At 70.8% G+C, this 56,351-nt stretch carries 51 protein-coding genes, 1 tRNA gene and 2 pseudogenes (1 of these 54 only partly in view); 20 read left to right on the top strand and 34 right to left on the bottom strand.

The features are described 5' to 3' along the window. Positions 1-77: 77 nt before the first annotated feature. The 4 genes from acs (at position 78) to O5O46_RS11255 (ending at position 5,107) form a co-directional block, all read left to right on the top strand. A complete protein-coding gene (gene acs / locus O5O46_RS11240) occupies positions 78-2,048 on the top strand; it encodes an acetate--CoA ligase (protein ID WP_269855208.1) in 1,971 nt (656 codons plus the stop codon). Positions 2,049-2,265: 217 nt separating this feature from the next. Next, positions 2,266-3,660, top strand: a complete 1,395-nt coding sequence (nhaA, locus tag O5O46_RS11245) for a Na+/H+ antiporter NhaA (protein ID WP_269855209.1) — start codon at positions 2,266-2,268, stop codon at positions 3,658-3,660. Positions 3,661-3,732: 72 nt separating this feature from the next. Further along, positions 3,733-4,173: a phage holin family protein gene (locus O5O46_RS11250; protein WP_269855210.1), complete on the top strand. Its 441-nt coding sequence runs from the start codon at positions 3,733-3,735 to the stop codon at positions 4,171-4,173. A 13-nt stretch (positions 4,174-4,186) separates the two neighbouring features. Further along, positions 4,187-5,107, top strand: a complete 921-nt coding sequence (locus O5O46_RS11255) for an alpha/beta fold hydrolase (RefSeq protein ID WP_269855211.1) — start codon at positions 4,187-4,189, stop codon at positions 5,105-5,107. A gap of 405 nt (positions 5,108-5,512) precedes the next feature. Here O5O46_RS11255 and O5O46_RS11265 read toward each other — a convergent pair whose 3' ends face one another. Genes O5O46_RS11265 through nth form a run of 3 tightly spaced genes read right to left on the bottom strand, consistent with a single transcriptional unit; the run spans position 5,513 to position 8,409 of the window. After that, the gene (locus O5O46_RS11265) at positions 5,513-6,712 is read right to left on the bottom strand and encodes a MarP family serine protease (RefSeq protein WP_269855213.1); all 1,200 of its coding nucleotides are present in this window, start codon (positions 6,710-6,712) and stop codon (positions 5,513-5,515) included. 12 nt (positions 6,713-6,724) lie between these two features. Beyond that, the gene (locus O5O46_RS11270; RefSeq protein ID WP_269855214.1) at positions 6,725-7,396 is read right to left on the bottom strand and encodes an NUDIX hydrolase; all 672 of its coding nucleotides are present in this window, start codon (positions 7,394-7,396) and stop codon (positions 6,725-6,727) included. Next, positions 7,393-8,409, bottom strand: coding sequence for an endonuclease III (gene nth, locus O5O46_RS11275; RefSeq protein WP_269855560.1), 1,017 nt, complete (start codon positions 8,407-8,409; stop codon positions 7,393-7,395). Before nth ends, O5O46_RS11270 begins: the two co-directional genes overlap by 4 nt. 393 nt (positions 8,410-8,802) lie before the next feature. Between nth and O5O46_RS11280 the strand changes: the two genes are divergently transcribed. Continuing rightward, positions 8,803-9,477 (top strand): Crp/Fnr family transcriptional regulator, encoded by a 675-nt coding sequence (locus O5O46_RS11280; protein WP_255931744.1) that lies wholly within the window; start codon positions 8,803-8,805, stop codon positions 9,475-9,477. A 100-nt stretch (positions 9,478-9,577) separates the two neighbouring features. Here O5O46_RS11280 and O5O46_RS11285 read toward each other — a convergent pair whose 3' ends face one another. The 4 genes from O5O46_RS11285 to O5O46_RS11300 form a co-directional block, all read right to left on the bottom strand. Beyond that, the gene (locus O5O46_RS11285; protein WP_269855215.1) at positions 9,578-10,402 is read right to left on the bottom strand and encodes an MBL fold metallo-hydrolase; all 825 of its coding nucleotides are present in this window, start codon (positions 10,400-10,402) and stop codon (positions 9,578-9,580) included. Beyond that, positions 10,402-11,319 carry an NUDIX hydrolase gene (locus tag O5O46_RS11290; RefSeq protein ID WP_269855216.1) on the bottom strand — a complete coding sequence of 306 codons (918 nt, stop codon included), beginning with the start codon at positions 11,317-11,319 and terminating at the stop codon, positions 10,402-10,404. The genes O5O46_RS11285 and O5O46_RS11290 overlap by 1 nt, the downstream gene beginning before the upstream one ends. Positions 11,320-11,391: 72 nt before the next feature. Next, a complete protein-coding gene (locus O5O46_RS11295; RefSeq protein WP_269855561.1) occupies positions 11,392-11,853 on the bottom strand; it encodes a RidA family protein in 462 nt (153 codons plus the stop codon). A gap of 41 nt (positions 11,854-11,894) precedes the next feature. Next, positions 11,895-12,053, bottom strand: a complete 159-nt coding sequence (locus O5O46_RS11300) for a DUF4177 domain-containing protein (protein WP_017947820.1) — start codon at positions 12,051-12,053, stop codon at positions 11,895-11,897. 124 nt (positions 12,054-12,177) lie between these two features. On the opposite strand from O5O46_RS11300, the gene O5O46_RS11305 reads away from it, so the two are divergent. Together O5O46_RS11305 and O5O46_RS11310 are read left to right on the top strand one after the other, a co-directional pair. Then, positions 12,178-13,239: an ArsA-related P-loop ATPase gene (locus O5O46_RS11305; RefSeq protein ID WP_269855217.1), complete on the top strand. Its 1,062-nt coding sequence runs from the start codon at positions 12,178-12,180 to the stop codon at positions 13,237-13,239. After that, on the top strand, positions 13,236-14,570 hold the full coding sequence (locus O5O46_RS11310; protein ID WP_269855218.1) for an ArsA family ATPase: 1,335 nt from the start codon (positions 13,236-13,238) through the stop codon (positions 14,568-14,570). Before O5O46_RS11305 ends, O5O46_RS11310 begins: the two co-directional genes overlap by 4 nt. Here the strand turns inward: O5O46_RS11310 and O5O46_RS11315 are convergent. After that, positions 14,552-14,881 carry a WhiB family transcriptional regulator gene (locus O5O46_RS11315; RefSeq protein WP_269855219.1) on the bottom strand — a complete coding sequence of 110 codons (330 nt, stop codon included), beginning with the start codon at positions 14,879-14,881 and terminating at the stop codon, positions 14,552-14,554. The genes O5O46_RS11310 and O5O46_RS11315 overlap by 19 nt on opposite strands. Before the next feature lie 395 nt (positions 14,882-15,276). Between O5O46_RS11315 and O5O46_RS11320 the strand changes: the two genes are divergently transcribed. After that, a complete protein-coding gene (locus O5O46_RS11320; protein ID WP_269855220.1) occupies positions 15,277-17,487 on the top strand; it encodes a transglycosylase domain-containing protein in 2,211 nt (736 codons plus the stop codon). 108 nt (positions 17,488-17,595) lie between these two features. Here the strand turns inward: O5O46_RS11320 and O5O46_RS11325 are convergent, their stop codons facing one another. Then, on the bottom strand, positions 17,596-18,060 hold the full coding sequence (locus O5O46_RS11325) for a GatB/YqeY domain-containing protein (protein WP_269855221.1): 465 nt from the start codon (positions 18,058-18,060) through the stop codon (positions 17,596-17,598). Positions 18,061-18,137: 77 nt separating this feature from the next. Between O5O46_RS11325 and O5O46_RS11330 the strand changes: the two genes are divergently transcribed. The 4 genes from O5O46_RS11330 to O5O46_RS11345 all read left to right on the top strand — a co-directional run bounded on the left by O5O46_RS11330 (position 18,138) and on the right by O5O46_RS11345 (position 22,486). Continuing rightward, entirely contained in the window at positions 18,138-19,067 is a 930-nt protein-coding gene (locus O5O46_RS11330) for a metallophosphoesterase (protein ID WP_269855222.1), read from the top strand. A 73-nt stretch (positions 19,068-19,140) separates the two neighbouring features. Next, positions 19,141-19,214, top strand: a tRNA-Pro gene (locus O5O46_RS11335). A 263-nt stretch (positions 19,215-19,477) separates the two neighbouring features. Continuing rightward, entirely contained in the window at positions 19,478-20,584 is a 1,107-nt protein-coding gene (locus O5O46_RS11340; protein WP_269855223.1) for a PP2C family protein-serine/threonine phosphatase, read from the top strand. A 102-nt stretch (positions 20,585-20,686) separates the two neighbouring features. Next, complete coding sequence (locus O5O46_RS11345; protein WP_269855224.1) at positions 20,687-22,486, top strand: S9 family peptidase; 1,800 nt, start codon at positions 20,687-20,689, stop codon at positions 22,484-22,486. A gap of 12 nt (positions 22,487-22,498) precedes the next feature. Here O5O46_RS11345 and O5O46_RS11350 read toward each other — a convergent pair whose 3' ends face one another. The 10 genes from O5O46_RS11350 to O5O46_RS11395 form a co-directional block, all read right to left on the bottom strand. Continuing rightward, positions 22,499-23,290, bottom strand: coding sequence for an SURF1 family protein (locus O5O46_RS11350; RefSeq protein ID WP_269855225.1), 792 nt, complete (start codon positions 23,288-23,290; stop codon positions 22,499-22,501). 66 nt (positions 23,291-23,356) lie between these two features. Further along, positions 23,357-24,499, bottom strand: a complete 1,143-nt coding sequence (locus tag O5O46_RS11355; RefSeq protein ID WP_269855226.1) for a hypothetical protein — start codon at positions 24,497-24,499, stop codon at positions 23,357-23,359. Continuing rightward, positions 24,496-25,131 (bottom strand): SigE family RNA polymerase sigma factor, encoded by a 636-nt coding sequence (locus O5O46_RS11360; RefSeq protein ID WP_269855562.1) that lies wholly within the window; start codon positions 25,129-25,131, stop codon positions 24,496-24,498. The genes O5O46_RS11355 and O5O46_RS11360 overlap by 4 nt, the downstream gene beginning before the upstream one ends. Before the next feature lie 312 nt (positions 25,132-25,443). After that, positions 25,444-26,517 carry an aspartate-semialdehyde dehydrogenase gene (locus tag O5O46_RS11365; RefSeq protein ID WP_269855227.1) on the bottom strand — a complete coding sequence of 358 codons (1,074 nt, stop codon included), beginning with the start codon at positions 26,515-26,517 and terminating at the stop codon, positions 25,444-25,446. Continuing rightward, the gene (locus O5O46_RS11370; RefSeq protein ID WP_269855228.1) at positions 26,514-27,785 is read right to left on the bottom strand and encodes an aspartate kinase; all 1,272 of its coding nucleotides are present in this window, start codon (positions 27,783-27,785) and stop codon (positions 26,514-26,516) included. Before O5O46_RS11370 ends, O5O46_RS11365 begins: the two co-directional genes overlap by 4 nt. Before the next feature lie 218 nt (positions 27,786-28,003). Beyond that, positions 28,004-28,696: a DUF5063 domain-containing protein gene (locus O5O46_RS11375; protein ID WP_269855229.1), complete on the bottom strand. Its 693-nt coding sequence runs from the start codon at positions 28,694-28,696 to the stop codon at positions 28,004-28,006. 125 nt (positions 28,697-28,821) lie between these two features. Beyond that, positions 28,822-29,421 (bottom strand): recombination mediator RecR, encoded by a 600-nt coding sequence (gene recR / locus O5O46_RS11380; protein WP_269855230.1) that lies wholly within the window; start codon positions 29,419-29,421, stop codon positions 28,822-28,824. A 43-nt stretch (positions 29,422-29,464) separates the two neighbouring features. Next, positions 29,465-29,800 (bottom strand): YbaB/EbfC family nucleoid-associated protein, encoded by a 336-nt coding sequence (locus O5O46_RS11385; protein ID WP_269855231.1) that lies wholly within the window; start codon positions 29,798-29,800, stop codon positions 29,465-29,467. Between the two features lie 172 nt (positions 29,801-29,972). Beyond that, positions 29,973-32,246, bottom strand: coding sequence for a DNA polymerase III subunit gamma and tau (locus tag O5O46_RS11390; protein ID WP_269855232.1), 2,274 nt, complete (start codon positions 32,244-32,246; stop codon positions 29,973-29,975). 70 nt (positions 32,247-32,316) lie between these two features. Beyond that, a complete protein-coding gene (locus O5O46_RS11395) occupies positions 32,317-32,895 on the bottom strand; it encodes an HhH-GPD-type base excision DNA repair protein (protein WP_269855233.1) in 579 nt (192 codons plus the stop codon). An 88-nt stretch (positions 32,896-32,983) separates the two neighbouring features. Here O5O46_RS11395 and O5O46_RS11400 point away from each other — a divergent pair, with 88 nt between their 5' ends. Next, the gene (locus tag O5O46_RS11400; RefSeq protein ID WP_269855234.1) at positions 32,984-34,132 is read left to right on the top strand and encodes a PP2C family protein-serine/threonine phosphatase; all 1,149 of its coding nucleotides are present in this window, start codon (positions 32,984-32,986) and stop codon (positions 34,130-34,132) included. A 29-nt stretch (positions 34,133-34,161) separates the two neighbouring features. Here O5O46_RS11400 and O5O46_RS11405 read toward each other — a convergent pair whose 3' ends face one another. The 3 genes from O5O46_RS11405 to O5O46_RS11415 all read right to left on the bottom strand — a co-directional run bounded on the left by O5O46_RS11405 (position 34,162) and on the right by O5O46_RS11415 (position 37,822). After that, positions 34,162-35,022: a geranyl diphosphate 2-C-methyltransferase gene (locus tag O5O46_RS11405; RefSeq protein WP_269855235.1), complete on the bottom strand. Its 861-nt coding sequence runs from the start codon at positions 35,020-35,022 to the stop codon at positions 34,162-34,164. 52 nt (positions 35,023-35,074) lie between these two features. Continuing rightward, positions 35,075-36,346, bottom strand: a complete 1,272-nt coding sequence (locus O5O46_RS11410) for a family 2 encapsulin nanocompartment cargo protein terpene cyclase (RefSeq protein WP_269855236.1) — start codon at positions 36,344-36,346, stop codon at positions 35,075-35,077. A gap of 66 nt (positions 36,347-36,412) precedes the next feature. Further along, positions 36,413-37,822 carry a family 2B encapsulin nanocompartment shell protein gene (locus tag O5O46_RS11415; protein ID WP_269855237.1) on the bottom strand — a complete coding sequence of 470 codons (1,410 nt, stop codon included), beginning with the start codon at positions 37,820-37,822 and terminating at the stop codon, positions 36,413-36,415. A 385-nt stretch (positions 37,823-38,207) separates the two neighbouring features. Between O5O46_RS11415 and O5O46_RS11420 the strand changes: the two genes are divergently transcribed. After that, positions 38,208-39,524, top strand: coding sequence for a glycoside hydrolase family 3 N-terminal domain-containing protein (locus tag O5O46_RS11420; protein WP_269855238.1), 1,317 nt, complete (start codon positions 38,208-38,210; stop codon positions 39,522-39,524). A 111-nt stretch (positions 39,525-39,635) separates the two neighbouring features. On the opposite strand, the gene O5O46_RS11425 is transcribed toward O5O46_RS11420, so the two are convergent. The 6 genes from O5O46_RS11425 to O5O46_RS11450 all read right to left on the bottom strand — a co-directional run bounded on the left by O5O46_RS11425 (position 39,636) and on the right by O5O46_RS11450 (position 46,068). After that, positions 39,636-41,159 (bottom strand): sensor histidine kinase, encoded by a 1,524-nt coding sequence (locus tag O5O46_RS11425; protein ID WP_269855239.1) that lies wholly within the window; start codon positions 41,157-41,159, stop codon positions 39,636-39,638. A 3-nt stretch (positions 41,160-41,162) separates the two neighbouring features. Next, entirely contained in the window at positions 41,163-41,882 is a 720-nt protein-coding gene (locus O5O46_RS11430) for a response regulator transcription factor (RefSeq protein ID WP_269855240.1), read from the bottom strand. 69 nt (positions 41,883-41,951) lie between these two features. Further along, positions 41,952-42,614 (bottom strand): DUF5666 domain-containing protein, encoded by a 663-nt coding sequence (locus tag O5O46_RS11435; protein WP_269855241.1) that lies wholly within the window; start codon positions 42,612-42,614, stop codon positions 41,952-41,954. Positions 42,615-42,665: 51 nt separating this feature from the next. Then, positions 42,666-43,877 carry an ABC transporter permease gene (locus O5O46_RS11440; RefSeq protein WP_269855242.1) on the bottom strand — a complete coding sequence of 404 codons (1,212 nt, stop codon included), beginning with the start codon at positions 43,875-43,877 and terminating at the stop codon, positions 42,666-42,668. Continuing rightward, on the bottom strand, positions 43,874-44,743 hold the full coding sequence (locus tag O5O46_RS11445) for an ABC transporter ATP-binding protein (protein ID WP_269855243.1): 870 nt from the start codon (positions 44,741-44,743) through the stop codon (positions 43,874-43,876). The genes O5O46_RS11440 and O5O46_RS11445 overlap by 4 nt, the downstream gene beginning before the upstream one ends. Next, positions 44,740-46,068: an efflux RND transporter periplasmic adaptor subunit gene (locus O5O46_RS11450; protein WP_269855244.1), complete on the bottom strand. Its 1,329-nt coding sequence runs from the start codon at positions 46,066-46,068 to the stop codon at positions 44,740-44,742. Before O5O46_RS11450 ends, O5O46_RS11445 begins: the two co-directional genes overlap by 4 nt. Before the next feature lie 247 nt (positions 46,069-46,315). Here O5O46_RS11450 and O5O46_RS11455 point away from each other — a divergent pair, with 247 nt between their 5' ends. Continuing rightward, positions 46,316-46,831: a hypothetical protein gene (locus O5O46_RS11455; protein ID WP_269855245.1), complete on the top strand. Its 516-nt coding sequence runs from the start codon at positions 46,316-46,318 to the stop codon at positions 46,829-46,831. A 47-nt stretch (positions 46,832-46,878) separates the two neighbouring features. On the opposite strand, the gene O5O46_RS11460 is transcribed toward O5O46_RS11455, so the two are convergent. The 3 genes and pseudogenes from O5O46_RS11460 to O5O46_RS11470 form a co-directional block, all read right to left on the bottom strand. Then, on the bottom strand, positions 46,879-47,652 hold the full coding sequence (locus O5O46_RS11460; RefSeq protein WP_269855246.1) for a trypsin-like serine peptidase: 774 nt from the start codon (positions 47,650-47,652) through the stop codon (positions 46,879-46,881). 305 nt (positions 47,653-47,957) lie between these two features. Further along, a complete protein-coding gene (locus O5O46_RS11465) occupies positions 47,958-48,752 on the bottom strand; it encodes a putative protein N(5)-glutamine methyltransferase (protein ID WP_269855247.1) in 795 nt (264 codons plus the stop codon). A 211-nt stretch (positions 48,753-48,963) separates the two neighbouring features. Next, positions 48,964-49,353, bottom strand: a pseudogene (locus O5O46_RS11470) (UTRA domain-containing protein); the annotation flags it as partial. Between the two features lie 39 nt (positions 49,354-49,392). On the opposite strand from O5O46_RS11470, the gene O5O46_RS11475 reads away from it, so the two are divergent. Then, on the top strand, positions 49,393-49,806 hold the full coding sequence (locus O5O46_RS11475; protein WP_269855248.1) for a hypothetical protein: 414 nt from the start codon (positions 49,393-49,395) through the stop codon (positions 49,804-49,806). Between the two features lie 137 nt (positions 49,807-49,943). Here the strand turns inward: O5O46_RS11475 and O5O46_RS11480 are convergent, their stop codons facing one another. Next, entirely contained in the window at positions 49,944-50,525 is a 582-nt protein-coding gene (locus tag O5O46_RS11480) for a TetR/AcrR family transcriptional regulator (protein WP_269855249.1), read from the bottom strand. An 84-nt stretch (positions 50,526-50,609) separates the two neighbouring features. On the opposite strand from O5O46_RS11480, the gene O5O46_RS11485 reads away from it, so the two are divergent. Next, entirely contained in the window at positions 50,610-51,491 is an 882-nt protein-coding gene (locus O5O46_RS11485) for an SDR family oxidoreductase (protein ID WP_269855250.1), read from the top strand. A gap of 365 nt (positions 51,492-51,856) precedes the next feature. On the opposite strand, the pseudogene O5O46_RS11490 reads toward O5O46_RS11485, so the two are convergent. Both O5O46_RS11490 and O5O46_RS11495 read right to left on the bottom strand, forming a co-directional pair. Beyond that, a pseudogene (locus tag O5O46_RS11490) lies at positions 51,857-52,069 on the bottom strand (PIN domain nuclease); the annotation flags it as partial. A gap of 368 nt (positions 52,070-52,437) precedes the next feature. Then, complete coding sequence (locus tag O5O46_RS11495; RefSeq protein ID WP_269855251.1) at positions 52,438-53,427, bottom strand: hypothetical protein; 990 nt, start codon at positions 53,425-53,427, stop codon at positions 52,438-52,440. Between the two features lie 702 nt (positions 53,428-54,129). Here O5O46_RS11495 and O5O46_RS11500 point away from each other — a divergent pair. The 3 genes from O5O46_RS11500 to O5O46_RS11510 form a co-directional block, all read left to right on the top strand. After that, a complete protein-coding gene (locus O5O46_RS11500) occupies positions 54,130-54,717 on the top strand; it encodes a hypothetical protein (RefSeq protein ID WP_269855252.1) in 588 nt (195 codons plus the stop codon). A gap of 184 nt (positions 54,718-54,901) precedes the next feature. Then, complete coding sequence (locus O5O46_RS11505; protein ID WP_269855253.1) at positions 54,902-56,014, top strand: sensor histidine kinase; 1,113 nt, start codon at positions 54,902-54,904, stop codon at positions 56,012-56,014. Beyond that, positions 56,011-56,351, top strand: partial view of a response regulator gene (locus O5O46_RS11510; RefSeq protein ID WP_269855254.1) — the start only. Its footprint extends 346 nt past the window's final position; 341 of the gene's 687 nt are visible here — the first part of the coding sequence; it begins with the start codon at positions 56,011-56,013; its stop codon lies off the right edge, out of view. Before O5O46_RS11505 ends, O5O46_RS11510 begins: the two co-directional genes overlap by 4 nt.

Below are 56,351 nucleotides of genomic sequence, written 5' to 3' on the forward strand. Positions count from 1 at the left end.
TCCGGGCTGATGAGCTATGCCAAGGGACACATTGGGACATCCCTAGGGACATCCTGCGGCCAAGCGGATAAAGGGAGATGGGCGTGAGCAGCAACGAGAGCCTGGCCAACCTGTTGAAGGAGGAGCGGCGTTTCGCACCTCCGGCGGAGTTGGCGGCGGCCGCGAATGTCACCGCTGAGGACTACAAGAAGGCGGCGGCGGACCGGCTGGAGTTCTGGGCCGCCAAGGCCCGTCGGCTGACCTGGGACATCGCGCCCACCGAGACGCTGGACTGGTCGAATCCGCCGTTCGCCAAGTGGTTCGCGGACGGCAAGCTGAACGTGGCCTACAACTGCGTCGACCGGCATGTCGAGGCCGGTCACGGCGACCGGGTCGCCCTGCACTTCGAAGGCGAGCCCGGCGACAGCCGTACCGTGACCTACGCCGAGCTCAGGGACGAGGTGTCCCGGGCGGCCAACGCCCTGACCGAACTCGGTGTCAAGGCGGGCGACCGGGTCGCCATCTATCTGCCGATGATCCCCGAGGCGGTCATCGCGATGCTGGCCTGCGCCCGCATCGGCGCCCCCCACTCGGTGGTCTTCGGCGGCTTCTCGGCGGACGCGCTGGCCACCCGCATCGCGGACGCCGACGCGCGCGTCGTCATCACCGCCGACGGCGGCTACCGGCGCGGCAAGCCCTCGGCGCTCAAGCCCGCCGTGGACGAGGCGCTGACCCGGCCCGGCACCGAGGAGGTGCGCAGCGTCCTGGTCGTCCGCCGCACCGGCCAGGAGACCGCGTGGACCGAGGGCCGCGACGTGTGGTGGCACGACGTCGTCCCCCGCCAGTCGGAGCAGCACACCCCGCAGGCGTTCGACGCCGAGCACCCGCTGTTCATCCTGTACACCTCCGGCACCACAGGAAAGCCGAAGGGCATCCTGCACACCACGGGCGGCTACCTCACCCAGGCGTCCTACACCCACCACGCCGTCTTCGACCTCAAGCCGGAGACCGACGTCTACTGGTGCACCGCGGACATCGGCTGGGTCACCGGCCACTCGTACATCGTGTACGGACCGCTGTCCAACGGCGCCACCCAGGTCCTCTACGAGGGCACCCCGGACACCCCGCACCAGGGTCGTTGGTGGGAGATCATCCAGAAGTACCGCGTCTCCATCCTCTACACCGCCCCCACCGCGATCCGCACCTGCATGAAGTGGGGCGAGGACGTCCCGGCCAAGTTCGACCTGTCCAGCCTGCGGCTGCTGGGTTCGGTGGGCGAGCCGATCAACCCCGAGGCGTGGATCTGGTACCGCAAGCACATCGGCGCCGACCGCACCCCGATCGTGGACACCTGGTGGCAGACCGAGACGGGCGCCATCATGATCAGCCCGCTGCCCGGCGTCACCACCACCAAGCCCGGCTCCGCACAGAACCCCCTGCCGGGCATCTCCGCCACCGTGATCGACGACGAGGGCAACGAGGTGCCCAACGGCTCCGGCGGCTACCTGGTGCTCACCGAGCCATGGCCGTCGATGCTGCGCACCATCTGGGGCGACGACCAGCGCTATCTCGACACGTACTGGTCGCGCTTCGAGAACCGGTACTTCGCGGGCGACGGCGCCAAGAAGGACGATGACGGCGACATCTGGCTGCTGGGCCGGGTCGACGACGTCATGCTGGTCTCCGGGCACAACATCTCGACCACCGAGGTCGAGTCCGCCCTGGTCTCCCACCCCAAGGTGGCCGAGGCCGCGGTGGTCGGCGCCTCCGACCCCACGACCGGTCAGGCCATCGCCGCGTTCGTCATCCTGCGCGGTTCCGCCACCGAGGAGGAGGGCCTGGCCGAGGAGCTGCGGGCGCATGTCGCCAAGGAGCTGGGCCCGATCGCCAAGCCCAAGCGGATCCTGCCGGTGGCCGAGCTGCCCAAGACCCGCTCCGGCAAGATCATGCGCCGACTGCTGCGCGATGTCGCGGAGAACCGGCAGCTCGGTGATGTCACCACGCTGACCGACAGCACCGTGATGGAGCTGATCCAGTCCAAGCTCCCGGCCGCGCCCAGCGAGGACTGAGACCGCCGAAGGACCACGTACGCCATGAGGGGCGCCCGGCAACATGCCGGGCGCCCCTCATGCACTTAATGTGACGATCAGCGGCTAACCCGTTCGAGTTCACCCGGTAAAGTGGCTGGAGCGTCAAGAACACGCAAAGATTTCGGGGTGTGCCGGGAAGTCTGGTCGGCGGGTGCGACAGCCGTATCCAGCCACCGAGCCAGCCGGAGGTCATCTCGTGACACAGCCCCGCCGCCGTTCCGTCTTCCTCGGACGCCTGTCCCTGCCCGAGCGGAACTTCGTGGCGGACGCGCTGCGCACCGAGACGGTCGGCGGCGTCCTGCTGCTGATGGCCGCCGTGGTGGCCCTGATCCTGGCGAACACCCCGCTGAGCAGCGGTTACGTCGCGCTCCGGGACTTCCATCTGGGGCCCGCGGCGCTCCATCTCAATCTGTCGGTGGCCGACTGGGCCAAGGACGGCCTGCTCACGGTCTTCTTCTTCGTGGCGGGCATCGAGCTGAAACGCGAACTGGTCGCGGGCGAGCTGCGCTCCCCGTCGGCCGCCGCGCTGCCGGTGATCGCCGCCGTCTGCGGAATGGCGCTGCCCGCGCTGGTGTACACCACGGTGAGCCTGAGCGGCGGCGGCGACATACGCGGCTGGGCGGTGCCCACGGCCACCGACATCGCGTTCGCGCTCGCCGTGCTGGCGGTGATCGGCACCGCACTGCCGGCGGCGCTGAGAGCGTTCCTGCTCACCCTCGCGGTGGTGGACGACCTCTTCGCCATCCTGATCATCGCGGTCTTCTACAGCGCCAGGATCGACTTCCCGGCCCTCGGTCTCGCCGTGCTCGGACTGCTCGTCTTCTGGCTGCTGCTGCGCAAGCGGGTCCGCGGCTGGTACGTGTATGTGCCACTGGCCCTGGTCATCTGGGCGCTGATGCACGCCAGCGGAGTGCACGCCACCATCGCGGGCGTTGCCATGGGCCTGATGATGCGCTGCACGAAGGACCCCGGAGAAAACGTTTCTCCGGCTGAGCACATCGAGCATGTGGTGCGCCCGTTGTCCGCCGGAATCGCGGTCCCGCTGTTCGCCCTGTTCGCCGCCGGGGTCTCGCTCTCCGGCGGCGCGATCCGGGGCGTCTTCACCGACCCGGAGACGCTCGGCGTGGTCCTCGGCCTGTTCCTGGGCAAGGCTGCCGGAGTCTTCGGCGGCACCTGGTTCGCCGCCCGGTTCACCAAGGCGGAGCTCAACCCCGAACTGGCCTGGGCGGACGTGGCCGCCGTCGCATGCCTGGGCGGCATAGGCTTCACCGTCTCGCTGCTGATCGGCGAGCTGGCCTTCGCCTCCAATCCGGCACTCGCCGACGAGGTCAAGGCGGCGGTACTGATCGGCTCGCTGATATCCGCGGTGGTCGCCGCGACGCTGCTCAAGGTACGCAACACCAAGTACCGGGCGCTGTGCGACGAGGAGGACCGCGACGACGACCAGGACGGCATCCCCGACGTCTACGAAGCGGACAAGCCGGAGTACCACCTGCGGATGGCCGCCATCTTCGAGGCGAAGGCCGCGGAGCACCGCAGACTCGCAGAACTGGCCCGGAGCGGAACTAACGGGGACCATGGTTCAACATGATTCCGGCATGATCGAACGCGACAACGCACCCGATCCACTACGGGGCACGAACCGAATACGACGGAGGACGCGATGAGCGCAGTCGAACGGACCGATGAGCGGAGCCTCGGCCAACTGGTCGCCACGGCCACGGCCGAGCTGTCCGCACTCGTCCACGACGAGATCGCGCTCGCCAAGGCCGAGCTGCGGCAGGACGCCAAGCGCGCCGGAATCGGCGGTGGCGCGATCGCCGGTGCCGGGGTCTTCGCCCTCTTCGCCCTGCCGGTACTGAGCTTCGCGGCGGCGTACGGCATCCACAACCTCGGCCTCGGGCTCGCCTGGTCGTTCCTGATCGTGGGCGCCGCGTACCTGGTCATCGCGGCGGTGTTGGGCGTCTTCGCGCGGGCGAAGTTCAAGAAGGTCAAGCCGCCGGAGCGGTCAATCGCCTCGGCCAAGGAGACCGCCGCCGTGCTCCAGGGCGTCAAGCCGCACCCCCGCTCCCCCGCCGACCACACGCCGACGGGCCAAATGTGACACGCTCTCGGACATGACGGTCGCTGACTCAACAGGTGTACGCCTCGACGGCCCCTGGACCCACCGGGACGTCGCCGCGAACGGCGCCCGGTTCCACATCGCCGAGGTCGGCGACGGCCCTCTGGTCCTGCTGCTGCACGGCTTCCCGCAGTTCTGGTGGACCTGGCGGCACCAGCTCACGGCGCTGGCCGACGCGGGGTTCCGCGCGGTGGCGATGGACCTGCGCGGCGTCGGCGGCAGCGACCGCACCCCGCGCGGCTACGACCCGGGCAACCTCGCCCTGGACGTCACCGGTGTGATCCGCTCGCTCGGCGAGCCGGACGCCGCGCTCGTCGGCCATGACCTGGGCGGCTATCTGGCGTGGACGGCCGCCGTCATGCGGCCCAAGCTGGTGCGCAGGCTGGCGGTCTGCTCGATGCCGCACCCACGGCGCTGGCGCTCCGCGATGCTCGCGGACTTCCGGCAGACCGCCGACAGCTCCTACATCTGGGGCTTCCAACGACCCTGGCTGCCCGAGCGCCAGCTGGTCGCGGACGACGCGGCGCTGGTCGGCCGGCTGATCCGGGAGTGGTCCGGGCCGCGGCTACCGGAAGACGAGGCCGTGGAAACGTATCAACGGGCGATGCGGATCCCGTCCACCGCGCACTGCTCGATCGAGCCGTACCGCTGGCTGGTCCGGTCGATGGCGCGACCGGACGGGGTGCAGTTCTACCGGCGGATGAAGCGGCCGGTGCGGGTGCCCACGCTGCATCTGCACGGTTCGCTGGACCCTGTGCTGCGTACCCGCAGCGCGGCCGGATCCGGGGAGTACGTGGAGGCGCCGTACCGCTGGCGGCTGTTCGACGGGCTCGGACACTTCCCGCACGAGGAGGATCCGGTGGCCTTCTCCACCGAGTTGATCAACTGGCTGAAGGACCCGGAACCGGACAGGTGACACACCGGACGGGTGACACATCAGCCCCTGTCCGGATCCTACTTTCTGACGATCGGCCAAATGCCGGGCGCATAGGCCAATTCGGCGACCGCGAAGTGGTTACCGACCTTGTGGCGCGGGCACGTAGCTCGGTATGGGCTGGACGCACGACTACCGTGACGTATCACGCGACCACCGCGACACCACCGCTACGGGCCGATCGGCGCCCACGGCGGAGCTGCACCACCGGGGCCAGTTGCTGCCCCTCCCACGCATCCTGGGCCGACGCGCCCGGTGGGTGGGCGCCCGGCTGCGCCATTCCGCGCGCAGTTGACGGCGGCACACCCCGAAACACCCACAACGCGCCAGATATCGGACCATTGCCAGGCCCGAGGCCGACCCGTGCCCGCGGCCGAAAACGGACGGCTACAGGGCGCACTCCTGGGTGTCCGCCGCCCGTACCGCGCTGCGGCCCGCGGTGATGTCCTGGGCCACCTCGTGTGCGGTCAGGGCGTACCCGGTGGAGTCGTCGTCAAGTGACTTGGCGAAGACCACCCCGTACACCTTGCCGTCCGGAGTGAGCAGCGGGCCACCGGAGTTGCCCTGCCGCACCTCGGTGTAGAGCGAGTACACATCGCGGCTGACGTTGCCGCGCCGGTAGATGTCGGGCCCGTGCGCCTGGATGCGGGCCCGCACCCGGGCGGCGCGCACGTCGTAGGCGCCGTTCTCCGGGAAGCCGGCGACGATGGCTCCGTCGCCGCTGTGCGCCGGGTGGTTGACGAAGTCCAGCGCGGGCGCGTCGAGTGACGGCACGTCGAGTACGGCGATGTCGCGCTGCCAGTCGTAGAGCACGACCTTGGCGTCGTACTGCCTGCCCTGGCCGCCGACCTGCACCGTCGGGTCCTTCACCCCGCCCACCACATGCGCGTTGGTCATCACCCGGTGCGGGGCGAAGACGAACCCGGACCCTTCCAGTACCTTGCCGCAACTCGGCGCGGTCCCAACGACCTTGACGATGCTGCGCTCGGAGTTGGTCGCCGTGGCACTGGTGGCGAGCTTCGGGTCGGGCGGTCGGACGGAGGTGATCGGCTCGCTGGAGAAGGGGGTGAAGACCTGCGGGAAGCCGTTCTGGGCGAGCGCCGAGGAGAAGTCGGCGAACCACATGTCCGCGCGCTGCGGAATCAGCCGTGAGACGCCGGTGAGTACCTTGGAGGCCCGTACCTCACGGCCGATGGTGGGCAGCGCGGTGCCCGCCAGCGCCGAGCCGATCAGCCAGGCGACCAGCAGCATCGCCAGCACGTTCACCAGCGCGCCGCCGGTGGCGTCAACGGCCCGCGCGGGCGACCAGGTGATGTGTGTGCGCAGCCGGTTTCCCAGATGGGTGGTGAACGCCTGTCCCACGGAGGCGGCGACGATCACCACGACGACCGCGGCGATCGCGCCGTACGTGCCCGGTGGTGCGCTGCCCGTCGCCTGGTCCCAGACCAGTGGAAGGACGTAGACGGCGATCAACCCGCCACCGAGGAAGCCGAGCACGGACAGAATGCCGACCACGAATCCCTGCCGGTAGCCGACAACGGCGAACCACACGGCGGCCAGCAGCAGCAGGATATCCAGCGCGTTCACCGGGATACCGTCTCACGCGCGGGCGCTGAGCGGGACTTCCCTGGCACGGTCCCACGGCCGTTCCCACCCGGAGAAGTGCAGGATCCGGTCGATCAATCCGGCCGTGAACCCCCAGACCAGGACATCTGACACCAGGAACGCGGGACCGCGGAAGCCGCTCGGATGCGTGACGATCCGCCGGTTCTCCGGATCCACCAGATCGGCGACCGGAACGCTGAACACCCGTGCGGTCTCCGCCGGATCGACCGGCCGCACCGGACTCGGCTCGCGCCACCAGCCCAGCACCGGCGTCACCACGAAGCCGCTCACCGGGATGTACAGCCGCGGCAGGACGCCGAAGACCTGCACGCCGAGCGGATCGAGCCCGGTCTCCTCCTGCGCCTCGCGCAGCGCGGCCCGCAGCGGACCCTCCCCTTCCGGGTCACCGTCCACCGGGTCGACCGCACCGCCGGGGAACGACGGCTGCCCGGCGTGCGAGCGCAACTGCCGGGCGCGCTCCATCAACAGCAGCTCAGGGCCGTGCTCCCCCTGCCCGAACAGGATCAGCACCGCGGAGGGACGGCCGCCCGAGTCAGGCGGCAGAAAGCGGCTCAACTGCTCCGGCCGTACGCTCGGCGCCATCTTCGCCACCGGAGCCAGCCAGTCCGGCAGCTCGCTCAGCGACACCTCCGGAGCATCCGTCATTCCGCCCCCAACGCGGGTGCGGGCTTGCCGGGGAAGCCGGGCGGCGGCTTGAGGCGCTGGCCGGCGCCTCCGCTCAACTCGTACTTGAGCAGCTTGGCCGCCTTGGCCGGGTCCGTCTCTCCCTCACCGTACGAGGGACACAGCGGCGCGATCGGGCAGGCGCCGCAGGCGGGCTTGCGCGAGTGGCAGACGCGACGGCCGTGGAAGATCAACCGGTGCGAGAGCATCGTCCACTCGCTCTCGGGGAACAGCGAGCCGACTTCCTGCTCGATCTTCACCGCGTCCTCCGAGGTGGTCCAGCCGAAGCGGCGGGCCAGCCGGCCGAAGTGCGTGTCGACTGTTATGCCTGGGACGCCGAAGGCGTTGCCCAACACGACGTTCGCCGTCTTGCGCCCCACCCCGGGGAGGGTGACCAGGTCCTCCAGCCGGTTGGGCACCTCGCCGCCGAAGCGGTCGCGGATGGCCGCCGAAAGGCCCAGGCAGGACTTGGCCTTCGCCCGGAAGAACCCGGTCGGCCGCAGCAACTGCTCCAGCTCCTCCGGGTCGGCCGCCGCCATCGCCTCCGGGGTCGGGTACTTGGCGAACAGCGCGGGAGTCGTCTGGTTGACCCGCAGATCGGTGGTCTGGGCGGACAGCACGGTGGCGATCAGCAGCTGGAAGGGGTTCTCGAAGTCCAGCTCGGGGTGGGCGTACGGGTAGGCCTCGGCGAGTTCGCGGTTGATCCGCCGCGCCCGGCGCACCAGCGCGGTGCGGGACTCGGGCTTGGCGGCGGCAGCGCCGGCCTTGGCGGGCGCGCTCTTGGCGGCGGTCTTCGCCGCGGCCTTGGCGGCGGGCTTCGTCGCGGCGGTCTTGGCGGTGCGCTTGGCGGCGGTCTTGGCCGTGCGCTTGGCGGCGGCCTTCGCCGTCTTGGCGGGTGCCTTGGCGGCGCTTTCGGCGGTGGCCTTGGACGCGGTCCTGGCCGCCGTCCTGGTGGCGGCCTTCGCCGCGCTCCTGGCGGTCGCCTTGGCGACCATCTTCGCGGCGGCGTCCTCGGCCGCCTTGGAGGTGACCTTGCCGGACCTCCTGGGCGCCCTGTCGGGCGCGTCGGCACCGGGGTCCGCCTTCGCCCCGACTCCGGGCGCGGCCGTACGGGGAGCTTGTTCGCTCACAGCGGAATCAGGGTCGCGGGTCACCCGTACGGACCCTCCACCCTGCTGCTTCTTGCGCGCACTTGGCGTATCAGGCACCCGGCCAGCCTAAGCCTCGGCACCGACATCCGCCCTTGACCATCACGATTCGCGGCACAATCCGACCCCGAAGGACACGGGCGCGGCACTATAGGTCACACTTGTGATCGATAGCACTGTTTTACCGTCCGGCATTATGGGGACTGGACACGGTCGGTGAAATCAACAAGGAGAGACCTCGTGGACGACGTTCTGCGGCGCGCTCCGCTGTTCGCGGCGCTAGACGATGAGCAGGCCGCTGAGCTGCGCGCCTCCATGACGGAGGTCACCCTCGCGCGGGGTGACTCCCTCTTCCACGAAGGCGACCCGGGCGACCGGCTCTACGTGGTCACCGAGGGCAAGGTGAAGCTGCACCGCACCTCACCGGACGGCCGGGAGAACATGCTCGCGGTACTGGGCCCCGCCGAGATGATCGGCGAGCTGTCCCTCTTCGACCCGGGCCCGCGCACCGCCACCGCGACCGCGCTGACCGAGGTCAAGCTGCTGGGGCTGGGCCACGGTGACCTCCAGGTGTGGATCAACGCCCGGCCCGAGGTCTCGGTCGCGCTGCTGCGCGCCGTCGCCCGGCGCCTGCGCCGCACCAACGACAACATGTCGGACCTGGTCTTCTCCGACGTGCCCGGCCGCGTGGCCAAGGCGCTGCTCGACCTGTCGCGCCGGTTCGGCGTGCAGTCCGACGAGGGCATCCACGTCGTGCACGACCTGACGCAGGAGGAGCTGGCCCAACTGGTCGGCGCCTCGCGCGAGACGGTCAACAAGGCGCTCGCCGACTTCGCGGGCCGCGGCTGGCTGCGTCTGGAGGCGCGCGCCGTGATCCTGCTGGACGTCGAGCGACTGGCCAAGCGGTCCCGCTGACGCCCGGTCGTCACGGGTTGGTGCGGGGGCTTCGCCCCCGCGCCCCGCGCTGTTGAGGTTCCCTATCCCGGGTCGCGCCCCCCGTGGGGCCTCGCCCGCCTCAGATGAGGCCGTGTTCGCGCAGGTAGTCGAGCTGGGCCCGTACGGACAGTTCGGCGGCGGGCCACAGGCCGCGGTCGACGTCCGCGTAGACCTGGGCGACGACCTGCGCGGGCGTGGTGTGGCCCTGCTCCACCGCGGTCTCCACCTGGGCGAGCCGGTGGGCGCGGTGCGCCAGGTAGTACTCGACGGCGCCGCGTGCGTCGGACAGCACCGGGCCATGCCCGGGCAGAATCGTTTCCACGGCCCCGTCAGCGGTCAGCGCCCGCAACCGGCGCAGCGAGTCCAAGTAGTCGCCGAGCCGCCCGTCGGGGTGGGCCACCACGGTCGTACCGCGCCCGAGAACCGTGTCGCCGGTCAACACCGCCCGGTCCGCGGGCAGTTGGAAGCACAGCGAGTCCGCCGTATGGCCCGGCGTCGGCACCACCCGCAGTTCGAGCCCGCCGGTGCTGATCACATCGCCGGCCGCCAGGCCCTCGTCGCCGAGCCGCAGCGCCGGGTCCAGCGCGCGGACGTTGCTCCGGGTCAGCTCGGCGAACCGCGCGGCGCCCGCGGCGTGGTCCGGGTGGCCGTGGGTCAGCAGCGTGAGCGCGACGCGCTTGCCCATGCTCTCGGCGACGGCCAGCACATTGCGCAGATGCGTCTCGTCCCGCGGCCCCGGGTCGATCGCCACGGCGAGGTCGGAGTCGGGCTCGCAGACCAGCCAGGTGTTCGTACCGTCCAGCGTCATCGGCGAGGGGTTCGGCGCCAGCACGCACACCGCGCGCGCGGTCGCGGGCCCGCCGACGGAGGGCTGGGGGGCGCCGGGCAGTATCGCGGCGGTCATCACTCGGCTCCTCGGGTGTCGTCCGCGGCGACGTCCCCGGACGACCGCCTCGGTATGCGTCGGGTGAACTCGTCGTGCCCGGGCCAGCTCAACACGATCTCCTCGCCGTCGAGTTGGGCGCGCGCCAGCACCGGTTCCAGGTCGCGGGCACCGCAGTCGGCGTGGGCGGCGGCGACGGACCCGTACCGGGCCAGCGGCCGCAGCGTGGCGATGGTCGGCGGCATCATCAGCAACTCGCCCTGGTCGTAACCGGATGCCGCCTCCCGGGGCAGCAGCCACGCCGTGCGGTCCGCCTCACCGGAGACGTCGCGGGTGCGCTGGCCTTCGGGCAGCGCCGCCAGGAAGAACCACGTGTCATAGCGCCGCTCCTCGAACTCCGGGGTGATCCACCGCGCCCAGGGGCCCAGCAGATCGGACCGCAGCACCAGTTCACGGCGTGCCAGGAAATCGGCGAACGAGAACTCACGGCTGACCAGCGCCCGGCGGTCCGCCTCCCAGTCCTCGCCCGTGGTGTCCGCCACGACCGAGTCGGCGTCCGGACCGGCGAGCAGCACCCCGGACTCCTCGAACGTCTCCCGTACGGCCGCGCACACGACGGCCTGCGCGGTCGCCCCCGGGTCGCCGTCCGACGTCAGCCCGAGCCGCTCCGCCCACACCCGCGGCGGCGGCCCCGCCCAGCCGACGGGGCGCTCGTCGCGCGGGTCGACACCGCCGCCCGGATACGCGTACGCGCCTCCGGCGAAGGCCATGGAGGCGCGTCTGCGCAGCATGTGGACCTGCGGTCCGGCCGCGGAGTCCCGCAGCAGCAGGACGGTCGCGGCCCGGCGCGGTGGTACGGGCGTGAGCGCACCGCCCGCGAGGGCGCGGATCCGGTCCGGCCAGGTCGACGGGAACCACTGCCCGTTGGTCGTGGTCATGCCGTAACGCTATCGCTGGATGTCCGCTATTTCTCCCCCGGTTCCGGTCCGGCCGGGCTCGCGGACCGCGGGCTACTCGACCTCGACCTGGATCTCCACCTCGACCGGCGCGTCCAGCGGCAGCACCGCGACGCCCACCGCGCTGCGCGCGTGCACGCCCTTGTCGCCCAGCACCTCGCCCAGCAGTTCGCTGGCGCCGTTGAGCACGCCCGGCTGGCCGGTGAAGTCCGGCGCGGAGGCGACGAAGCCGACCACCTTCACGACCCGCTTGACGCGGTCCAGGTCGCCGATGACCGACTTGACCGCGGCCAGCGCGTTGAGCGCGCAGGTACGGGCCAGGTCCTTGGCCTCCTCGGCGGTGACCTCCGCACCCACCTTGCCGGTGAGCGGCAAGGTCCCGTCCACCATCGGGAGCTGGCCCGCGGTGAAGACGTAGCTGCCGGACTGGACGGCGGGCTGGTAGGCGGCCAGCGGAGGAACGACGTCCGGAAGCTTCAGACCGAGCGAGCCGATCTTCTCCTCAACCGCGCTCATGCCCGCCCGTCCGCCCTCGTTCGAGGCGCTTCGCGGCGCAGTCATGACTTCTCCCTCTTGAGGTAGGCCACCAGCTGCTCGGGGTTGTTCGGCCCGGGAACGACCTGGACGAGTTCCCATCCGTCCTCGCCCCAGGTGTCCAGGATCTGCTTCGTGGCGTGTACGAGCAGCGGCACAGTCGCGTATTCCCACTTGGTCATGGCTGTGACTGTAATGCCTCGTCCCGGCGCCACCGCCGCCAGACCACCACGAGCCGCACGGCCGACGCGAGAGCCGACCCGGCCCGGTGCGTAGATCCAGAACCGACTGGTTAGGCTCACAAGGGTGAGCGCCCAACACTCAGCCGCGCCGCCGGCGGCGGCCGCGCAGCAGGCGACCCGGCTCCACATCGTGACGGGCAAGGGCGGGACCGGGAAGACCACGGTCGCCGCCGCCCTCGCGCTCGCCCTCGCGGACGAGGGGAAGCGCACCCTCCTGGTCGAGGTCGAGGGGCGGGGCGGCATCGCCCAACTCTTCGAGACGGAAGCGCTGCCGTATGAGGAGCGCAAGATCGCCGTGGCGCCCGGCGGCGGGGACGTCCACGCCCTGGCGATCGACCCCGAGCTGGCGCTGCTCGACTACCTGGACATGTTCTACAAGCTGGGCCGGGCCGGCCGCGCCCTGAAGAAACTCGGCGCGATCGACTTCGCGACCACGATCGCGCCCGGCCTGCGGGACGTCCTGCTGACCGGCAAGGCGTGCGAGGCGGTGCGCCGCAAGGGCACGTCCGGCGGACGGGCCTACGACGCGGTCGTGATGGACGCCCCGCCGACCGGGCGCATCACCCGCTTCCTCAACGTGAACGACGAGGTGGCGGGCCTGGCCCGGTTCGGCCCGATACACAACCAGGCGCAGGCCGTCATGCGGGTGCTCAAGTCGGCCGAGACGGCGGTGCACCTGGTGACACTGCTGGAGGAGATGCCGGTCCAGGAGACGGTGGACGGTGTCGCCGAACTGCGCGCCGCCGGGCTGCCGGTGGGCGCGGTGGTGGTCAACATGCTGCGCCCCGCGGTACTGGACGAGGCGGCGGTGCGCATCGCCTCCAGCACGGAGCGGCGCGGTCACCGTGCGGCGGTGGCCAAGGCCCTGTCCCAGGCGGGCCTCGGCGGCGCGCGCCGCGGCGGGCTGGCGGAACGGCTGGTGGACCCCCTGCTGGAGCAGGCGCGCGAGCACGCGGAGCGGGTGGCGCTGGAGCGCCGCGAACGCGCCGAGATCGAGGGGCTGGGCCTGCCGACGTACGAACTGGAACTGCTCGGTGACGGCATCGAGGTGGGCGGCCTGTACCGGCTGGCCAACTCGCTGCGGGAACAAGGGATCGCGGGTACGCAGAGGAAGGGCGGGCGATGAGCTGGCAGGCCCCGTTGCTCGACATCGATCCGCTGCTCGACGACCGTGAGACGCGGATCATCGTGTGTTGCGGCTCGGGCGGGGTGGGCAAGACCACGACGGCCGCGGCCCTGGGGCTGCGTGCGGCCGAGCGCGGCCGGACGGTCGTGGTGCTGACCATCGACCCGGCGCGGCGTCTCGCGCAGTCGATGGGGCTCACCGAACTGGACAACACACCGCGCCGGGTGGACGGCATCGACGAGTCCGCGGGCGGTCAACTGCACGCGATGATGCTGGACATGAAGCGGACGTTCGATGAGATCGTCGTCCAGCACGCCGAGCCGGAGCGCGCCCAGGCGATCTTGGAGAACCCGTTCTACCAGTCGCTTTCCGCGGGTTTCGCGGGCACGCAGGAGTACATGGCCATGGAGAAGCTCGGCCAGCTGCGGGCCCGCGACGAGTGGGACCTGATCATCGTGGACACCCCGCCGAGCCGCTCCGCGCTGGACTTCCTGGACGCCCCCAAGCGCCTCGGCTCGTTCCTCGACGGCAAGTTCATCAAATTGCTGATGGCCCCGGCGAAGGCGGGCGGACGCGCCGGGATGAAGTTCCTCAACGTCGGGCTGTCGATGATGACCGGCGCGCTGAACAAGGTGGTCGGCGCGCATCTGCTGCGGGACGTGCAGACGTTCGTGGCGGCGATGGACACCATGTTCGGCGGCTTCCGCAAGCGCGCGGACGCCACCTACCGGCTGCTCCAGGCGCCCGGTACGGCGTTCCTCGTGGTGGCGGCGCCGGAGCGGGACGCGCTGCGCGAGGCCTCGTACTTCGTGGAGCGGCTGGCGGCGGAGCGCATGCCGTTGGCCGGGCTGGTGCTGAACCGGGTGCACGCCAGCGGTGCGGCGCGGTTGACGGCGGAACGGGCGCTCGCCGCCGCCGAGGCGTTGGAGGATTTGGCGGCGGAGTGGCCCGGCGCCGGAGATCCGGCGCCAAGTGCCGTCACTACTGCGGAAGTTGGCGATCCGGTGGACTGCCCCGCCGTGGAAAATCTTACCGACGGCCGGATTGCCGATCACGTCACAGGGAAAACTGAGGGCAAGACCTTCACCGAGGAGATCCTCGCCGAGCCGGACGGGCTGCCCGCGGAGAGCCTGGCGGCGGGCCTGCTGCGGCTGCACGCGGAGCGGATGCAGGTGGTGGCCCGGGAGGGCCGCACCCGCGACCGTTTCGCCTCGGTGCATCCGGACGTGCCCGTCGCCGAAGTCGCCGCGCTGCCCGGTGACGTACACGACCTGGAGGGTCTGCGGGCGGTGGGAGAGCGGTTGGCGAACGGTCAGCCGGCCGCCGCGTAGTCCTCTTCCACCTCGGCGGTCAGCAGGCCCATGCTGCGCTCGTACTCATGGCGGGCGGTCTCCAGCAGTCTGCGCCACGAGGTGACCGTCGGGCGGCGGCGCAGCAGTGCCCTGCGCTCGCGCTCGGTCATCCCACCCCACACGCCGAACTCCACGCGGTTGTCGAGCGCGTCCGCCAGGCACTCGGTACGCACCGGGCATCCGGTGCACACCGCCTTGGCCCTGTTCTGCGCCGCCCCCTGGACGAACAGTTCGTCCGGATCTGTGGTGCGGCACGCTGCCTGCGCGCTCCAGTCGGTAACCCAGCTCATGCTGGCGCCGTCCTCTCCCGAATCGGGGCTCCCCCACGGCGGCAGCGGCATATTCACCGTCGCCAGTTGAGGACGTTACGGAAGGAGGACACGGCACAACAGCCCTTTCAGGCCCAATCTTGAATGGCCCGAATGGACTATGCGTGCGCGACAGATCACCCAACGGAGTGAGCGTGTTTCGGAGCCGCTTTCAAACCGGCAACTCGGGGCATAACGGTCACATTGCCCGGGATATTGCTCAAGGCCCCTGGCATATGCCGGAATCGGGACAGTTCTCATCACCCACAAGAGTGACGATGAGAGGCAAACGCCCGACTCACTGACGCGTCCGTCTTCCACAGGTTAGGCGAACAGGTGGGCGTACGTCCTCAGAATCGACACGTAGGCTGCTCCCCATGGCCTACAAGCGCTCCGGCGGGGGTCTGGCGACGACCCGGCAAGCCGCCAAGTTCCTCGGTGTCAGTGTGCTGTCCGGGGTGGTGCTGGCAGGCATCGCGCTGCCCGCCACCGGCGCCATCGGGCTGTCCGCCAAGGGCACGGTCGCGGACTTCAACGCGCTGCCCGGCGAACTCAAGCGCCCGCCGCTGAGCCAGGCGACGAAGATCCTGGACGCCAACGGGGGCCTGATCGCCACCGTCTATTCGCGCGACCGCACCTCGGTTCCGCTCAGCCAGATCAACCCGGCCATGCAGAAGGCGATCGTCGCGATCGAGGACTCGCGCTATTGGCAGCACGGCGCGATCGACATGAAGGGCATTCTGCGCGCGCTCAACTCCAACGCCGCGTCGGGCGGCGTCTCCCAGGGCGCCTCCACGCTCACCCAGCAGTACGTCAAGAACGTGTTCATCGAGGAGGCCGGTGACGACCCCGACAAGGTCGCACAGGCCACCCAGCAGACCATCGGCCGCAAGATCAAGGAACTGAAGTACGCGATCCAGGTCGAGAAGGAACTGGGCAAGAAGCAGATCCTGGAGAACTACCTCAACATCACGTTCTTCGGCGAACAGGCGTACGGCATTCAAGCGGCTGCCCAGCGGTACTTCAGCACGGACGCCAAGGATCTGACCCTCGACGAGGCGGCCCTGTTGGCTGGAATCGTTCAGTCACCGACCCACTACGATCCGATCGCCTACCCCAAGGAGGCGATCACGCGCCGGAACACGGTGCTCAAGCGGATGGCCGACCTCGGCGACATCACCCGAGCGCAGGCCACCGCGGCGCAGGCCAAGCCGCTGGGCCTGAAGCCCAGCACCCCGAGGAACGGCTGCATCACCGCCGTCAGCGGCGCGGGCTTCTTCTGCGACTACGTGCGCGAGACCTTCCTGAACAACCCGGTCTTCGGCAAGACCCGGGAGGACCGCGCCAAGCGCTGGACCACCGGCGGCATGACGATCAGGACCACACTGGACCCGCAGGCCCAGCAGTCCGTCCAGGCCTCCATCCAGAAGCACGTCTACGAGACCGACCCGGTGGCCACCGCCGTGACCCTGGTGCAGCCAGGCACCGGCAAGATCGTGGCGATGGGCCAGTCGCGGCCCTACGGCTTCGGGCAGAACGAGACCCAGATCAACTACAACGTGGACCAGTCGATGGGCGGCGGCCGGGGCTTCCAGTCCGGTTCGACGTTCAAGCCCATCACGGCCGCGGCGGCGATCGACGGCGGCACCAATCCCAACACCGTTTATCCGGCGCCGTACTCGATGACGTACCCGAGCCCGGTCAACACCTGCGGCAAGCCCTGGGTCAACACCTACGGCTCGACGCTGTCCAACGAGGACAAGTCCGAGGTCGGGCCGATGAACATGCAGAAGGCCACGGCCCTTTCGGTCAACACGTACTACGTGCAACTCATCAGCGACATCGGGGTCTGCCCGGTGACGCAGATGGCCTCGAAGATGGGTGTGCACCGGGCGGACGGCAACCCGATCGACCAGGTGCCGTCGATCACCCTGGGCACCCAGGAGGTCAGTCCGCTGACCATGGCCGCGGCGTACGCCACCTTCGCCAACCACGGCGTCTACTGCACACCGGTCGCCATCGAGTCGATCACCGACGCCAACGGCAAGTCGATGCCCGTACCGCAGAGTTCCTGCACCCAGGCCATGTCGGAGAACACCGCCTCGACGCTCAACACCCTCCTCAAGGGCGTGGTCGAGGACGGCACCGGCAAGCAGGCCGGGCTGCCCGACCGGGACAGCGCGGGCAAGACCGGTACCACGGACAGCCGTTACGCCGCCTGGTTCGTCGGCTACACCTCGAACATGGCCGGTGCGGTCTGGGTCGGCAGCCCCTCGAAGAACCTGTCGATGACCAACATCACCATCGGTGGCGTCTACCACGACAAGGTCTTCGGCGCCGACACCCCGGGCCCGATCTGGAAGGACGCCATGAGCGGCGCCCTCGCGGGCACCCCGGCCGGGAGCCTGCCCACGGTCCCGCTGGCGGGCGGCAACCCGCCGGGCGGCAGCCAGAACCCCAGCCCGAACCCTGGCGACCAGGGGAAGGGCAAGGGCCATGGAAACGGCGGCAACGCGTTCCCGTGGCCGACCATCAGCCTGCCGCCGGGTCTGCTGGGCGGCGGCCAGAACGGCGGCAACTGGCCGTAGGAGCAGGACCTGTGACGTGTTTCACGTGAAACAGGCGTTCTAACGACAGGTGGGGCGCCCCCGGAACTCCGGGGGCGCCCCACCTGTGAGCTTTTCACGAGGGCGGTATCAGTCGCCCAGGCGCCGCTTGACCTCGGCGGCGACCCGGCCGCCCTCGGCGCGACCGGCGACCTTCTTGTTCGCCAGCTTCATGATCACGCCCATCGCACGCGGCCCCTCGCTGCCCTGGGAGGCGGCCTCGGCCACCGCCTCGGCGACCAGCGCGGCCAACTCCTCGTCACTGAGCGGCTTGGGCAGGTACTCGGCGAGCACCTCGCCCTCCGCCCGCTCACGCTCGGCGGACTCCGCACGGCCGCCCTTGTCGAAGGCCTCCGCCGCCTCACGGCGCTTCTTGGCCTCGCGGGCGATCACCTTCTCCACCTCGGCGTCGGACAGCTCACGGGCCTCGGTGCCCGCGACCTCTTCCTTGTGAACGGCGGTGAGGGTGAGACGGAGCGTGGACGCGCGCAGTTCGTCGCGCGCCTTGATGGCCGCGGTGAGATCGTCCTGAAGCCGGGCTTTGAGCGTGGTCATACCGTGAGTCTGCCATGGGGCATGCGATGGCCGCCGGAAGATTTCCAGCGGTGCGGGACGTCTGCCACGATGGGCGCATGCGCGCTCGTTATGGGATCCCCCTGGGAATTACGGCAGTCGGCGCGGCCTCGGTGGTGTACGCCGCGGGCTTCGAAGTCCGTTCCTTTCGGCTGCGACGGGTCGAGGTCCCCGTGCTGCCGCCGGGGATGCGGCCGTTGCGCGTCCTTCAGATCTCCGACATCCACATGGTGAGCGGTCAGAACAAGAAGCGCCGCTGGCTGCAGTCGCTGGCCGGGCTGCGTCCCGACTTCGTGATCAACACCGGTGACAACCTCTCGGACCCGGAGGCCGTCCCGGAGGTACTGGACGCGCTCGGCCCGCTGATGGAGCTGCCGGGCGCCTATGTCTTCGGCTCCAACGACTACTACGGGCCGAAGCTGCGCAACCCGGCCCGCTACCTGGTGGAGCGGGCGCACGGCAAGCACGGCCTCAACGGCAACCCGCCGGTGCAGGGCGCGATCCACAACCCGTGGCAGGAGATGCGGGACAGCTTCGACACGGCGGGCTGGATCGGCCTGAACAACACGCGCGGCCGGCTCAAGCTGGGCGACGGCACGGAGATCGCGCTCACCGGCCTGGACGACCCGCACATCAAGCGCGACCGCTACGGGATGGTGGCGGGCGGCCCCTCCTCCGACGCCGACCTGTCCCTCGCCGTGGTCCACGCCCCGTATCTGCGTGTCCTGGACGCCTTCGCGGCCGACGGCTACCCGCTGATCCTGGCCGGGCACACCCATGGCGGCCAGCTGTGCGTGCCGTTCTACGGCGCCCTGGTCACCAACTGCGACCTGGACACCCGCCGGGTGAAGGGCCTGTCCACCCATCGCGCGGGCGGCCGCACCGCCTATATGCACGTTTCCGCAGGTTGCGGTACAAACCGCTACACCCCGGTACGTTTCGCCTGTCCTCCCGAGGCGACCCTGCTCACCCTGACTCCCGGCGCCTGAGTCCCGCCTCCGGGCGCCGCCAAACCGGATTTCGCCTCCGGTCACGAGTCCGCTAGAGTAGAGCCCGTTGCACCGGGGTGTAGCGCAGCTTGGCAGCGCGCTTCGTTCGGGACGAAGAGGCCGTGGGTTCAAATCCCGCCACCCCGACTGGTGAAACACCTGATCAGGGCCAGTCTCCGCTCGCGTGAGACTGGCCCTGACTCGTTGGGGCGACTTTCCGGGGAGCCTGCTCCCGAGTACCCGTCGCTAACGGGTCGCCAGACACGTCCGGAGCAGCGTGTCGAGAAGCCGCGCCGACGGCCCGTGGAGCCCCCACCGGCCGTCACCGACGGCGCGGCCCGGCCCGGCGCCGGGGCGGATCGCGGCCAGCCGAAGCGCTATGTCCGCATTGTGTCGATATGCTATCGGCTGTGATCAAGCCTGGACGGCTGCGGCTACGTCGTCGTCCCTACGGCCCGTGGCCCCCCGAGCTGCTGTTGCCGGTGATGCTGGCCATTGTCATCGCCAGCCTGGCCTTCGCCACGCCCAGGAGCGTCGCCATCAGCCGCATCCTGCCCGCGGTACCCGCCCTGGCCGCCTCCATGTGGCCCGTGCTTCCCACCGTCCTGCTGGGGACGTTCTGCCTGCTGCTCATGATCGGGATCAGCCTTGAGTTCCCCGATCTGGGGACGTGGTACACCGCCGCGGGGATCATCGCGGTCACCGTGGCGGCCGCGTACGGAAGCCATGTCCGGCTCCAGCGGGAGCAGACCCTCTTCCAGGTCCGGCTCGTCGCCGACGCGGCGCAGCAGGTGGTGCTGAGCCCGATGCCCCGCAGCTTCGGGAGCGTCGAGGTCGAGTCGCTGTACCTCGCGGCCGCGGCGGAGGCCCGCATCGGCGGCGACTTCTACGAGGTGGTCGGCACTCGCTACGGGGTGCGGTTGCTCATCGGCGATGTGCGGGGCAAGGGCCTGCCGGCGGTGGGGACGGCCGCGGCGGTGGTCAACTCCTTCCGGGAGGCGGCCTACGACGAGCCTGACCTCGGCGGCATCGCACGCCGTCTGGAGGCCAGCAGCACCCGGCACACCTCCGCGTTCTCCCCCGACGACCTGATGGAGCGCTTCGCCACCGCCCTGCTCGTGGAGATCCCGTACGAGGAGCGGCACCTCAGGATCCTCAACTGCGGGCACCCCCCGCCGCTGCTGCTGAACCGCGGGCGACTGCGCGTCCTGAAGCCCACCGATCCCTCGCCACCGCTCAACCTCGCGGAGCTGATCGGCGATCAGTACACCATCGACTCCGTCGACTTCGCCCCTGGCGACGAGCTGCTGCTGTACACCGACGGTGTCACCGAGGCCCGCGATCTCACCGGGGCGTTCTTCCCGCTGGCGGACTGGATGCGGCGGCAGACCCCCATGCGCCCCCGCGACCTGCTCGACCGGCTCCACCGTGACCTGCTGCACTACAGCGGCGGTGGCCTCGACGACGACATCGCCGCCCTCGCCGTGCGGCTGCGCGAGCACCCGGCCCCCTCGTGAGCCCCGGCCGGCGGGTGGCCGCACCGCCCGCGGCGGACCCGAACGGTGTGCGGCGGGATACCGCCGGTCCGGACGGCGGGCGGTCGGGTTTGAATGGGAGGCATGAGTGATGTCTTCGCTGCCATGCCGGACTGGGAGAAACGCTTCCGGGCGCCGCGCGTGGGGCTGCCTGACTGGGCGCAGGACGCCCCGGAGCGTTCGCTGTACGTCTCCAACGCCACGGGCACGTACGAGCTGTACGCCTGGGACCGGCGCTCCGACACGCGGCGGCAGGTGACCGACCGGCCGAACGGGACCACGGACGGGACGCTGAGCCCGGACGGCGAGTGGATCTGGTGGTTCTCGGACACCGACGGCGACGAGTTCGGGGTCTGGATGCGCCAGCCGTTCGCCGGTGGGGACGACGAGCCGGGGGCGCCGGGGCTGGCGCCCTCGTATCCGGCGGGGCTCGCCCTGGGGCGGGACGGCACGGTGGTCGTCGGCCGGTCGCTGGACGACGAGGGCACCTCGATCCATGTGGTCAGGCCCGGCCAGCCGGCCGAGCTGGTCTACCGGCACCCGGAGTCGGCGGGCGTCGGCGACCTCAGCGAGGACGGCACGCTGCTGGCCGTGGAGCACACCGAGCACGGTGACGCCATGCACTCGTCACTGCGGGTCATGACGCTGGACGGCACGACCGTCGCCGAGTTGGACGACACCGCTGGCGGTGAGCGCGAGCTGGGTCTGGAGTGCCTGGGGTTCGCTCCCGTCGCCGGTGACACCCGGCTGCTCGTCGCCCACCAGCGGCGCGGCCGGTGGGAGCCGATGGTCTGGGACGTCACCACCGGCCGGGAGACCGAGCTGGCGATCGACCTGCCGGGCGACGTGGCCGCCGAGTGGTACCCGGACGGCTCCGCCCTGCTGGTCGAGCACACCCACCAGGGGCGCAGCGAACTGTGGCGGTACGCGTTCGCCGACGGCGCGCTGACCCGGATCCCGACGGACCCCGGCACCATCAGCGCGGCGACCGCCCGCCCGGACGGCACGGTGGAGTTCCTGTGGTCGTCGGCCGCGCTGCCGCCCGCCGTACGGTCCAGCACGGGCGCGACCGTGCTGGAGGTTCCCGGCTTCACGGCACCGCCGTCGGTGCCCGCGCATGACGTGTGGGTCGAGGGGCCGGGCGGCCGGATCCACGCGTTCGTACAACAGCCGCACGGCGACGGGCCGTTCCCCACGGTGTTCGACATCCACGGCGGCCCCACCTGGCACGACAGCGACGCGTTCGCGGCGGCTCCGGCGGCCTGGGTGGACCACGGCTTCGCCGTCGTACGCGTCAACTACCGCGGCTCGACGGGCTACGGGCGGGAGTGGACGGACGCGCTCAAGCACCGGGTCGGGCTGATCGAGCTGGAGGACATCGCGGCGGTACGGGAGTGGGCGGTCGCCTCCGGGCTCGCGGATCCGGCCAAGCTGGTGCTGGCGGGCGGTTCGTGGGGCGGCTATCTGACCCTGCTCGGCCTCGGCACGCAGCCGCAGGCGTGGGCCGCGGGGCTGGCTGCGGTGCCGGTGGCGGACTACCTGGCGAGCTACGAGGACGAGATGGAGGCGCTCAAGGCGCTGGACCGCACGCTGTTCGGCGGCTCGCCGCAGGAGGTGCCGGACCGGTACGCGGCCTCGTCACCGCTGACGTACGTGGAGCAGGTGCGGGCGCCGGTCTTCATCTCGGCCGGGACGAACGATCCGCGCTGCCCGATACGGCAGATCGACAACTACGTCGAGCGGTTGGCGAGCCTGGGCAAGGTGCACGAGGTGTACCGGTACGACGCCGGGCACGGGTCGCTGGTGGTCGAGGAGCGGATCAAGCAGCTGCGGCTGGAGTTGGCGTTCGCCGACCGGGTGCTGGGGCTCGGCGTCGCGGGCTGAGCCCGGGGTGGCTCAGGCGTCCGCCGGGTCGGTGATCAGGCCGAGGGCCAGGTCGCGCTGGACCTCGGCCTCCCGGCGGACCAACCGGATCCAGATGAAGACGACGAAGCCCGCGAAGACGAACCACTCGCCGGTGTAGCCCAGGTTCTGGAACGCCCGCATGTCGAGCCCGGTGTTGGGCGCGGCGGCGGGCGGCACCGGCCTCATCGGCGCCTGGCTGTGGGCCAGCGTGACCCAGCCGTCGTAGACCGGGTACGGCACCACGTTGACCAGGGAGGCGGAGCTGATCATGCCGAGCTGACCGGCGGGCAGTCCGCCACTGGCGTTGACGCCGGTGTCGCCGACGCCTTCCGATGCCTGGAGCGTCCCACGCACCGTGGTCTGCCCACCCGGCGCGGGCGGGATGGCACCGGGCGCGGAGGCGTTGCCGGGCAGCCAGCCGCGCACCACGGCCAGCGCGCCGCCGTCGGTGCGCAGCGGGGTGAGGACGTAGAAGCCCTGCCTGCCGTCCAGCGTCCGGCCCGGGACCAGCAGCTGGTGGGCGCTGTCGTACCGGCCGGTGACGGTGACCTCGCGGCCCGCGGCGGCCTGGGTGAGCTGCGCCTTGGCGTTCGGCAGCAGTTCGTGCAGCGGCACCGCGTCGGCGGCCGAGGGCTTGGGCGCCTGCTCGGCCGCGTGCTGCTGGGCGACCCGTGCGTCGAACCGGCTGAGCTGCCACGTACCCATGAAGACGCAGAACGGGATGGCGAGCAGCACGAACAGGTGGATCCCCAGCCAGCGGGGGGTCAGCAGGAACCGGTACACGCCTCAACGGTACGGGCAGCGCCTGTGCCGCCAGGACCCGGCCCCGGCGCGCCGCGGTACGGCGGGCTATGAGGCGGGCAGCGCCGGCGTGCGGTAGACCGTGCCCGCGCAGGCTCCGTTGATGGTGGCGGAGGCGGTGGTCGGCGGGCCCGCGTCGGGGGTGTTGGACAGGGTGATGCCGTTGGCCGCCGGGGGCGACGTGGGCGTACCGCCGCCGCCCGACCCGGAGTCGGAGGACGCCGGGGTGGTGCCGGTGGCGGGGGTGTTGCCCGAGGTCCCGGCGTCGCCGGCGTTCGGCCCGCTGGTGCCGGCACCGGTGGATCCGCCGTTTCCGCCGCCGCTGGCGGTCGACCCTCCGGTCGAGGTCGTGGCGCAGCCGGAGGCGCCGCCGCCCGCGGCCGGGATCCATGCGAAGTCGACCTGGTACGCCTTGCCCGGGGGCAGCGTCACGCTGTCCGGCGCGGTCGCCGGGTCGGGCAGCAGGCTGCTGGCCGGGTCGCCCGCGGTGTGGTCCACGACCTGGATCCTGCTGGGATCGGTGGAGCCCTGCGCGGTCACCGCGATCTGGCCCTCGCCGGAGACGGTACAGCTGGTGTTGGAGACGTTGACGACCCGGAACGAACCGTAGACCCGGCCCTCCTGGTCGGGTGTGCCGGTCTGGGCGGTGCCCCTGCCGAGCTGGGCGCGGGCGCAGCTCGGCGAGGCGACGGTCATCACGCCACCGGGCGGCGCGGTGTCGCCGCGGCTGCCGGAGCGGCTGGCCGAGGGCACCGGGCTGGGCCGCGCCGTGCTGCCGCCGCCCGATCCGCCGCTGCCGGCCGTACCGGCCGGGCCCGATCCGCCGCCGGCCTGGTCCGTGTCGCCGACGGCGCCCGGGCTGCTGCCGGTGGTGTGGCTGCTGCTGGTGTTGGCCGCGCCGACGGTGTCGGTGCCGCCGGTGACGGCGGCGTGCAGTACGGCGGGAACCGCGGTGCCGACGAGCAGTACCCCGGCGGCGGCGCCCACCATGGCCTGGCGGCGTCGGGTGCGGCGGGCCGGGATCGCGTGGCGCAGCCGGTCGAGCGCTTCGGGCTCGGGCTCGATGTCCCGTACCGCGTCCCGCATCAGGCGGCGCAGCGCCAGCTCGTCGAAGTTGTCGGCGGCGTCGTTGAAGTGGTTCTGTTCAGGCATGCCGTCGGGGACATCGGGGTCGGATGGGTGCTGGGTCATGCCGGCGCCTCCATGGCGATGCGGAGCGCGGCGATGCCGCGGGATCCGTACGCCTTGACGGAGCCGACGGATATGCCGAGCGCCTCGGCGACCTGGGCCTCGGTCATGTCCGCGAAGTAGCGCAGCACGAGCACCTCGCGCTGGCGGCGCTGCAACCCCCGCATGGAGCGGATCAGTTGGTCGCGCTCCAGCTGCTCGTAGGCGCCCTCCTCCGCGCTGGCCATGTCGGGCATCGGCTTGGACAGCAGCTTGAGCCCGAGGATGCGGCGGCGCAGTGTGGAGCGGGAGAGGTTGACGACGGTCTGGCGCAGGTAGGCGAGGGTCTTCTCGGGTTCACGGACCCTGCTGCGGGCCGAGTGGACCCGGATGAAGGCCTCCTGGACCACGTCCTCGCAGGAGGCGGTGTCGTCCAGGAGCAGTGCGGCAAGGCCGAGCAGCGACCGGTAGTGGGCCCGGTAGGTCTCGGTGAGGTGGTCGACCGTGGTACCCGCAGCCATTGTGCTGTCAGCGCTCACGGCCTCGGAGGGCAACTTGGCGACCGGCCATGGCGCGATCACCGGCAGACCACCGGACGCCGAGCCGTAGCGGTCCGCCGAGGTGCGCCTGCCGCGCGGGGTTGCGGGTTTGCCGATTGCGGGGGCCTCGCCCCCGGCCCCCCAGGTTGCGATCCCGACTGCCTCTGCCACGACTGTTGGACGCGCATCCCCTGGCCAGGGTTGTACGGCTTCCGCATGCGTACCAACTCATCCCCACTGTCCCGGTTTTCCCGATCCCCGACGAGTCACGTCTATGGCAGGGCACTGACACAAAGACGCTCCCCGCCAACTGCCGGTTGCGGCAAGGCGGGGAGCGAAATTGTCGAACGCGGCGGCTGTCCCCTTCAAGCGGTACAGACCATCAGGTTCGTCACAGGTCCTTCACAAAGAAGGAGATTGTGCGTCCCCTCAGCCGCCGGAGGTCAGTTCCGCGGCGACCAGTTCGGCGATCTGCGCGGTGTTCAGCGCCGCGCCCTTGCGCAGGTTGTCGCCGCACAGGAACAGGTCCAGCGCGTACGGGTCGTCCAGCGCCCGGCGCACCCGGCCGACCCAGGTGGGGTCGGTGCCCACCACGTCGGCGGGGGTCGGGAACTCGCCCTCCCCCGGGTTGTCGCAGACCACGACGCCCGGCGCGCTGCCCAGGATCTCGTGCGCCCTGGCGACCGTCACCTCGTTCTCGAACCGCGCGTGCACGGAGAGCGAGTGGGTGGTGATCACCGGGACCCGCACACAGGTGGCGTTCACCCGCAGGTTGGGCAGGCCGAGGATCTTGCGCGACTCGTTGCGCACCTTCAGTTCCTCGGAGGACCAGCCCTCGTCCTTCAACGACCCGGCCCACGGAACGACGTTGAGCGCGAGCGGTGCCGGGAACGGCCCGAACTCGCCCACCGCGCGCCGGACATCGCCCGGCTGGGTGCCCAGGTTCGTCCCACCGACCTTGCTGATCTGTTCGCGCAACGTGTCGATTCCCGGCTGCCCGGCGCCGGATGCCGCCTGGTACGAGGAGACCACCAGCTCGGTCAGCCCGAACTCGGCGTGCAGCGCGCCCATCGCGACGATCATCGACAGCGTGGTGCAGTTGGGGTTGGAGATGATGCCGCGCGGCCGAATGCGGGCGGCGTGCGCGTTCACCTCCGGCACGACCAGCGGAACGTCCGGATCCATGCGGAATGCACCGGAGTTGTCCACGGCGACCGCGCCCTTGGCGGCGGCGATCGGCGCCCACTGCGCGGAGACCTCGTCCGGAACGTCGAACATCGCCACGTCGACGCCCTCGAAGGCCTCCTCGCTCAGCGCGATGACCTCGACCTCCTCGCCCCGCACCACGAGCTTGCGGCCCGCGGAGCGCGGCGAGGCGATCAGCCGGATCTCTCCCCAGACGTCCTCACGGGACGACAGGATGCCCAGCATCACCGTGCCGACGGCGCCGGTGGCGCCGACCACGGCCAGGGTCGGCTTGTCCTTGCGATCGGTAGCGGTCATCGGCCGGTACCTCCGTACACCACTGCCTCGTCGCTCTCGCTGTCCAGGCCGAACGCGGTGTGCACGGCGCGCACCGCCTCGTTGACGTCGTCGGCGCGGGTGACCACCGAGATCCGGATCTCCGAGGTGGAGATCAGCTCGATGTTGACACCCGCGTTGGACAGCGCCTCGAAGAAGCTCGCGGTGACCCCGGGGTTGGTCTTCATGCCCGCGCCGACCAGCGAGATCTTGGCGATCTGGTCGTCGTAGCGCAGCGACTCGAAACCGACGGCGCCCTTGGTCCTCTCCAGCGCCTCAAGGGCCTTGCGGCCGTCGGTCTTCGGCAGCGTGAAGGAGATGTCGGTCAGACCGGTGGACGCGGCGGAGACGTTCTGCACCACCATGTCGATGTTGATCTGGGCGTCCGCGATGGCACGGAAGATCGTCGCGGCCTCGCCCGGCTTGTCCGGCACCCCGACGACCGTGACCTTGGCCTCGGACGTGTCGTGGGCAACCCCCGAGATGATCGCCTGCTCCATCGGCTGGTCCCCTTGCGGTTCGCTACTGACCCAGGTCCCCTTCAGTCCGGAGAAGGACGAGCGGACGTGGATCGGGATGTTGTATCGGCGTGCGTACTCGACGCAGCGGTGCAGCAGCACCTTGGAGCCGGAGCTGGCCAGCTCCAGCATGTCCTCGAACGAGATCCAGTCGATCTTGCGGGCCTTCTTCACCACCCGCGGGTCGGCGGTGAAGACACCGTCGACATCGGTGTAGATCTCGCACACCTCGGCGTCCAGCGCGGCGGCGAGGGCCACCGCGGTGGTGTCGGAGCCGCCCCGGCCAAGGGTGGTGATGTCCTTCTTGTCGTGGGACACCCCCTGGAAACCGGCCACGATGGCGATGTTGCCCTCGTCGATGGCGGTCTGGATCCGGCCCGGCGTGACGTCGATGATCCGCGCTTTGTTGTGGACCGAGTCGGTGATGACTCCCGCCTGGCTGCCGGTGAACGACTGCGCCTCGTGTCCGAGGTTTTTGATCGCCATCGCCAGCAGTGCCATGGAGATCCGCTCTCCGGCGGTCAGCAGCATGTCGAACTCGCGACCAGCAGGGATCGGAGAAACCTGCTGCGCCAGATCGATCAGCTCGTCCGTCGTGTCACCCATCGCCGATACCACGACGACCACCTGGTGGCCGCTCTTCTTGGCATCGACGATCCGCTTGGCGACGCGCTTGATGCCCTCGGCATCCGCAACGGAGGAGCCGCCGTACTTCTGCACGACAAGGCCCACGTGCGCTCCTCGCAACTGTGTCTTCTGGGGGACTGCCCCCAGACCCCGCATGGGGGTATGCGTTCGGCTCAGTCTAACGAGCGGGCGGAATACACCGCGTATGTATCACAGTGTGAGACGCAAGGCTCACTCCGTGATCAGCCGCTCAGCCGCTTGCGCGCCGGATCCTGCCCGCTACGAGCCGCGACACACGGAGACGTAAGCCACGTCACAACCGTTCAGCCCTTCTGCCCGCCGAGACGGCCCCCGATCTCGGCGGCCATCACCTTCCCCGCCTCCTCGGCGAGCTGGTCCTCGCCGACCGAGTCGTCCGTGTCCAGACCGTCCAGCTCGTCCAGCGGCGAGTCCAGCCGCACATGGGCGACCAGGGACTGCAGGGCGCGCAGCGAGGCGCTGGCGGTCGGCCCCCAGTTGGACAGGTACGAGAACTGCCACCACCACAGCGCCTCGCTGACCCGGCCCTCCCGGTAGTGCGCCAGACCGTGGCTGAGGTCGGTGACCACGTCCGCCAGGTCGTCGGAGATCCGGCAGGCGACCGGCATGCTGCGCGGTACGTACGGATCGAAGACCTCGGAGTAGACGTCCACCGGCTCAAGCAGCGCGGCCAGCCGCTCCCGCAGCTCGTCGGCGTCCGGCTCCGGACCCACGTCCGGCTCGTAGCGCTCGTCCGGAACGATGTCCTCGTGGGCGCCGAGGCGGCCTCCGGCGAGCATCAGCTGGGAGACCTCAAGGAGCAGGAACGGTACGGCGCTGTCAGGTTCATCGCCCTTGGCCACTTCGCGCACCGCGACGATGAAGCTCTCGATCTGGTCGGCGATCTGGACCGCGAAGTCACCCGGATCCCCGGACTGCTTCGGGTCGCGCGCCTTGAACGGGCCCGTGCCGCCGTTGCGTACTGCGGTGTCAGACATCGAACAGTCGTCTCCCTTCGAAGGCACGCCCAAACGTGACCTCGTCGGCAGCAGTATGTTCCGCGTCCCTCGCACCGCTCGACCCCGGGGGGCTTACGCGTCGCTGAACGCTCCCTGGCATGACATCACACATCGAGCAGCCGCCTCCCCTCGAAGGCCCGGCCCAGCGTCACCTCGTCCGCGTACTCCAGGTCACCGCCCACCGGCAGACCGCTGGCCAGCCGGGTCACCTTCAGGCCCATCGGCTTGACCATGCGGGCCAGATAGGTGGCGGTCGCCTCACCTTCGAGGTTCGGGTCGGTGGCCAGGATCAGCTCGGTCACCGTGCCGTCCGCGAGCCGGGCCAGCAGCTCCCGTATCCGCAGGTCATCGGGGCCGACGCCCTCGATCGGGCTGATCGCGCCACCGAGCACGTGATAGCGGCCCCGGAACTCCCGGGTCCGCTCGATCGCGACCACGTCCTTGGGCTCCTCGACCACGCAGATCACCGCGGGGTCGCGGCGCGGGTCCTGGCAGACCCGGCACTGCTCGCTCTGCGCGACGTTGCCGCAGACCGCGCAGAACCGCACCTTCTCCTTGACCTCGGTGAGCGCGTGGGCGAGCCTGCGCACGTCCGTGGGATCCGCCTGGAGGATGTGGAAGGCGATCCGCTGCGCGCTCTTGGGACCGACGCCGGGAAGCCTGCCCAGTTCGTCGATGAGGTCCTGGACCACGCCTTCGTACACGGAACGCCTTCTCTCTACGGTGTGCGGTTGTGCGGGCCCGCGGTCAGAACGGCAGACCCGGAATGCCGCCGCCCAGGCCCTGGGCGAGCGGGCCGAGCTTCTGCTGCTGCAGCTCCTGCGCCTTGCCGTTGCCGTCCCGGACGGCGGCCAGGATCAGGTCGGCGAGGGTCTCGGTGTCCTCCGGGTCCACCGCCTTCGGGTCGATCACCAGGCCGCGCAGTTCACCGGCGCCGCTGACCGTCGCCTTCACCAGACCGCCGCCCGCGGTGCCCTCGACCTCAGCCTCGGCCAGTTCGGCCTGCGCCGCGGCGAGGTCCTGCTGCATCTTCTGCGCCTGCTGCAGCAGCTGCTGCATGTTCGGCTGACCACCGGGGATCACGGGTTCGCTCCTGCCGTCCGTACGACTACCTATTACGTATGCGCGAGCCTACGTGCTCGAACGGCGCAGCGCGCTACGCCGTGCGGAGGACGGGCGTGGCGGCGGGGCGCGGCACATACCCGCCTCGGCACCACGCTTTCACGGCCGGCGCCGAAGCGGAACCGACGCCCGCTCACTCGTTGGTGATCTCCTCGATCACCGTGGCGCCCAGCTCACGCACGATCAGGTCGTGCCCGGTCAGCGCCGTGTCGTCGAGATCGGGGTCGTCCTCCTCCGGGATGTCGTCCTCGATCGCGACCCGCGGCGGCGCCTCGGGCACGGGCGCGGCGGACTGCGCCGGTGGTACGGGCTCGGGCCCGGCCGGAGCCGCGGGCCGCGCCGGTGCCGGGGCGGGCGCCGCGGGGCGCGGGCCGCTGCCGAAGCCGCCGCCGGAGGGGCCGGCGGGCGCGCCGCCCCCCGAACCGCCGAAGCCGCCGGAGGACGCCGGGCCGCCGCCCTGGGCGGGGCCGCCAGCGCCGCCGGACGGGTCGACGATCGCCTCGATCTTCCACTGCAGGCCCAGCGCGTCGCTGACGGCCTGCCGCAGCACCTCGTCGCTGCCGCCGTTGACGAAGCTGTCGCGGGCGCCGGGGTTGGCGAAGCCGAGTTGGAGCGTGCTGCCGTCGAAGCCGACCACCTGGGCGTTCTGACTGAGCAGGATCCAGGTGAAGCGGCGCCGGTTCTTCACCGCCTCCAGGATCTCCGGCCACATCTGGCGCACCCGGGACGGATCGCCCACCGGCGCGCCGCCGGGGGCCGCCGCGGCGGGCTGCGGGGCGGGCGCCGGGGTTGCGGGGGCGGCGGGGGCGGCCGGTGCCGTCGCGGTGGGCCAGGCGCCGGGGCGGGTACCCGCGGCAGGGGTGCTCGGCCGCGGTTCCGATTCGGCCGAGGGCTGGGTGCCGGTCGGCCAGGAGCCGGGGGCAGCGGGCGCGTCGTCCTGGCGGGGGCGCGCCGCAGAGGGCCACGCGCCGGGCGGAGCGGCCGGTTCCGCCGCAGCGGGAGCGGGGGCCGGAGCCGGGGCGGGAGTAGGAGCGGGGGCCGCCGGGACTGGGCTGGGCGCGGCGCTCTGCGGCTGCGGCGCGGCGGGCGGCTGGGGCCCGGCGCCCGCCGGGCCCGTACCGCCCTCCGGGCCGGCGCCCGCACCCGGGCGGACCGCCGCCCGGGCCGCGGCGGGGCCGGAGGAGACGCCTCCCGCGTGCGCATCGCCGACCGGTGCGTGACCGGCCGAGGGCGCCGCCAGTCCACCGGCCAGCGCCTGCCGTTCAAGACGGTCCAGCCGGGACTGGACCGAACGCTCGTCGCCGTACGCGGCGGGCAGCAGCACCCGGGCGCAGATCAGTTCGAGTTGCAGCCGGGGCGAGGTGGCGCCCCGCATCTCCGTCAGTCCGGCGTTGACAAGGTCGGCCGCGCGGCTCAGCTCCGCGGCGCCGAAGACGGACGCCTGGGCCGCCATCCGCTCCACCACGTCGACCGGGGCGTCGATCAGGCCCTTCTCCCCCGCGTCCGGCACCGCCGCCAGGATCACCAGGTCACGCAGCCGCTCCAGCAGGTCGGCGACGAACCGGCGCGGATCGTGGCCGCCCTCGATGACCCGGTCCACCACCTCGAACGCCGCCGCGCCATCGCCCGACGCGAAGGCGTCCACGATGTCGTCGAGCAGCGCGCCGTCGGTGTAGCCGAGCAGCGCGGTGGCCATCGCATAGGTCACCCCGCCCTCTCCGGCGCCCGCCAGCAGTTGGTCCATCACCGACATCGAGTCCCGCACCGAGCCCGCGCCGGCCCGCACGACCAGCGGGAACACCCCGTCCTCGACCGGGATCGACTCGCGCTCGCAGACCTCCGCCAGGTAGTCCCGCAGCGTGCCGGGCGGCACCAGGCGGAACGGGTAGTGGTGGGTGCGCGACCGGATGGTGCCGATGACCTTCTCCGGCTCGGTGGTCGCGAAGATGAACTTCAGATGCTCCGGCGGCTCCTCGACCACCTTCAGCAGGGCGTTGAACCCCGCCGAGGTGACCATGTGCGCCTCGTCGATGATGTAGATCTTGTAGCGGCTGGACGCGGGCCCGAAGAACGCCTTCTCCCGCAGGTCACGCGCGTCGTCCACACCACCGTGCGAGGCGGCGTCGATCTCGATCACGTCGATGGAGCCCGGGCCGCCGCGCGCCAGGTCGCGGCAGGACTGGCACTCGCCGCACGGGGTGGGCGTCGGCCCCTGCTCGCAGTTCAGGCAGCGGGCGAGGATCCGCGCGCTGGTCGTCTTGCCGCAACCGCGTGGACCGCTGAACAGGTACGCGTGGTTGACCCGGTTGTTCCGCAGCGCCTGCTGCAACGGGTCGGTGACGTGTTCCTGCCCGATGACCTCGGCGAAGGTCTCGGGACGGTAGCGGCGGTACAGAGCGAGCGACACGCCTACGACGATATCGGGGCGCACTGACAACCGGAGCCGCACCGGAGGATCTCGAACCCTCCGGCAGCCCTCACGCCTTCTTGGCGGCCCGCTTCGCCTCCTGCTTGTAGGCGCGGACCTTGTCCAGCGTCTCGGGGCCGGTGATGTCGGCCACCGAGCGGTACGAGCCCTCCTCGCCGTAGGGCCCGGCCGCCTCCCGCCAGCCTTCGGGACGCACACCGAGCTGCTTTCCCAGCAGGGCCAGGAAGATCTGTGCCTTCTGCTTGCCGAAGCCCGGCAGTTCGCCCAGCCGCCTGAGCAGTTCCCGGCCGCTGTCGGCGTCGCGCCAGATCCTGGTGGGGTCGCCGTCGTAGTGCTCCACGAGGTACTGGCAGAGCTGCTGGATCCGTTTGGCCATGGCCCCCGGATAGCGGTGCACGGCGGGCTTCTCGGACAGCAGCGCGGCGAACGCCTCCGGGTCCTGGGCGGCGATCTCCCGTGCGTCCAGATCGTCCGTGCCCATCCGCCGCGCGATGGTGTACGGGCCGGAGAACGCCCACTCCATGGGGACCTGCTGGTCGAGCAGCATGCCGATCAGGAGGGCCAGCGGGCTGCGGCTGAGCAGTTCGTCGGCCTCTGGCCGTTGGGCTAGGCGGAGGGTGGCGGTCATTCCTCCATGCTGGCAGTCGTCCCGAGCGCGCGCCGGTCAACACGCGCCTGCCCGGGGGCCCGGGGCTTGCCCGGCCTACACTGCACGCGTGGGCAGGGCACCCCGTCCGCCGCGCCGGAGGCGTTCCATCGAGCCGGCCTCGAATCCGTACGAGACCCTCTCGACCGTCGCGCTGGTGGCGTTCGCCGCGGTGGTGGTGGGGCTCGATCTGGCCACCAACCGGCGGGACTGGATCAGCGTGATGCTGCTGGTGGTCCCCGGCCTGGCCGCCAGCGTCTGCTCGGTGCGCCGTACCGCCGCGTTCAGCGCGCTGGTCATGCTCACCCTGACGCTGCTCTACGGTGTTTCGCCGAAGTACGGGGACACCCTCGGCGACTGGCTGACCATCGCCGCCGCCGGTGTGATCGGGGTGATCTGCGTCGCCGTGTGCCGCTACCGACTGCGCCGCGAACGCGCCCTGGTGGAGGCCCGGGTCACCCTGCGCGTCCTACAGCGCACCCTGCTCCAGCCGCTGCCCATGCGCGCCCCGGACGTGGAGATCCACGGCTTCTACGCCCCCGCGAAGGCCGAGGCCCTGGTCGGCGGTGACATCTACGACGCCGTGGAGTCCCCGTACGGCACCCGGCTGCTGATCGGCGACGTACAGGGCAAGGGGCTGGACGCGATACAGGCCGGGGCCGCGGTGCTCAGCGCGTTCCGGGAGTCCGGGTACTACCTGCCGACCGTCGCCATGGTGGCGGACCGGCTGGAGCAGGCGGTGACCCGGCACAACCGCCGCGCGGTCCGCTCCGGGCAGGAGGAGCGCTTCGTCACCGCGCTGCTCGCCGAGTTCGCCGCCGACGGCGCGGTACGGCTGATCGACTGCGGCCATGTGGCCCCGCTGGTGGTCGCCGACGACGAGGTGCACGAGTTGGAGTGCGCCGCCCCCGGCGTCCCGCTGGGCCTGGCCGACCTGGTGGGCCAGGAACGCGCCGTGCGCCGCATCGACCTGCGCGAGGGGGACCTGCTGGTGCTGTGCACCGACGGAGTACTCGAAGCCCGCGACGCCACCGGCACCTTCTACCCGCTGCTCGCCCGGCTCGCCCACTACACCCCGGCCGAACCGGCCGTCGTGGCCCACGAGTTGCGCTCCGACCTGGAGCGCTACGTCAACGGCCACCTCGGTGACGACGCGGCGGCCCTGGTCGTGATCCGTCTGGCGCCCGTCGGCGACGACCCTGTACAGGGGCCCGACTGACGTCAACCGGGCCCCTGTTCAGGCCGCCGTCAGATCCGGTCGGCGGCGATCAGCAGATAGTGGAAGCTGCCTTCGCGGTACGCGGTCAGGAACGGGTCCTCGATCCCGGTGGCGACGGAGCACTTGGCGCGCAGCTCCCAGTAGGGGATGGTCTGCGCGGTCAGGTCGACCACGTTGATCGGCACCAGGTTGTTGGCGGTGAGCGCCTTGAAGTACTCGCTCCTGGGGTGGATGTTGCAGGTGTAGTGCTCGTCGATGCGGCTGACCGCCTTGGAGCGGCCACCGGTGACATCGTTGTAGCAGCCGGTGATGCACACATAGCGGCCGCCGTGCTCCAGCAGCCGGGAGAACTCCGCGTACAGCTCGAACAGGTCCACGTACATGGTGGTCTCGTTGGTCCAGATCGCCCGGCGGGAACCGGTGTCGAACCCGGTGTCCAGCATGTTGCGGAAGTGGAACCGGACCTGGTCGGCCACTTGGCGCCGCTTCGCCTGCTCGTTGGCGAAGCCCACCTGGTACTCGGAGATGGTCACCCCGTCCACCTGGCAGCCGAAGCGCTGGTTGGCCATGATGCTGGTGCCGCCACGGCCGGAACCGGCGTCCATCAGCCGGTCGGTGGGTGCGATGGCGCCCAGGTGGTCGAGGAGGACATCGGCCTGTGCGGTCTCCAGCCGGTGCAGTTCCTCGATGATGCGCTGGTCCCGGGTCTCCTGCGGCCCTTCGAGGACCGACGGGTCGTAGTCGCCCAGGCCGTAGTGGTGGTGGTACAGGCCGTCGACATCACCGAGCCGCAGGTTCACCGGGTCCTGCTGGTTGTCGTTCCAGTACGCCGCCACGGACCTCTGGAAGGCGGTGCGCAGGACGGGGGTGGCGGGCACGGTCGTGGTCATCGGTGAACTCCTTCGAATAAGTGGGGAGTTGATGTCGCGGAAAGCGCCGCGCTCAGGCGGTGTCCCCGCCGTTGTAGCGCGCGGTGCCGCTGTGCCATTCACGGTTGCCGCCGAGCCAGGCCCACACTCCGGCCAGATAGCGGCGCAGCGCGGGGGAACCGGTGAGGCTGAGGGCGGCGGCCTCCGCCTCGAAGGCGTGGACGAGTTCGTCATGGATCTCGACGCTGCGCTCGACCGCCTCCCGCTCGGAGCACTTCTCCTGCACGGCGATCAGCTTCGGCAGGTTGAAGTTGGCCGCGGAGTCGTCGTCCTCCTTGGCCATCGAGTACAGGTCGTTGACCAGCGTGCTGGCGGTGGCGGCCATGGAGACCGCGCGCCGCACCCGGGGCTCGGCGTACTCGGCGTGCGGCAGTTCGTAGCCGCCGACCGCGTCGGTGATGGTGATGCACGGCAGGAAGCTGTTGAACTGCCGGGCCACCAGGTACTCCCAGACCGGCGGGGTACGTCCCGCGGTGCGCCAGGACGCCTCCCCGTCGAAGGCCACGAACAGCGCGCAGATCTCGTGCCGCAGCCGGGCTGTCTGGGACCAACTGGCGTACCGGGCAAGGTGTTCCAGTGCGGAGCGCAGCGCCACCAGGACCGGGTCGGACCGCATCGCCCGCTCGACGTCGGGGGTGTAGCGCACCGGTGGATGGGCGGGGTCCACCGCCGCGTAGCCCACCACCAGGCGGGCGCCCAGCAGTTGCGGTGCGGCACCGGCGGACTCGTCGTCGCAGTAGTGGTCGTCGACGGCCCACTCGGCCAGCGCGCACTTGGCCGCGGCGAGGAGCCGATCGGGGTCGTCGGAGTCGGGGTGGGTGAGCATGATCAGCCGTCCGAAGTCGGCGGCCCGTAGACCGTCCAGCCGCCCGGCGTAGATGCCTGTCTCCCGCGCCCACTCCAGCAGCCGGTCGTTGACCTCGTCACCGAGCGCCGGGTCGTCGCGCAGCGGGGGCGGACAGTACAGCTCCGGGACCGTCGAGGCCCGGCGGTTCCTCATGGCTGAGGTGCCCGGCCCCGTTGGCGCGCTGGACAGATGGCGAACCCTCGGTCCGCCGTCGTGCGCCGCGGAACCGGCCGTGTACAGCGTCAGGATCCGCGCGGCCGACGTGCCCAGGCCGGCGGGACCCGCGGTGAACCGGAGCGGCTGCGGTGCCGGTACGGGCCGCCGCGCCTGGCGCAGCTCCCGTGGAGCGGCACCTTCCGGGTTGGCCAGCACGGCGGCCACCAGATGCGCCAGGTCGTGTACGGCCGGTGGTGCGGACACTCGGGAGAGCAGGGACACCGTTCCTCCTTGAGTTCTTCACGGCCAGGTTCCTGACGGCACGTCAGTGGTGGACCCCACCGGACGTCACACCCGGGAGCGGGCGACCTCGACGTTCTCCAGCACACCGAGGGCGTCCGGAACCAGAACGGCGGCCGAGTAGTAGGCGCTGACCAGGTAGGAGATGACGGCCTTGTCGTTGATGCCCATGAACCGCACGTTCAGGCTGGGCTCGTACTCGTCGGGGATGCCCGTCTGATGCAGGCCGATCACGCCCTGGTCGTCCTCGCCGGTGCGCATCGCCAGGATGGAGGTGGTGTGCCCGTCGGCGATCGGGATCTTGCCGCACGGGAAGATCGGCACGCCCCGCCAGGAGGGCACCTGGTGGCCGTTGACGTCGACGCTGTCCGGGTAGATGCCGCGGTTGCTGCACTCCCGACCGAACGCGGCGATCGCCCTGGGGTGGGCCAGCAGCAACCTGGTGCTGCGCCGCATGCTCAGCAGGTCGTCCAGGTCGTCCGGGGTGGGCGGCCCCGAATGGGTCTGGATCCGCTGGTCGTTGTCGGCGTTGTGCAGCAGGCCGAACTCGCGGTTGTTGACCAGCTCGTACTCCTGGCGTTCACGCAACGCCTCGACGGTGAGCCTCAGTTGCTGCTCGATCTGGTCCATCGGCTCGTTGTAGAGGTCGGCGACCCTGCTGTGCACCCGCAACACGGTCTGGGCCACGCTGAGTTCGTACTCGCGCGGGGCGAGTTCGTAGTCCACGTACGTACCAGGCAGTTCGCGCTCGCCCTCATGGCCCGCGGCCAGCTCGATCTCGGCCTCGCCGCGCTTGTTCGTCGGCTGCTGGGCGTCGGCGATGAACCGGAGGATCGCGGCCCGCAGCTCTTCGGAGCGGTCCGCCAGCCTCTGGAAAGCGGGCCAGGGCAGAACCATCAGGGTGCCCGCGGTGGCGGCCTTGGCGGTACACGCCCAGTTGGCGTCGGCCTGCAGCAGCGCCTCGTCACCGAGGTGGTCGCCGTCCGCCAGCACGCCCAGGACGCTGCTCTCGCCGTACTTGCCGCGCCCGATCTTGTTGATCTTGCCGTGGGCGATCAGGAAGACCTCGTCGATCGGCTGGCCCGCCTCGACGATCACCTCGCCCTGTTGGAAGTCCCGTTGGGTGAAGCGGGACGCCAGCTCCTCCAGCAACTCGGTGTCCTCGAAGCCGCGCAGCATCGGGACCTCGCGCAGCGAGGGCGGTACGACCCGCACCTCGGCGCCGGTCTTGACGAAGCTCACCCGGCCGCGGCCGATGGCGTAGGTCAGGCGGCGGTTGACCCGGTAGGTGCCGCCGTGCACCTGCACCCAGGGCAGCATCCGGATCAGCCAGCGCGAACTGATGCCCTGCATCTGCGGCTTGGACTTGGTGGTGGTCGCCAGGTTCCGCGCCGCCGCGGTACTCAGGCTGAGCCGCGTCTGGTCTTCCGTTTGCCCCGGTTCGGCTGCGATCGACATCTGTAGCCCTTCCGTTGGATGACGGACCCGGGAAGGCCCCCACACCGGGCCGGGCAGCCCGTCGTGAACACCGTCCGCGTTCAGAGAAAAGCGGATGGTGAGATCAACGTTCAATGGCGTACGGACGCACGCCTACGCGCACGAGGGCGCACAGACAACGCATGTCTCCCTCGTTACGCCCCCTCGATCATGTTTGGCGCTGGGCGCCCCAGGCCAGTGCTGCCGGGCTCCGCATGCGAATCCCGAAATTCTGTGTTCCGCTGGACGGACCTGCTGATGAACGCGTCCCCGCGGGCGGATGAACGCGGTCCGAGGAGGCTTCGGCCGTGCCGTGCGGCGGTGGAACGCCGAGACCCGACCTTCGACAAGGCAAGGGGGCTCCCTCGTGCCAGTGCCGTGTACTCCCTCGCCCAGTCGCCCGCGTCGGCCGCGGGCCGCCGCCGTCCTGCTGCTCGGGGTGGTCCTGCCGCTCACCGCCTGCGGCGGCCGGGCCACCCACACCGTCCCCCAGGCACCGAGCACCCCGGGGTCGCCGACGACCTCGGGCGCACTGGGGTCAAGTCCGGCCAACACACCGGGGGTGACCCAGTTGCCGCACGCCAGCAGTCCACCGCTCACCGCCGCGTCGACCGAACAGACCGCGCAGACCGCCGGATGCGTCGACCGTGTCATGTCGCAGATGTCCGCCGCCCAGCGCGTCGGACAGCTCCTCATGAGCGCCGTCAGCACCTCCGGGATCACCTCGGCCGAGTCCGCCGCGCTGCGCGCGCATGACGTCGGCTCGGTCATCCTCATGGGACACAGCAACGGCGGAGCCCAGAAGATCCAGAGCATCACCGGCCAACTCCAGTCCATGGCACCGGCGATCGGCGGCACGAACGTGCAACTGTTCACCGCCGCCGACCAGGAGGGCGGCAAGGTCCAGATCCTGACCGGACCGGGCTTCTCCACCATGCCGAGCGCGGTGGTGCAGGGGCAGTGGCCGCCGTCCCAGCTCCAGAGCCAGGCGGCCGTCTGGGGACGGCAGTTGCGCGCCGCCGGGGTCAACCTGGACCTCGCGCCGAGCGTCGACGTGGTCCCGGCGAGCATCGGCACGCAGAACGCGCCCATCGGCGCGCTGTCCCGGGAGTACGGCGACAACCCGACGACCGTCTCCCGGCAGAGCGGCGCGTTCATCCGCGGGCTGTCGCAGGCCGGGGTGGACGCCACCATCAAGCACTTCCCGGGGCTCGGGCAGGTGCGCGGCAACACCGACTTCACGGCGAACGTGACCGACGGCCTCACCGCGCGCAACAGCCCGAACCTGGAGACGTTCCGCAACGGGATCAGGGCCGGGGCGCGGTTCACGATGATCTCGTCGGCCATCTACACGCTCATCGATCCCCACAACCAGGCGGCGTTCTCCTCCGTGGTGATACGGGACATGCTCCGCGGCGACCTGGGCTTCAACGGCGTGGTCATATCCGATGACCTGGGGCACGCCGCCGCCGTGCGCGCGGTTCCGGCCGGCGACCGGGCGCTGCGGTTCCTCGCGGCGGGCGGCAACATGATCCTGACGGTGGACCCGTCCACGGTCGGGCCCATGGCCAACGCCATCCTGAGCCGCCTCGGCAGCGACGCGGCACTCCGCGCCAACGTGGACGACAGCGTGCGGCGCATCCTCACCGCGAAGATGGAATCCGGCCTGCTGCGCTGCGGCTGACGCCTTCGGCACGGTTCCGGTGGTGCGGTGGTTCCGCGCCACCGGAACCGCGCCGTGTGAGTTGCTCGACGTCGCGGCGGCCGTCTCTGGGGGCTTGTCCCCGGCCCCCGTTCACCGGGTTTCCGAAGAATCCGCCCCGGAGGGAATGCTGACCCTGAACAGGGCGCCCCCGCCCGGGGACGTCTCCAGGTGGACGGTGCCGTGGTGGGCGCAGACCAGGGCCGAGACTATGGCGAGGCCCAGCCCCGCGCCGCCGCCCTCCTGGCGGCTGCGGGAGGCGTCGACGCGGTAGAACCGCTCGAAGACCCGCGATGCCTGCTCAGGCGTCAACCCCGGTCCGTGGTCGGCCACTTCGAGTACACCGTGCCCACCGGCCGTGCCCACCCCGATACGTACCGGTGTCCCCGGCGGGGTGTGCGCGACGGCGTTGCCGACGAGGTTGGCGACCACCTGTCGCAGCCGCGCCTCGTCGCCGAGCACCAGCGCGGGACCGGGCGGCGCGTCCGCACCGCCGGGACCGGTGAGTGAGACCGGCCGGGTCGGGTCGAGCGCCGTGGTGTCGTGCAGGGCGTCCGCCGCGAGGGTGCGCAGGTCCATCGGGGCGAGCTGGAGCGGGCGTTGCTCGTCCATCCTGGCCAGCGTCAGCAGGTCCTCGACCAGGCCGCCCATCCGTACCGCCTCGCTCTCGATGCGGGCCATGGTGCGCTTGATGTCCGCCTCGTCCGGCAGCGCGCCCATCCGGTACAGCTCGGCGAAGCCGCGGATACCGGCCAGCGGGGTGCGCAGCTCATGGCTGGCGTCGGCGACGAACCGCCGCATCCGGTCCTCGGACTCGGCCCGGGCCGCGAACGCGGACTCGATCTGCGCCAACATGCCGTTGAGCGCGCCTGACAGCCGCCCCACCTCGGTGCGGGGGGACTCCTCGGGCATGCGGTGGGACAGCGGGTGCCCGGCGGCGATCTCGGCGGCGGTGGCCTCGATCCGGCGCAGCGGACGCAGCCCGGCCCGAACCGCGAACCAGCCCGCCAGGCCGAGCAGCACCACCACGACCCCGCCGATCAGCCAGAAGGCGGCGCTGAGTTGGGCCACCGTGGAGGAGACCTCGTCCAGCGAGGCGGCCACCACCACGCCGGTCGGCACCGCCGCGGTACCGCCCCCGTCCGGCACCGGCAGGATGAGCACCCGCCAGCTGCCGCCGCCGTGATCGCTCGGCATGTCGAACGGCTTGCCCATCCGCGCCCGCAGTTGGGCGGCGTCCAGCCGGGGCCACAGCGGCCCGGGGTCATCTGCGGCGACCGGCAGCCGCAGCTGCTGGGAGATCGAGCCGTCGGCGGCGGCGAAGGCCACCACGTACTGGCTGGGCAGCCAGGAGCGCGCGCTGCCGCCCCGCGGCGGACGCGGCACCGGGGCGCCCTCGACGGCCAGCCGTCGGGCCAGCGGCGCGCCGAACCGGTTCAGCTGCTGGTCGACCCGGCGCACCAACTGCGCCTGTACCGAACCCAGTACGACGGTGTCGCTGGCCGCCAGTCCGAGCGCGACCAGCGCGACGGCGAGCAGCACCAGCCGGGAGCGCAACGACAGCGCGGACGAACGTGACAGCCGCCGCAGCACTCCCGCCACCCGTATCCGCGGCACGGCTCAGCCCTGCGGGCGGCGCAGCACGTAACCGATGCCGCGCACGGTGTGGATCAGCTTGGGCGCGCCGTCCGCCCCCGAGTCCACCTTGCGGCGCAGATAGGAGATGTAGGACTCCACGATGCTGAGGTCGCCGCCGAAGTCGTACGCCCAGACGTGGTCGAGTATCTGCCGCTTGGACACCACCCGTCCGGCGTTCGTCATCAGGTACTCGAGAAGCTTGAACTCGGTGGGTGACAGGGAGACCGGGCGCCCGGCCCGCAGCACCTGGTGGCCCAGCTGGTCGAGCTCCAGGTCGCCCACCGCCAGGTTGCGGTCGTCCGCCGGCTCCCCGGTACGGCGCAGGATGGCGCGGATCCTGGCAATCAGCTCCTCCAGGCTGAACGGCTTGGTGACGTAGTCGTCCCCGCCCGCGGTCAGACCGCTGACCTTGTCCTCCACCCCGTCCTTGGCGGTCAGGAACAGCACCGGGAGGCGGTCGCGGGCCGGGGCGGGCCCGGACTCCTCGCGCAGCCGCCGGACCACGGCGAAGCCGTCCATGTCGGGCAGCATCACGTCGAGCACGACCAGGTCCGGCCGTTCGCGGGCGACCGCCGCCAGCGCCTCCACGCCCGAGGCCGCGGAGACGACCTTGAACCCGGCGAAGCGCAGCGAGGCGGAGAGCAGCTCCCTGATGTTGGGCTCGTCGTCGACGACCAGCAGGCTGGCCTCAGGTGCGTCCATGGTCTCCTCGGCCCTGGTGTGCTCGGGGGTGGGGCTGCCGCACGGTACGCCTCACGGCTGTGAGCGCCCTCAGCCGCCGCCACCGCCCCCGCCGAAGCCGGCCCCACCGCCCTGGCCGCCGCTCCCGCCGAAGCCTCCGCCCCCGAAGCCACGGCCGCCACCGCCCTGGCCGCCGCCCTCGGTGACCGTCGTCGCGGTGATGTCGCCGGAGGAGTCCTGGCTGCCGCGCACCATCACCGTCTGGCCGGGCTGAAGATCGGACACCTTGCCGCTCTTGGCCTCGGTGACCTGAGTGGACCTGCCGGTGGTGATCCTGACCGTGTTGCCCTGGGCGTCGGTCAGGTAGATGGTGCCGCCGTCCACCAGCTTCACCGTGCCGACCGCCGTCCCGGAACCGGACGCCGCGCCCGCAGCACCCCCCTGGCCGCCCCCGCCCTGGCCGCCGAAGGCCCGTCCCGTACCGCCGCCACGCCCCGCGGCCAGGGCCCCGGACGAGCCGGAGAGGTGGTTCTTCTCCACCAGCGCGCCACCGGCGAAGGCCGCCCCCGCCACCACACCGGCGGACAGCAGCAACGTCAGCCAGGGCAGCCTCCGCCGCGGCGGAGCGCTCAACTCCGCCGAGATGTCCCGCGCGTCCGGCGCCTCGGCCAGGATGTCCTCCGGCCGCTGCGGCAACTCCGCGGCCACGGCGGGGAATTGGTCGTCGGCCTTCATGAGGTACGTGCGGTCCATGTGCGGTTCTCCCTGTCCGTACGGTCGCGTTGGAAAGGTCTTCAGGCGTTCTCACTCGTGCCGCAGCGCCTCGATGGGCCGCAGGCTCGCGGCGCGGTTGGCCGGATAGCCGCCGAAGAACAGCCCGATCGCCACCGCGATCGCGAAGGCACCGACCACCGACTGCGGGATGACCACCGGCCTGATGCCGACGATCGTGAACCGGGCGCCGATCAGGCCGACCGCCACCCCGAGGCCGCCGCCGACCAGCGACAGCAGCGTGGACTCGGCCAGGAACTGCCCGAGGATGACGCCCTTGGGCGCCCCGATCGCCTTGCGGATGCCGATCTCCCGGGTCCGTTCCGTGACCGTCACCAGCATGATGTTGGTGATGCCGATCCCGCCGACCAGCAGCGAGATCGCGGCCACCGCGCCCAGCAGCACGGTGAAGGTCTGGGTGGTGGACGCCTGGGTGGTCAGCAACGAGGCCTGGTTGCTCACCCGGAAGTCCAGTGCGGACGGGTCTGTGATGCCGTGCCGACCCATCAGCACGCTGGTGATCTCGTTCTGCGCCGCCGTCGTGGCGGACGCCGACTTCGCCTCGACCAGGATCTGGTTGAGCGAACCGAACCCGGTGAAGGCGTTCTGCACCGTCGGCAGCGGAGCGATCACCACGTCGTCCGGGTCCTGGAACCCGGTGCCGCCCTTGGTGGCCAACTCGCCGACCACGGTGAACGGGGTGCCGCCGAGCACGATCTTCTTGCCGACCGGGCTCACCGTGCCGAACAGGTCGGTCGCCGTGGTCGAGCCGATCACCGCCACCTTGCGGGAGTTGAGCACGTCGTCGTCACTGAAGTAGTCGCCCTGCGCCACCTTGCTGTTGGACGCCTCGAAGTACGCCGGATAGGTCCCCACGACCTGGCCGACGGTGTGCGAGGTGCCCTGGTACAGCGCGGTCTGCGAGGTGGTGACCTCCGGTGCGACGGACTCGACGTCCGGCGCCTGGCCGGGTTCGGCGAGCGCCCTGGCGTCGTCGACCGTCAGCGGCCTGGTGGCCGTAGCGGTCCTCGCGGTGCCGAAGCCACTGCCCGGGGAGACGGTGAGGGCGTTGGTGCCCAGCTTCTCGATCGAGTCCCTCACCGCCTGCGAGGAGCCGTTGCCCACCGCCAGCAGCAGGATCACCGCCGCCACGCCGATCAGCACCCCGAGCATGGTCAGCCCGGAGCGCACCTTGTTCGCCGCGAGGCCGCCCAGTGCGAACCGCAGCGTCTGGTACGGGTTCACCGCTCGCCTCCGGTCCGACCCGCCGCGAACGCGGCCGGGTCGCGCAGCGCCGGCGGCGGGCCGTCCACGGGCGCCTGCCGTACGTCCGACACGATGCGGCCGTCGACCAGCCGGAGCACCCGTTTGGCGTGCCGGGCCACCTCGTCCTCGTGGGTGATCAGCACCACGGTGCGTCCGGAGGCGTTCAGCCGGTCGATGACGGCCAGCACGTCCTCGGTGCTGCGGCTGTCCAGGTTTCCGGTGGGTTCGTCTGCCAGCAGCAGGGCGGGGGCGGTGACCAACGCCCGGGCCACCGCCACCCGTTGCTGCTGCCCACCGGAGAGTTCGTTGGGCCGGTGGTCCATCCTGTCGGCCAGCCCGACCAGGGTCAGTGCGGCCATCGCCCGGCTGCGGCGTTCCGCCGCCCTCACCCCGGCGTACGCCAGCGGAAGCTCCACCTGGGCCAGGGCGGGGGTGCGCGGCACCAGGTTGAACGACTGGAAGACGAAGCCGATCTTGCGGTTGCGGACCAGTGAGAGCTGGTGCTCGTCCAGGCCGCCGGTGTCGAGCCCGTCGAGCAGGTAACGGCCGGAGGTGGGCACGTCCAGGCAGCCGAGGATGTTCATCAACGTCGACTTGCCCGAACCCGAACTGCCCATAACGGCCACCAGATCCCCCTGGCCGACCGTCAGGTCGACGCCGGACGGCTCGCCGGTGTCCGGGTCCCGCGGACCGCGGAGCGCGCGCACCGTCGCGTCGCCGTGGCCGTACGTCTTGACCAGCGAGCGCACCTCGATCACCGGTGCCGGACCGCACGCCGCGGTCCGTGGCGCCGGGGCGGCGGGACGCTGCGTCGCGCGTCGCCGCAGCCGCAGGGCCGGGGTCATCCGCGGCCACCCCCGCCACCACCGGCACGGAACCCGCCGGCGCCACCGCCTCCGCCGCCCCGGCCGCCGCCGAGACCGCCGCCCAGCCCGCCGGGGAAGGCGCCGGACGGGAAGCCGCCGCTGCCCGTCGAGGAGACCGCGGCGATCTGCACCTTCTGGCCCTCGGTCAGACCGCTGGTGATCTGGTCGTCGGTGTCGCCCTCCACGCCCACCGACACCGGGACGCGCTGGGTCGAGCCGTCCGGACCGACCACGGTCACCGTGCGGTTGGCGCCCGTACCGCTCACCGCGGCCGTCGGCACGTACAGCGCGCCGGACGCCTCACCGGTGACCACCTGGATGTCGGCGCTCAGCCCGGTGCGCAGGTCGCCGGTGGCGCTGGTTATGTCGAGCGTCGCCGCGTACTGCACGGCGCTGCCCGAGTTGCTGCCGCCGGAGCCGGAGCCGCTGCTCACCGGAACCGAACTGACCGACAGCACGGTGGCGTTGAGCGTGGTGCCGGGTTCCGCGTTCAAGGTGACCGTAGCCGCCTGGCCGGGCTTGACCTTGAGCGCGTCGGACTCGGAGAAGTCCGCCGTCACCTGCATTCCACTGGGGTTGGTGATCACCACGAACCCGGTCGGCACGGCCGAGGTGGTGGAACCGCCGTTGCCCGCAGCCGAGTTGGCTGCGGAGTTGGCGCCGGACCCCGACGCTCCGCCGGTGCCGGAGACCGTCTGGCCGACCTTGCCGTCCACCGAGGCGACCGTGCCGCCCACCGGTGCGGTCAGCACGGTCCCGTCCACCGCGCGCTGCGCCGCGTCCACCGCGTTCTGCGCCTGGGTGACCTGGGCCTGGGCCTGTGCGAGTTGGGCCGGGTCCACTGAGGGAGTCGGGCTGGGCGCCGCGGCGGCGGACCTGGCCGTGGTGCCGGAGCCAGCGGTGGCCGAACTCGGCTGTCCCTCTTCCACTTTGCTGAGGTTGGCCTGTGCCGCCGTCAGCTGCGCCTGGTCCTCGGTGAGCGTCTCCTTCGCGGCCGTCGCGTCGACCCTGGCGAGTACCTCGCCCTTGGTGACCTTGTCGCCCGGCTTGACGTCCACCTCGGTGAGCTGGCCACCGGTGGTGAAGTTGAGCCCGGCGTCACTGGGCGAGGACAGCGTCCCGGAACCGGACACCGTGGCCAGCACCGTGCCCTTGGCGACCGCCACCGTTCTGGCACCGGTGCGGGCGGGAGCGCTGCCGCCGCCGTCCACCGCCGCGTAGGCACCACCGGCGGCTGCGAGGAGCACCACGCCGAGCGCCGAGTTCATCAGGACGGCCCTTCGCCGCCGTGGAAGCACCTTCATGACGGGCATCCTGACCGCCCGCTCCCGCCAATCCCTGGAAAGGACCTGGGAGTTCCCTGGGAACGGGGCCTCGGGTGCATCGCGGGGCGCGGGCACAGACACCGCGAACCGCCCCTGACCGGGTCATCCGCACGACACGGCCTCCCCGGAAACTCACAGATCGCTTCCAGGTGCCCCCCACCCCGATGCGGTTGAGTGGACGGGTCCGACCAACGTCCACCTCCACCGCATCGAGGAGCCACCGGCCATGCTCGGGTCCACCACGTCGCGGGCCGCCGCGGCCGCCGCCGTACTCGCCTCTTGCGCACTGCTGCTGGCTGGCTGCTCGAACTCATCGGGCACGTCGAACGCCCAGGCCGGGGCCTCCCCTTCTGCCTCGGCGTCCGCGGGGCCGCAGCAGATGGCCGCCTACCGGCAGTGCCTCTCCCAGCACGGCGTCACCGTTCCGGCCCGCCCGAGCGGCAGGCCGAGCGGTCGGCCGGGTGGCGGCTTCGGCGGCGGGGCGTCGGCCGATCCCGCCCGGCAGCGGGCGATGCAGGCCTGCGCGAGCCTGCGCCCGCGGTTCGGCGGTCGCGGCGGCATGGGCGGCAGCGCGATGCAGGCGTTCACCAGTTGTATGAAGGACCACGGCGTGAGCGTCGGTGGGCACGGCCCGGGGGCGCTCAACACGGCGGACCCCAAGACCGCCAAGGCCTACCAGACCTGCCGCCCCCTACTCCCCCAGCACGGCAACCCCTCGGCAACGGCCGGTCCCTCGGCCTGAGGACCGGCCCGCGCACCCGGCTCGGGGGGTCACCACCACGCCGGGCGTCAGGCCGAGACCGCCTGGTCGTACAGGGACTTGACGCTCTGGCCGAAGGCCACGCTGTAGGAGACGTCGGCGGTGTTGCCGCCCCGCTGGTAGCCGCCGATGACACCGATCACCTGACCGGAGGCGTTGACCCAGGGGCTGCCGCTGGTGCCACCGGTGAAACCGGTGCAGTAGATCCGCAGTTGGGTGCTGCTGTAGGCGGAGACACGGTTGGTGCAGGTGATGGGCGTCTGCGTGGTCTCCGGGTAACCGGTGATCGTGACCGGGGAGTCCGCCCCCTGTCCGATCCCCAGCGGGTAACCACCCACCACCGACTGGATGTTGCGGCCGTTCAACGGCTCCACCACCGCGAACGCCACATCGTGGTCCTGGTCGGAACCGGTCGACCACTGCGAGTCGACCACGATGCGCCGCAACCGCCAGACGCCGTACGGGGCCTTCCCGTCGTGGTAGCCCGGGACGAACACGTCCGACATCGACCCCAGGCAGTGCGCCGCGGTCACGATCACGTTCCCGCCAGGGCTGTTCACCACGCTGGCGGTGCAGTAGTGCGACCCGTTCAGGCCGCCGCTGAACACCGCCCCGATCCGCGGATCTATCTGGGAGACCGGCACGGCGTGGGAGACACCGGGGTCCGCGCCGACGGCGGACAGCGGGGTGGCGTCGGCCGCATCGGCCGCAGTGATCTTCGGGTCAGCAAGCTGACTGGCGGTGGCGATGCCACCGCCAGTCGCGAACGTACAGGCCACGACCGTCGCAACGGCCCATGACAAGGGCCTGATACGGCTGGGCTTGCTATGGCGTGCTCGCCTGGAACTGCGCATGACCGACACCTCACGTCCCTGTTCTTCGTGCGTAACCAAACGATCACCCGACGCGCTGAGACCGAGATGTGAGGCATGTGAGAGTCACGTGATTTCGTTGTTACAGCACGCCGCAACAACGATTTTCCAGGGGTGAGGCCCCCAAACCTGCTGTCGCGCGACGTCTTTCCGGGGGCACGCCCCCGGCGCCCCGTTTCCGGGGACGCGCCCCCCCGGGCCCCGCTGGGCGAGCCCCGGCGCCCACGGTCCGCAGGTCAGGACTTCGTCGGACTCGTGCCGATCACAACCGTTGCGCCCAGGTCCTCGCAACTCGTCACCCGGACCGTGAGCCCCGCCGCGGTGAACGCCTCGGCGGTGCGCGGAGCCTGGCGTTCGCTGGTCTCGATCAGCAGGTGGCCGCCCGGCGCCAGCCACCCCGGTGCGGCGGCGGCCACCCGGCGCTGGACCGCCAGACCGTCCGCGCCCCCGTCGAGTGCCACCCGTGGCTCGTGCTCACGGGCCTCGGGCGGCAACAGCCCGATCGCGCCAGTCGGCACATAGGGCACGTTGGCCACCAGTACGTCAACGTGCCCCCGCAGCGCGGCGGGCAGCGGCTCGTACAGGTCGCCCTCGTACACCCGCCCGCCCGCGCTGGCGACATTGCGCCGCGCACACCGCACCGCCGCCGGATCGATGTCGGCGGCGTGCAGCTCGACCCCGGCCACGGCGGCGGCCACCGCCGCGCCCACCGCGCCGGAACCGCAGCAAAGGTCCACCACGGTCCGCCCGGCGGCCACCCTCACCGCCTCACGCGCGAGGAACTCGGTGCGGCGGCGCGGTACGAACACCCCGGGGTCCACGCCTATACGCAGCCCGCAGAACTCCGCCCAACCCAGGACGTGTTCGAGCGGCAGGCCGGCAACCCGCCGCTCCACCATGGCGGCGAGTTCGGCCGGAGTCCCTGCCGTGGAGATGAGCAACCCCGCCTCGTCCTCGGCGAAGACACAACCGGCGGCCCGAAGCCTGCTGACGATGACGGGTTTATCAAGAGATGACGCGCAACGCGACATGGGAGCCTTTCGAACGACGAAGGGCGCCCTCCGGTCCCACCTACACCAGGTGAGCCGTACAGCCGTGGAACGAGGGCACCCGGCCCGCTACAGCGGTAATGGGTCCCACCTCCTCGGTCGCGTGCCTGCTGGGGACGGCAACGATACCCGAACGGCACCGGGTGCCCGCCCGGTTCTCACCGGGGGAGCCGGGCCGCCCCGGCCGAGCGGGCTAACCGTGACGGATGTCGATCTCGTAGGCGATCTCCCACCGCACATCCGGCACGGTGATGTCCGCCGTCTCGACGGCGCGCCCGTCCGTCGCGTAGTAGGTCCGCTCGATGTGCAGCAGCAGATCACCGGGGGCGACACCCAGCAACGCGGCCTCCGCCACCGTCGCCCGCCCCGGCCGGGGCACCTCCAGCGCGGTCTCCACCTCGATGCCGATGCTCCGCATCCGCTCCACCACGCCCTTGCCCGCCAGCGGCCCCAACTCCGGTAGCACGATGGGCGTGTCACCGGTGATCGCCATCGGCTCCCAGCTCTCCGAGAGCTGCACCGGCTGGCGGTCCGCCAGGAACTCGTACGTGGTGCGCACGCACGGATCCCCCTCGGCGATGGCGCGGGCGCGGATCGCGCAGCGGCCCGTGCCCAACGCCTGGTGCGACCACCGCACTCGGCCTACCTGCCGGGCGGCTTCCCCGGCGACGCCACGGCCACCACAACCACCCTCACCGCCGCGGACGGCTTCGCAGACCGCTTCGGCCCGTTCGCCTTCGCCGCCGGGCTGAGGGTCCCGGACTGCGCCTGGGCGGCCGACGAGCGCGACGGCGACCACAGCGTGTGGTGGTACGGGCTGACCGACCGCTCCTGGGCGGCGGTTCTGTTCCGGCGCGGCGCCCACGAGTCCACCGTGTACCAGTCGGGGCCGCGCCGTCTGTGGGACGAGGTCGAGGCGGCTTGGCACTGGTGGACGGGCGAGGGCCGCCCGTCCCCCGAGCGCTTCGGCCTGACGGTCACCCGCGAGGGCCAGCGCGGCTGGCTGGACGACCCCGAGAACTCCTGGCGGCTGTAGCGACGCCTCAAGTGGCATGCCGGGCCGCCGGTTTCACGCCAACCGCCTCGTACCCGCGGAACGCGGCCACGCACACCGTCAACGCCACCGCGAAGACGGCAGTCAGGCGAGCCGGGCCAGGAGAGCGGCGGCTGCCGCTAGTGAAGCTCTGCGGTCGCCGCGCGGAGTTCGTCGAATGCGGCCCGCGTGTGGGTCACCAACTCGCCGGGGTCCTCGTCACGGGCGGGGTCGGCCCAGCGGGCGTATCCGCGCTTGAAGGCGAGCACGCCGATTTCGGCGGCCACCTGCGCCGCGGGTTCTGCGACATCCCGTCGCTTCAGCGCATCGACCATCGCCGCGGCCATGCCGATGCTCTTCAGGGCTTCGCGATTCCGCAGTTCCTCGTTCGCCTCGATCGCCGCGCGCAGCAGCGGGCCGAGTTCGCGGTTGAACGATGTCATCTCGCCCGACGCGCGCTCCAGGCCGGCCGCGACGGCCATCATCGGTGTCGCGTCCGCCGGAGCGGTGTCGATGCCCTCGGCCAGCAGGCGGCTCAGGGCCTTCTGCCCCGCCGTGAGGATCTCCCGCTTGTCCGCGAAGTGGCGGAAGAACGTGCTCCGGGTGAGCCCCGCACGTTCGGAGATCTGGGCAACCGTCGTGTCGTCGTAGCCCTGCTCGGCGAACAGGCCGAGCGCCGCCACGACCAGGCGCTGGCGCGAATCCGGCTTCCATCTCGGCATGGGATCAGCCTAGACGATGCGACACGTGTCGCATCACGGTGTACGGTGATGAGACATCAGTCGCATCACGTCTTGGAGCTCGCCATGCGCGTCTTCATCACCGGCGGAACGGGCCTGATCGGCTCGGCCGTCGTCGCCGAACTGCTCACCGCAGGCCATTCGGTCACCGCCCTCGCCCGTTCCGACGCCGCTGCGGCACGTGCCCGAGCCGCCGGCGCGGACGTACTCCGTGGAGGACTCAGCGACCTCGCGGTGCTGCGCACCGGCGCGGAGCAGGCAGACGGAGTCATCCACCTCGCCTTCAGCAACGACTTCAGCTCGCCCGACGCACTCGCACAAGGCATCGCCGAAGAAGGCGCCGCGCTCGCGACGCTCGGCGACACCCTCGTCGGCACGGACCGGCCGCTCGTCACCGTGTCGGGCACACCCCCCGTTGCGGGACGCGCATCGACCGAGGACGACCCGCTCCCGACCAGCGGACCCGTCGGCGGACGCAGCCGGTCCGTGGCCCGCACACTCGAACTCGCCACGCGCCGCGTGCGCACCTCGGCCGTACGGATGCCGCGCACAGTCCACAACCAGGGCCAGGGGGGGTTCGCCGGGCTGCTCGCCGACATCGCCCGCCGCACCGGCATCGCCGGCTACCCCGGAGACGGCACGCAACGCTGGCCAGCCGTTCACGCGCTCGACGCCGCCGCCTTGTTCCGGCTCGCCCTGGAGAAGGCTCCGGCCGGAAGCTCGTGGCACGCCGTCGCCGACGAAGGCGACGCGGTACGCGACATCGCCGCAGTCATCGGACGGCGGCTCGGCCTACCCGTCGAGTCGGTGCCGCAGGAGAAATTCGGTCCCCTCGGTCCGATCTTCGCGACCGACCAGCCCGCTTCCAGCGCCCACACCCGCGCCGCTCTCGGCTGGAAGCCGAAGCACCCGAGCCTGCTCGACGACCTGGAGAACATCGAAGCCTGAGACCACTGCCGTACCCCCGGGCCCGCCCGTTCGCGGAACGGGGCAACCCTGCCGGCGGCGCGTCGAACAGCTCAGTGATCCACCTCCGCCGCACCCCGGTCCCGGCCCGTCCTGCCGCCGGGAACGCACCACGATGGCCCGGACGCGAGCACGTCCGGGCCATCGTCTGCCCTCGCGCACAGGACGCGGAGGACACGAGATTCGAACTCGTGGGGGTTGTCCCCAACACGCTTTCCAAGTCTTCGCCTGGGGGTTCTGGGGCGTACGGGAACGTCCTGACCCGCGGTGGAGCCAGGGTGGATGGGGCTTTTGAACGGTGCTGTACGCCGGTGTATGCGACCAGAACTGCAACCATTGCTGATCTGCTTGCCCTGCTCGGGGCCGTACCACTGGAGGGCCTGACCGGTCACTGAGGCGATGCACTCGAAGTCGTGATCGCGACAGAGCAGAGTGGCCTCTGCAGCTCGGCCGTCGCGGCGACGACGAGGTCGACCGCTTCCGAGTTTCGGTGCCTGCCCTGCTTGGTGAGGGGCTTCCCGGACGTGCCAGGCGCGGTCGTCGACGGGAAACCAGCCGAAGTTCTTCTGGGGAGAAGGCAGCGTCCTGCTGAGGAGGGGGTACACGTGCAAAGCGGGTAACCGTCGACTTCGCTCGGCCAAGTCATGAACGTCGATTGGGACTTCACGAGGGGCCACCGGGACAGACGTGGAACATGTCACGGGCGGGCAGACCGAAGCTGCAGTTTCATGATCCGCGGATGCCGCACGAGGACAGGTCCCGGAGCACCCCCCGGCCCCGAGCGATGCCCGACGCAAGCCGACAGCACAAGATCTGCCAAGCCGGAGAGCCGAGCCACAATCGCCCGTGTCAGGCACTGCTCTGGCTCGTTCGAGCCTGGCGAAGCGGAGGACTGGTCCACCTTGCAACGAAGGGATTCGCCGATTTTCTATTCTCCGACGGCATGAGAAGCTCCATTCTCCACATCATCGGGATGCACGATGGAGTCCTGGATGCCCAGGATATGCATAAGCGACTTGACTGAAACGACCCGGCTATTGCCAATCCAGAGCACTCTAAAGGGGAGGGAGCCCTTCCCGGCCATTCTTGATGCCTGCGATTCTGAAAGGCCAAGAGCATTGGCCGCCGCACTGAAACTGATATATTGCGGCAGGAGATCAGAAATCCGATAGTAAAGATTTTTCCCGTCCACCCAGGATCGCCCCACCTGTGCGGGATTAATGGCGGGAGCATCTTCCTCGTCACGGCAACCACTGCGGAGTTTGCCGTGAAGGATCTTGGTGTGACCCATGGCTCCCATTCGCTGCAGTAGGGCCCCTGTGCGCTCACCACGAATTCTCTCGTCGGCATCCGGATGCTGCACCGTCCCGGCATCGATGATTGACGATGCGCGCAGCGTGGAATCCTCCTCATGCGCAGCACCAGCAAACCAATACTCCGCAACTGTCGCACTCGTCTCCGAGCCTCCGGCCTCCACCAGGCCGCGAGCGCCGGTGAACGCGCGGGTCATCATGGCATCCAGGAGTTTATTGGAAGGCGTGCCACCTGTCATAGAAAACCATGCCTCCAGGGCGCCTTCTACCATCGCAGACCTGATGTCGGAGACCTCATAATGCCATTTTCGTGCCAGCTCTTTCGACCACCCCCTAAAGTATGGAGTCAGTAGATCCAACAGGATCATCAACCATTTCTCCCGGTCCTGTTGGTCGCCTTCCCTCGCCAAAGTCCCTACCGACTCCCAGAGGCGCATGCTTGCCACGGATTTCGACCGACCCAGTCGAACTTTCTCGCGCAACACCTGATATGTGGGATGGTTCTTGATGGCACACACTTGAACGTCGCCGACATGCGCGCAGATGGGCTCCCCGCCGCAGTCATGGAGAACTCGCTCAGTGATGATCGTGAAGACATCGCGCATGGTGTTCCTCTCGCACCGCCAGATCGCCTACGAAAAAGCATGGAGCGTGGCCGTCGCACTTCGGGGATTTCTGCTGGGATCCAGCCCCATCGAGTGAACTAGGTTTGACGGCACGACAATTTGCGGGGAAAATCAGTAGCAGCAGTCGACCAGGTGGCGCTCGGCCTGCGGCAGAGTGAGGCCCTCGGCCTCAGGTGGACGGATGTCGACCTCACACTCAAGGTCCCGACGGTCCACCGGACCGGCTGCGCGACGGCCGTGCCAACCACTGCGGGCGCAAGTCTGGCTACTGCCTGCGCTGCGGTGAACACGGCGACAAGTCACGGCTCGTACTGCCGTGGTGCGGCTGGTCTCCTGGTCGCGGTCCTGGCGCATGTGCTGCCCTGAGGCCAGGCGGTACTCGAAGATGTGGTCGTCGGAGAGTCGCGCACGGCGCCCTCGGCGTGGATTCGCAACAGGTCGCCTTGGCCGTAGAAGGCGGAGACGAAGTGGAGGCCCGGCGGAGCGGTGGGATCGCCGGGCCTCGGACGCCCCCGGCCGGGGGCGAATGCAACCAGAACTGCAACCACGCGGGAAGTGGCCGTCGGCGGCCGTGGGCCGAGGGGGTGGACCGCCGCCTCCACCCCCCGGGCCCGCGTCCCCACCCGGTAACCGGCCCGGGGGCCGATGGCAGGGCCGGGCGTTGTAGCGAGTGTTGATGCCATGACAGCGAACATCGTGATCCTGCAGCTGGCGATCCTGACCGTGGTGCTCGAGTCCGATCTCGGCCGCCGCAAGATCGGTTGGTTCCGGGTGGTACGGCCGATCGTCGGCGTCACCCTCATCGTGCCGTTCTTCTTCACCTCGCTGCCCACCGGCGGCAACGACCTGCTGCTGCAGGGCGTCGGCGCGCTGACCGGGGCGGCGCTCGGGCTGTTCTCGGTCTGCCCGCTGCTCGTGTCCGTCGACTACCAACCGGATTGGCGACGCCGTTGGCCGCGCACCTCGCCCACCTCAGGCAGCCCCGCCGCGGTCAGCCGCTCGGGGGCCGGTTACGCGGTGGTCTGGATCGCCGTGACCGCCGCTCGGCTCGGCTTCGCCTACGGCGCCCAGCACATCTTTCCGGTGGGGCTCGGCGTGTTCCTGACCACCAACCACCTCAGCGACGCCGGTCTGACGAACGGCTTCATCTTCCTGTCCGTGGCCATGAGTCTGTTCCGCAGCCTGGGGCTGTGGGTGCGAGGACGGGCGCGCCTGGCCCAGGCCGGCCCGGCCGTGGGCGCCGCACCTGCGATGGGCGGTGCACGGTGATCTTCATACCGTTGCTCAGCCTGATCGTCCGCGCTGTTCGCGCGCTGCGGGCGCGCTCGTCAGGCACGGCATCCTGGGATAATCCGGATTGATGAGTATCACCAGCAGGTTCCGCCCGGCTGCGGAGCATCCCGGGATCGGGCTGAGCGGCATGATCCCCGACCCGCGGGCGCGCGCCGCGACCATGCTGGCGGGACTGGGCGTGTCGCTCTGGGTGAACGTCGCCGCACTGCCCGCCGCCCCGGGGATCGTTGCGCCCGTTGCCATGGCTGTCGCCGCGGTGGCCTGGCTGGTCCTGATCGGCGGCACCCGAGGTGCGCACGTGGCCGCCGTCGTCGCGGTGTTGTGCGCGGCCGGGGCGGTGATCGCCGTCACTGACATCAATGGGCTGATCTTCACGGGCGTCGCGGCGAGCACAGCCGCCGTCGCGTTCGATCCGGTCGCCGCCCTCGTACTGTCCATGGCCGGTCCCGTCGCCTACTGCCTCGCAGCGATCGCCCACGGGCCGTTTCCCGGCCGCCTGCTGGGCACCGCCGCGGTGGCCCTTGCCGGACTGGTGGCCGGTGCGAGCCGACGCGAGATCGACCAGCGTGCCCGGCACAGCGCACTGGTCGCCACCGAACGCCGGCGTGCCGAGGTCGCTCGGGCCGAGGCGGAACTCGCCGGTGAACGCATCCGACTCGGCCGCGAGTTGCACGACGTACTCGCCCACACCCTCGGCGCCCTGTCGATCCAGCTCACCGCGATCGACACCCTTGCCCGCAAAAACACGCCGCGGCAGAACCTCATCACACAGATCGAGCTCGGCCACGAGCTGGTCAGCACGGGCCTGGACGAGGCGCGCCAGGCCGTCCGCGCACTGCGCGGCGAGAGTGCACCGCTGGCCGCGCGGCTCGAACGGCTCTGCGAGCTCCATCAGGCAGAGTTCGAAGTGGACGGCAACCAACGGGAGTTCGATGCCGACAGCACGCTCGCGCTCTACCGGCTCTCCCAGGAAGCACTGACCAACGCCGCCAAGCATGCCCCCGGCACGCGCGTGAGCGTACGTGTGGGCTTCGGGCCGCGGGACGTGACCGTGCAAGTAAGCAATACGAGCCCTGACCCGGTCGTGGACACGCCCAGGGCGCTGCGTGCGAGCGGCGGCGGGTTCGGGCTCAAGGGCATGAGGGAACGCGTTGAACAGGCGGGCGGCGAGCTTCAGGCAGGCCCCATGTCCGACGGCGGATGGCGGGTCGCCGCACGCATCCCCTATCGACAGGGGGACCTGGGCGACCGGAGCAACGGGAGTGACCGATGAGCCCCACACCGATCTCCGTGATCATCGCCGACGACCATCGGGTCGTTCGCGAGGGTCTGGCCACCATCCTCGGCGCCGTAGAGGGGGTGCGGGTCGTGGCGTTGGCCGTGGACGGTGCGCAGGCCGTCGATCTCGCCGTTGAACACAGGGCCGACGTGGTCTTGATGGACCTTCACATGCCCGGCGTCGACGGCGTCGAGGCCACCCGCCGACTCAAGACGGAGCGTCCGGCCACGGCCGTCGTGGTGCTCACCACGTATACCGACGACGACTCCATCCTCGCCGCACTCGAAGCCGGTGCCACCGGCTATCTGACCAAGAACGCCTCCGCCGCGGA

The sequence above is a fragment of the Streptomyces sp. RPT161 genome (assembly GCF_027533845.1).
GTDB lineage: Bacteria > Actinomycetota > Actinomycetes > Streptomycetales > Streptomycetaceae > Streptantibioticus_A > Streptantibioticus_A silvisoli_A.

What these genes read in the sequence shown, in the direction of transcription:
- O5O46_RS11375 (WP_269855229.1), bottom strand. Translation starts at nt 28,696, where the DNA reads ATGTCTGACACCGCAGTACGCAACGGCGGCACGGGCCCGTTCAAGGCG.
- O5O46_RS11465 (WP_269855247.1), bottom strand. Translation starts at nt 48,752, where the DNA reads ATGTCGCGTTGCGCGTCATCTCTTGATAAACCCGTCATCGTCAGCAGG.
- O5O46_RS11255 (WP_269855211.1), top strand. Translation starts at nt 4,187, where the DNA reads ATGACGGTCGCTGACTCAACAGGTGTACGCCTCGACGGCCCCTGGACC.
- O5O46_RS11285 (WP_269855215.1), bottom strand. Translation starts at nt 10,402, where the DNA reads ATGACCGCCGCGATACTGCCCGGCGCCCCCCAGCCCTCCGTCGGCGGG.
- O5O46_RS11250 (WP_269855210.1), top strand. Translation starts at nt 3,733, where the DNA reads ATGAGCGCAGTCGAACGGACCGATGAGCGGAGCCTCGGCCAACTGGTC.
- O5O46_RS11270 (WP_269855214.1), bottom strand. Translation starts at nt 7,396, where the DNA reads ATGACGGATGCTCCGGAGGTGTCGCTGAGCGAGCTGCCGGACTGGCTG.
- O5O46_RS11320 (WP_269855220.1), top strand. Translation starts at nt 15,277, where the DNA reads ATGGCCTACAAGCGCTCCGGCGGGGGTCTGGCGACGACCCGGCAAGCC.
- O5O46_RS11405 (WP_269855235.1), bottom strand. Translation starts at nt 35,022, where the DNA reads ATGACCACGACCGTGCCCGCCACCCCCGTCCTGCGCACCGCCTTCCAG.
- O5O46_RS11395 (WP_269855233.1), bottom strand. Translation starts at nt 32,895, where the DNA reads ATGACCGCCACCCTCCGCCTAGCCCAACGGCCAGAGGCCGACGAACTG.
- O5O46_RS11310 (WP_269855218.1), top strand. Translation starts at nt 13,236, where the DNA reads ATGAGCTGGCAGGCCCCGTTGCTCGACATCGATCCGCTGCTCGACGAC.
- O5O46_RS11315 (WP_269855219.1), bottom strand. Translation starts at nt 14,881, where the DNA reads ATGAGCTGGGTTACCGACTGGAGCGCGCAGGCAGCGTGCCGCACCACA.
- O5O46_RS11290 (WP_269855216.1), bottom strand. Translation starts at nt 11,319, where the DNA reads ATGACCACGACCAACGGGCAGTGGTTCCCGTCGACCTGGCCGGACCGG.
- O5O46_RS11455 (WP_269855245.1), top strand. Translation starts at nt 46,316, where the DNA reads ATGCTCGGGTCCACCACGTCGCGGGCCGCCGCGGCCGCCGCCGTACTC.
- O5O46_RS11430 (WP_269855240.1), bottom strand. Translation starts at nt 41,882, where the DNA reads ATGGACGCACCTGAGGCCAGCCTGCTGGTCGTCGACGACGAGCCCAAC.
- O5O46_RS11445 (WP_269855243.1), bottom strand. Translation starts at nt 44,743, where the DNA reads ATGACCCCGGCCCTGCGGCTGCGGCGACGCGCGACGCAGCGTCCCGCC.
- O5O46_RS11485 (WP_269855250.1), top strand. Translation starts at nt 50,610, where the DNA reads ATGCGCGTCTTCATCACCGGCGGAACGGGCCTGATCGGCTCGGCCGTC.
- O5O46_RS11325 (WP_269855221.1), bottom strand. Translation starts at nt 18,060, where the DNA reads ATGACCACGCTCAAAGCCCGGCTTCAGGACGATCTCACCGCGGCCATC.
- O5O46_RS11495 (WP_269855251.1), bottom strand. Translation starts at nt 53,427, where the DNA reads ATGCGCGATGTCTTCACGATCATCACTGAGCGAGTTCTCCATGACTGC.
- O5O46_RS11435 (WP_269855241.1), bottom strand. Translation starts at nt 42,614, where the DNA reads ATGGACCGCACGTACCTCATGAAGGCCGACGACCAATTCCCCGCCGTG.
- O5O46_RS11450 (WP_269855244.1), bottom strand. Translation starts at nt 46,068, where the DNA reads ATGAAGGTGCTTCCACGGCGGCGAAGGGCCGTCCTGATGAACTCGGCG.
- nth (WP_269855560.1), bottom strand. Translation starts at nt 8,409, where the DNA reads ATGGTCGCCAAGGCGACCGCCAGGAGCGCGGCGAAGGCCGCCACCAGG.
- O5O46_RS11505 (WP_269855253.1), top strand. Translation starts at nt 54,902, where the DNA reads ATGCTGGCGGGACTGGGCGTGTCGCTCTGGGTGAACGTCGCCGCACTG.
- O5O46_RS11415 (WP_269855237.1), bottom strand. Translation starts at nt 37,822, where the DNA reads ATGTCGATCGCAGCCGAACCGGGGCAAACGGAAGACCAGACGCGGCTC.
- O5O46_RS11345 (WP_269855224.1), top strand. Translation starts at nt 20,687, where the DNA reads ATGAGTGATGTCTTCGCTGCCATGCCGGACTGGGAGAAACGCTTCCGG.
- O5O46_RS11355 (WP_269855226.1), bottom strand. Translation starts at nt 24,499, where the DNA reads ATGACCCAGCACCCATCCGACCCCGATGTCCCCGACGGCATGCCTGAA.
- O5O46_RS11295 (WP_269855561.1), bottom strand. Translation starts at nt 11,853, where the DNA reads ATGAGCGCGGTTGAGGAGAAGATCGGCTCGCTCGGTCTGAAGCTTCCG.
- O5O46_RS11365 (WP_269855227.1), bottom strand. Translation starts at nt 26,517, where the DNA reads ATGACCGCTACCGATCGCAAGGACAAGCCGACCCTGGCCGTGGTCGGC.
- O5O46_RS11500 (WP_269855252.1), top strand. Translation starts at nt 54,130, where the DNA reads ATGACAGCGAACATCGTGATCCTGCAGCTGGCGATCCTGACCGTGGTG.
- O5O46_RS11300 (WP_017947820.1), bottom strand. Translation starts at nt 12,053, where the DNA reads ATGACCAAGTGGGAATACGCGACTGTGCCGCTGCTCGTACACGCCACG.
- O5O46_RS11480 (WP_269855249.1), bottom strand. Translation starts at nt 50,525, where the DNA reads ATGCCGAGATGGAAGCCGGATTCGCGCCAGCGCCTGGTCGTGGCGGCG.
- acs (WP_269855208.1), top strand. Translation starts at nt 78, where the DNA reads ATGGGCGTGAGCAGCAACGAGAGCCTGGCCAACCTGTTGAAGGAGGAG.
- O5O46_RS11330 (WP_269855222.1), top strand. Translation starts at nt 18,138, where the DNA reads ATGCGCGCTCGTTATGGGATCCCCCTGGGAATTACGGCAGTCGGCGCG.